Annotated in this window: 37 protein-coding genes and 1 tRNA gene (1 of these 38 only partly in view); 26 read left to right on the top strand and 12 right to left on the bottom strand. The window is 68.3% G+C overall.

Annotated elements, in window-relative coordinates; genetic code table 11:
• On the top strand, positions 1-450 hold the 3' portion of the coding sequence (locus tag ABD213_RS08165) for an ATP-dependent helicase (protein ID WP_344326775.1). 1,557 nt of this gene lie to the left of the window's left edge; only the last 450 of its 2,007 coding nucleotides appear in the window; its start codon lies beyond the left edge, outside the window; its stop codon occupies positions 448-450.
• Here the strand turns inward: ABD213_RS08165 and ABD213_RS08170 are convergent.
• Entirely contained in the window at positions 434-1,330 is an 897-nt protein-coding gene (locus ABD213_RS08170; RefSeq protein ID WP_344326778.1) for an ArgP/LysG family DNA-binding transcriptional regulator, read from the bottom strand. The genes ABD213_RS08165 and ABD213_RS08170 overlap by 17 nt on opposite strands.
• A 69-nt stretch (positions 1,331-1,399) precedes the next feature.
• Between ABD213_RS08170 and ABD213_RS08175 the strand changes: the two genes are divergently transcribed.
• Positions 1,400-2,056 carry a LysE/ArgO family amino acid transporter gene (locus ABD213_RS08175; RefSeq protein WP_344326781.1) on the top strand — a complete coding sequence of 219 codons (657 nt, stop codon included), beginning with the start codon at positions 1,400-1,402 and terminating at the stop codon, positions 2,054-2,056.
• Between the two features lie 17 nt (positions 2,057-2,073).
• On the opposite strand, the gene ABD213_RS08180 is transcribed toward ABD213_RS08175, so the two are convergent.
• Together ABD213_RS08180 and ABD213_RS08185 are read right to left on the bottom strand one after the other, a co-directional pair.
• Positions 2,074-3,429, bottom strand: a complete 1,356-nt coding sequence (locus ABD213_RS08180) for an ABC1 kinase family protein (RefSeq protein WP_344326784.1) — start codon at positions 3,427-3,429, stop codon at positions 2,074-2,076.
• 29 nt (positions 3,430-3,458) lie between these two features.
• Entirely contained in the window at positions 3,459-4,259 is an 801-nt protein-coding gene (locus tag ABD213_RS08185; RefSeq protein ID WP_344326786.1) for a hypothetical protein, read from the bottom strand.
• Between the two features lie 283 nt (positions 4,260-4,542).
• Between ABD213_RS08185 and ABD213_RS08190 the strand changes: the two genes are divergently transcribed.
• Positions 4,543-5,040, top strand: coding sequence for a M48 metallopeptidase family protein (locus ABD213_RS08190; RefSeq protein ID WP_344326788.1), 498 nt, complete (start codon positions 4,543-4,545; stop codon positions 5,038-5,040).
• Here ABD213_RS08190 and ABD213_RS08195 read toward each other — a convergent pair.
• A complete protein-coding gene (locus ABD213_RS08195) occupies positions 5,012-5,539 on the bottom strand; it encodes an NUDIX hydrolase (RefSeq protein WP_344326791.1) in 528 nt (175 codons plus the stop codon). The genes ABD213_RS08190 and ABD213_RS08195 overlap by 29 nt on opposite strands.
• Positions 5,536-6,864 carry a zinc-dependent metalloprotease gene (locus tag ABD213_RS08200; RefSeq protein ID WP_344326793.1) on the bottom strand — a complete coding sequence of 443 codons (1,329 nt, stop codon included), beginning with the start codon at positions 6,862-6,864 and terminating at the stop codon, positions 5,536-5,538. Before ABD213_RS08200 ends, ABD213_RS08195 begins: the two co-directional genes overlap by 4 nt.
• Before the next feature lie 81 nt (positions 6,865-6,945).
• Here ABD213_RS08200 and ABD213_RS08205 point away from each other — a divergent pair, with 81 nt between their 5' ends.
• The 5 genes from ABD213_RS08205 to ABD213_RS08225 are packed head-to-tail and all read left to right on the top strand — an operon-like array spanning position 6,946 to position 12,444.
• Positions 6,946-7,374 carry a molybdenum cofactor biosynthesis protein MoaE gene (locus ABD213_RS08205; RefSeq protein ID WP_344326795.1) on the top strand — a complete coding sequence of 143 codons (429 nt, stop codon included), beginning with the start codon at positions 6,946-6,948 and terminating at the stop codon, positions 7,372-7,374.
• A 55-nt stretch (positions 7,375-7,429) separates the two neighbouring features.
• Entirely contained in the window at positions 7,430-8,530 is a 1,101-nt protein-coding gene (locus ABD213_RS08210; RefSeq protein ID WP_344326797.1) for a YlbL family protein, read from the top strand.
• Positions 8,521-9,081: a PPA1309 family protein gene (locus tag ABD213_RS08215; protein WP_344326799.1), complete on the top strand. Its 561-nt coding sequence runs from the start codon at positions 8,521-8,523 to the stop codon at positions 9,079-9,081. The genes ABD213_RS08210 and ABD213_RS08215 overlap by 10 nt, the downstream gene beginning before the upstream one ends.
• Positions 9,082-9,140: 59 nt before the next feature.
• Complete coding sequence (locus ABD213_RS08220; protein WP_344326801.1) at positions 9,141-12,080, top strand: UPF0182 family membrane protein; 2,940 nt, start codon at positions 9,141-9,143, stop codon at positions 12,078-12,080.
• 7 nt (positions 12,081-12,087) lie between these two features.
• Positions 12,088-12,444 carry a hypothetical protein gene (locus ABD213_RS08225; RefSeq protein ID WP_344326804.1) on the top strand — a complete coding sequence of 119 codons (357 nt, stop codon included), beginning with the start codon at positions 12,088-12,090 and terminating at the stop codon, positions 12,442-12,444.
• 74 nt (positions 12,445-12,518) lie between these two features.
• Here the strand turns inward: ABD213_RS08225 and ABD213_RS08230 are convergent, their stop codons facing one another.
• Entirely contained in the window at positions 12,519-15,917 is a 3,399-nt protein-coding gene (locus ABD213_RS08230; RefSeq protein ID WP_344326806.1) for a S8 family serine peptidase, read from the bottom strand.
• Positions 15,918-16,186: 269 nt separating this feature from the next.
• Here ABD213_RS08230 and ABD213_RS08235 point away from each other — a divergent pair, with 269 nt between their 5' ends.
• The 3 genes from ABD213_RS08235 to ABD213_RS08245 all read left to right on the top strand — a co-directional run bounded on the left by ABD213_RS08235 (position 16,187) and on the right by ABD213_RS08245 (position 18,938).
• A complete protein-coding gene (locus tag ABD213_RS08235) occupies positions 16,187-17,272 on the top strand; it encodes a ferredoxin reductase (RefSeq protein ID WP_344326808.1) in 1,086 nt (361 codons plus the stop codon).
• 44 nt (positions 17,273-17,316) lie between these two features.
• Entirely contained in the window at positions 17,317-18,507 is a 1,191-nt protein-coding gene (locus ABD213_RS08240; protein WP_344326810.1) for a fatty acid desaturase family protein, read from the top strand.
• Positions 18,508-18,587: 80 nt separating this feature from the next.
• Positions 18,588-18,938 carry a hypothetical protein gene (locus tag ABD213_RS08245; protein ID WP_344326812.1) on the top strand — a complete coding sequence of 117 codons (351 nt, stop codon included), beginning with the start codon at positions 18,588-18,590 and terminating at the stop codon, positions 18,936-18,938.
• Between the two features lies 1 nt (position 18,939).
• On the opposite strand, the gene ABD213_RS08250 is transcribed toward ABD213_RS08245, so the two are convergent.
• Positions 18,940-19,944 carry a serine/threonine-protein kinase gene (locus tag ABD213_RS08250; protein WP_344326813.1) on the bottom strand — a complete coding sequence of 335 codons (1,005 nt, stop codon included), beginning with the start codon at positions 19,942-19,944 and terminating at the stop codon, positions 18,940-18,942.
• 150 nt (positions 19,945-20,094) lie between these two features.
• Between ABD213_RS08250 and ABD213_RS08255 the strand changes: the two genes are divergently transcribed.
• The 6 genes from ABD213_RS08255 to ABD213_RS08280 all read left to right on the top strand — a co-directional run bounded on the left by ABD213_RS08255 (position 20,095) and on the right by ABD213_RS08280 (position 23,293).
• Positions 20,095-20,168: transfer RNA gene (locus ABD213_RS08255), tRNA-Met, on the top strand.
• Between the two features lie 175 nt (positions 20,169-20,343).
• Positions 20,344-20,547 carry a helix-turn-helix transcriptional regulator gene (locus ABD213_RS08260; RefSeq protein WP_344326816.1) on the top strand — a complete coding sequence of 68 codons (204 nt, stop codon included), beginning with the start codon at positions 20,344-20,346 and terminating at the stop codon, positions 20,545-20,547.
• Positions 20,548-20,692: 145 nt separating this feature from the next.
• Entirely contained in the window at positions 20,693-21,667 is a 975-nt protein-coding gene (locus ABD213_RS08265; RefSeq protein ID WP_344326819.1) for a tyrosine-type recombinase/integrase, read from the top strand.
• 127 nt (positions 21,668-21,794) lie between these two features.
• The gene (locus tag ABD213_RS08270; RefSeq protein ID WP_344326821.1) at positions 21,795-22,172 is read left to right on the top strand and encodes a hypothetical protein; all 378 of its coding nucleotides are present in this window, start codon (positions 21,795-21,797) and stop codon (positions 22,170-22,172) included.
• 72 nt (positions 22,173-22,244) lie between these two features.
• On the top strand, positions 22,245-22,838 hold the full coding sequence (locus ABD213_RS08275) for a helix-turn-helix domain-containing protein (RefSeq protein ID WP_344326823.1): 594 nt from the start codon (positions 22,245-22,247) through the stop codon (positions 22,836-22,838).
• Entirely contained in the window at positions 22,838-23,293 is a 456-nt protein-coding gene (locus ABD213_RS08280; RefSeq protein ID WP_344326825.1) for a HEPN domain-containing protein, read from the top strand. Before ABD213_RS08275 ends, ABD213_RS08280 begins: the two co-directional genes overlap by 1 nt.
• Here the strand turns inward: ABD213_RS08280 and ABD213_RS08285 are convergent, their stop codons facing one another.
• The 4 genes from ABD213_RS08285 to ABD213_RS08300 form a co-directional block, all read right to left on the bottom strand.
• Entirely contained in the window at positions 23,294-23,482 is a 189-nt protein-coding gene (locus tag ABD213_RS08285) for an antitoxin VbhA family protein (RefSeq protein WP_344326828.1), read from the bottom strand.
• Positions 23,483-23,507: 25 nt separating this feature from the next.
• Entirely contained in the window at positions 23,508-24,779 is a 1,272-nt protein-coding gene (locus ABD213_RS08290; protein ID WP_344326830.1) for a DUF6880 family protein, read from the bottom strand.
• A 179-nt stretch (positions 24,780-24,958) separates the two neighbouring features.
• Positions 24,959-26,131: a hypothetical protein gene (locus ABD213_RS08295; protein WP_344326832.1), complete on the bottom strand. Its 1,173-nt coding sequence runs from the start codon at positions 26,129-26,131 to the stop codon at positions 24,959-24,961.
• Positions 26,128-26,625 (bottom strand): DUF4365 domain-containing protein, encoded by a 498-nt coding sequence (locus tag ABD213_RS08300; protein ID WP_344326834.1) that lies wholly within the window; start codon positions 26,623-26,625, stop codon positions 26,128-26,130. Before ABD213_RS08300 ends, ABD213_RS08295 begins: the two co-directional genes overlap by 4 nt.
• Positions 26,626-26,777: 152 nt before the next feature.
• On the opposite strand from ABD213_RS08300, the gene mobF reads away from it, so the two are divergent.
• The 9 genes from mobF (at position 26,778) to ABD213_RS08345 (ending at position 41,747) form a co-directional block, all read left to right on the top strand.
• Positions 26,778-30,227, top strand: a complete 3,450-nt coding sequence (mobF, locus tag ABD213_RS08305) for a MobF family relaxase (protein WP_344326836.1) — start codon at positions 26,778-26,780, stop codon at positions 30,225-30,227.
• A gap of 176 nt (positions 30,228-30,403) precedes the next feature.
• Positions 30,404-30,802 (top strand): NYN domain-containing protein, encoded by a 399-nt coding sequence (locus ABD213_RS08310; protein WP_344326839.1) that lies wholly within the window; start codon positions 30,404-30,406, stop codon positions 30,800-30,802.
• Positions 30,799-32,811: an N-6 DNA methylase gene (locus ABD213_RS08315; RefSeq protein ID WP_344326841.1), complete on the top strand. Its 2,013-nt coding sequence runs from the start codon at positions 30,799-30,801 to the stop codon at positions 32,809-32,811. The genes ABD213_RS08310 and ABD213_RS08315 overlap by 4 nt, the downstream gene beginning before the upstream one ends.
• The gene (locus ABD213_RS08320) at positions 32,808-34,307 is read left to right on the top strand and encodes a type I restriction-modification system subunit M (RefSeq protein ID WP_344326843.1); all 1,500 of its coding nucleotides are present in this window, start codon (positions 32,808-32,810) and stop codon (positions 34,305-34,307) included. The genes ABD213_RS08315 and ABD213_RS08320 overlap by 4 nt, the downstream gene beginning before the upstream one ends.
• A complete protein-coding gene (locus ABD213_RS08325; protein WP_344326845.1) occupies positions 34,289-35,797 on the top strand; it encodes a type I restriction-modification system subunit M in 1,509 nt (502 codons plus the stop codon). Before ABD213_RS08320 ends, ABD213_RS08325 begins: the two co-directional genes overlap by 19 nt.
• Positions 35,794-36,969 carry a restriction endonuclease subunit S gene (locus ABD213_RS08330; RefSeq protein ID WP_344326847.1) on the top strand — a complete coding sequence of 392 codons (1,176 nt, stop codon included), beginning with the start codon at positions 35,794-35,796 and terminating at the stop codon, positions 36,967-36,969. The genes ABD213_RS08325 and ABD213_RS08330 overlap by 4 nt, the downstream gene beginning before the upstream one ends.
• Positions 36,969-39,905, top strand: a complete 2,937-nt coding sequence (locus tag ABD213_RS08335; RefSeq protein WP_344326850.1) for a type I restriction endonuclease subunit R — start codon at positions 36,969-36,971, stop codon at positions 39,903-39,905. Before ABD213_RS08330 ends, ABD213_RS08335 begins: the two co-directional genes overlap by 1 nt.
• Entirely contained in the window at positions 39,905-41,350 is a 1,446-nt protein-coding gene (locus ABD213_RS08340) for a hypothetical protein (RefSeq protein WP_344326852.1), read from the top strand. Before ABD213_RS08335 ends, ABD213_RS08340 begins: the two co-directional genes overlap by 1 nt.
• Before the next feature lie 100 nt (positions 41,351-41,450).
• Entirely contained in the window at positions 41,451-41,747 is a 297-nt protein-coding gene (locus tag ABD213_RS08345) for a hypothetical protein (protein WP_344326854.1), read from the top strand.
• A gap of 832 nt (positions 41,748-42,579) precedes the next feature.
• On the opposite strand, the gene ABD213_RS08350 is transcribed toward ABD213_RS08345, so the two are convergent.
• Positions 42,580-43,129: HNH endonuclease (locus ABD213_RS08350; RefSeq protein WP_344326856.1), on the bottom strand; the 550-nt coding region annotated here is incomplete at its 5' end.

Below are 43,129 nucleotides of genomic sequence, written 5' to 3' on the forward strand. Positions count from 1 at the left end.
CCCGCCGCCGTGGAGGAGGAGAGGCGCCTGTTCTACGTCGGTGTCACGCGTGCGCGCCGTAGGCTCTCGATCTCCTGGGCGAGGGCGCGCAAGACCGGTGGTCGCCAGGGCCGCGGCCCCACCCGCTTCCTGGACTCCCTGCTGCCGCCGGACCACCCGTCCCGCGGGGCGGCCGCTCCGCCCGCCCGCGCCAGGAAGCGCACCGCCGCGGTCCTCGAGCAGCTGGAACCGGCCGACCGCGCCCTGTTCGAGCGCCTCAAGCAGTGGCGCACCGAGACCGCCGGTGCCGCCAAGGTGCCGGCCTACGTCGTCTTCTCCGACGCGACCCTGCTGGCCCTGGTCGAGCACCGCCCTCGCGACGAGCGCGCGCTCGCGGTGGTGCCCGGGGTCGGCGCCACGAAGCGCCAGCGGTACGGCGCGGAGGTGCTGGAGCTCATCGCCGGGACGTGACCGGGGCCAGGGCTCCGTCGTCGGCGAGCACGGCGGCGGTGAGGCGGTCGAGGAGTCCCGAGCTGTCGGTGGGGTGCTGCCACCACAGCTCGACGAGCAGCGTGTCGTCGCCGAGACGCTGCACCCGTCCGTCCGCGACCAGCGCGGCGGCCTGCACCTGCGGCAGCAGCCCCCACCCGAGACCCAGCTCCACGGCGCGGACGAAGCCGCCGGACGACGGCACCCGGTGGACGGGGCCCTCGACGGGGCGTCCGACGTAGCGCTCGGCCAGCCACCTCCTCTGGAGGGCGTCGTGACGGTCGAAGTCGACGCGCGGACCGACGTGCACCGCCTCCTGCGTGGAGGCCGTCGCCCACCGCTCGAGCCAGCTCGGTGCCGCCACGGCGACGTACTCCATCGCGCCGATCGCGCGCACCCGGCAGCCGGACACCGCATCGCGCCGCGCGGTGACGGCGGCCGTCACCACCCCGTCCTCCAGCAACGGGGCGGTCTGCTCCTCGTCGGCGGTCCGCAGGTCGAGCACGACGTCCTCGTCGGCGGTGAGGGCCGCGATGCGCGGGAGGAACCAGGTGGCGAGGGAGTCGGCGTTGACGGCGACCGGCAGGGTGGTCGGGCCCTCCGGGTCCACGCCGAGCTCGACCCGGAGGTCGTGCTCGATGACGGCGAGCCGCTGGGCGTGCCTTAGCACGGCCCTCCCAGCCGTCGTCGCCCGCACCGGCTTGGAGCGCACGAGCAGCCGGTGCCCGGACTGCTGCTCCAGCAGCTTGACCCGTTGGCTGACGGCCGACGGCGTGACGTGCAGACGGCGGGCGGCCTGCTCGAGCGTGCCGGCGTCGACGACGGCGGCGAGCGTGCGGACGAGCACGGGATCCCATGACATGAAGTGATGCTAATGCAGGCCAAGGAATCTTCGCTGGCTCTTCACCTGAGGTCGGCCTAGCGTGGCCGCATGACCAGTGCTCTTCCCGGCTTCCTGACCGGCCTCGGCCTCATCGTGGCGATCGGAGCCCAGAACGCGTTCGTCCTGCGCCAGGGCCTGCGGCGTGAGCACGTCGTCCCCGTCGTGCTCGTCTGCGCGATCTCCGACGCGCTGCTCGTGGTCGCGGGCGTGGCCGGGCTCGGTCGCCTGCTCGAGGTCGCCCCCTGGTTCGAGCCGGCGGCGCGGTGGGCGGCGGTGACCTTCCTGCTCGCCTACGCCACGCTCGCGGCTCGGCGGGCGCTGCGACCGCAGGGAGCTGGGCTCGAGCCCAGCGGCGGGTCTGCGACGACGCCGCTCCCGGAGGGTTCGACGCGAGCCGTCGTCGTCATGACGGCGGCGTCGCGCTCGCGCGTGGTCGCGACGACCGTGGCCCTGACCTGGCTGAACCCCCACGTCTACGTCGACACCGTGCTCCTGCTGGGGTCGGTGGCCTCAACGCACGGCGACGACCGGTGGTGGTTCGCGGTCGGCGCCGTGGCGGCGAGCATCGTCTGGTTCACGGCGCTCGGTCTCGGCGCGCGATCGCTCGGAGGGGTGCTGCGCGGGCCCGCTGCGTGGCGGGCGATCGACGCGACGGTGGCGCTGATGATGCTCGCCGTCGCGGCGATGCTCGTCCGTGGCGCCTGAGCGCGACCGTCGGACCGTCAGGCGTCGGCGGCCGCGAACCCCGGGATGTTCTCCTCGAGGATCGCGGTGAACGGCGCGGTGGCGCCGAGCTGGCACAGCACGCCGACGCCGCCGAGCCACACGCGGTGGATGAGCAGGTACTCGGGCGGGAGGTTGATGCGCATCGAGGTCGAGAAGCCTTCGGACCCCGGTGTGCCGAGGCGTTGGGTCTGGCTGCGCAACCACTCACGGGAGAAGGTGAACCGGTCGACGGTGGCCGGTTCGACGAACGGGCCGATGTAGGCCGCCAGCACGTCGGCGTCGATCGACGTGCCCGGTCGCAGGAAGCCCTCGTCCCGCAGTCCCTCGGAGACGGCCTCGGCGTCCCCGTCGATGGCCGAGCGGAGCAGGGGGCCGATGGCCGGGGGGAGCCCGTCGGGGAGCTGGGCCACGGCGCCGAAGTCCACGACGCCCATCCGTCCGTCGGGCAGGACGCGGAAGTTGCCGGGATGCGGGTCGGCGTGCATCAACCCGGCACGGCGCGGACCCTCCAGGAGGAACCTGACGTAGAGCTCGCCGTAGTGGTCGCGCTCGTCCTTCGTGCCGTCCTTGATGATGCCGGCGAGGGAACCCTTGCTGTTCATCCACTCGGTGACCAGGACGGCGTCGCTGGCGTGGACGACGGCAGGGACGCTGACGACGGGATCATCTGCGTACGCCTCGTGGAACGCCTGCTGCGACGCCGCCTCGAGCTGGTAGTCGAGCTCCTCGTTCACCCGGTCCTGGAGCTCGGCGATCAGGGGCTTGACGTCGAGCCCGGGGGCGACGACGCCGAACATGCGTGACAGGCGGGCGAGCTGCTTGAGGTCCGATCGCAGTGCCTTGGCCGCTCCCGGGTACTGGATCTTGACGGCCACCTCGCGGCCGTCGTGCCACCGTCCGCGGTGTACCTGGCCGATCGATGCGGCGGCGGCGGGCTCGTCGTCGATCTCGACGAGCAGCTCGCGCCAGTCGTCGCCCAGGTGGGTGGCGAGCGCCCGGTGCACGACGGACGGTGGCATCGGAGGCGCGGCATCCTGCAGCTTGGTCAGGGTCTCGCGGTAGGGACCGGCGATCTCGTCGGGGAGCGCGGCCTCGAAGATGCTCATGGCCTGCCCGAACTTCATGGCGCCGCCCTTGAGCTGGCCGAGGACGCTGAAGATCTGCTCCGCGGTGCGGCGCTGCACCTCGGTGAGCACCGCGTCGGCGGGGGCACCGCCCAGGCGCCGTCCCATGCCGAGCGCCGTGCGTCCGGCGAAGCCGACGGGGAGCGAGGCGAGCTTCGCGCCGCGGGCGAAGGCCGAGCCCGGCAGTGAACCCTCGCGACGTCGCGGTCTGTCGGTCTCCTCGGCCATGGCTCGAGGATACGTCCGAACGCGTGAGCTCACCGGGCGCCGAGCAGCCAGCAACCGCACCGGTGGTGGAACGCGACCGGCTGGTGCACGTGCCACCCGTCGTCCTCGCCGTGCCGCAGCACGGCACCGACGGAACGAGGGCGCACCCCGAGCGCCGCGCGCACCACCTCGCGTCCCACGAGGGCCGCGGTCTCCCACGCGGCGGCGTCGCCCGCGCGATCACGCGCGGCGAGCAGGGGCGGGACCTCCAGCTGCGGCAGGACGGCGGCCCACTGCGGGTCGACGTCGATGCGTGCGAGGTCGGCACACCGCACGCAGGGGCTGTGACCGGGTGCCACGTACGGTCCGACCCGCCAACCCCGGCCGGTCCGCCGGACGAGCAGGTGCGGCCGGCCGTCGCGCACCAGGGCGTCGAGGAGGCTGCGCGGAGGCTCGTGGGAGCTGAGCTGCAGGACGAGTCCCGGCCCGTCCGGCCCGGCGGGGACGACCGGGAGGTCGTCGAGGCTCTGGCGCAGGACCGCCTCGAGGGCGGTGCACCCCGGCCCCGCGCGGAGCACGACCGTCAGGCGCGCGACGGGGCGGTCCGGGGCGACGGTGAGCACGCCGCGGGCCGCCAGCTCCTGCAGCACCTGCGGGACGTCGGCCGCGATGGACTCCTCGGCCATCGCCTGCAGGACACCGACGTCACGCACGCCGTCGAGGCACCGCAGGAGCGCGAGGAGACCGGGTCGGTCGGGCACGACGACGCCGGGATCGGTACCGACCAGGAGGTGGTGGGCGTCGCGGCGCACCACCACCGCACCGTCGACCAGTCGCGGGCGAGGACTCACGCAGTGATGGTGGGCCGCGAGGGTGGTCGCGTGCGAGCGGTCGTCCACACCCGTCGACGAGACCGGGCCCCGGACCGAGGCCTGCCTTCCCCTGCGGACCACGGCCGGGAGCCCGGCGGCCAAACGCTAGGGCAGGGCAACGGGCCCGTCAAACCCAGGACGCCAAGGAGGTTTGTCCACTCCTGTGGACGACGTTGGGGACAAGGTGTGTGAATCGCCGCGTCGAGGTGTGGACACCCGGTGGACGACCCGGGGTGTCACCGGTGAGCACTAGGTTGGCCGCATGGACGTGGAGATCCGGCGCAGCGCCCGTCGCAAGCGCAACATCACGGCGCGACGCGAGGACGGACGCACCGTGATCCTCATGCCTGCCGGCCTCAGCGTCGAGGAGGAGGAACGTCACGTCACCTCGCTGCTGGCCAAGCTGGACGCGCGCGAGCGACGACTGCACCCCGGCGACGAGGAGCTGATGGATCGAGCAGCACGCCTGTCCGAGACCTACCTCGAGGGCCGCGCCCGGCCCACCTCGATCCGCTGGGTCGCCAACCAGCAGCACCGCTGGGGCTCGTGCACCTCCGGGGCCGGCACGATCCGTCTGTCCGACCGGCTGCGGGGCATGCCGTCATGGGTGGTCGACGCGGTGCTGCTGCACGAGCTGGCGCACCTCATCGAGTCCGACCACGGCCCGCGCTTCCAGGAGCTCGTGCAGCGCTACCCCCAGCACGAGCGTGCCGAGGGCTTCCTGCAGGGCGTCACCTGGCAGTGTCCACCAGGGCCCTGAGCTCGTCGTCGACGGGTTCGGGGAGGTCGTCGGCGACGAACCACGCGACGGGGTCCTCACCGGGCCCGCGTCGTGGCTGTGCGGCGGACGGTGCGCGCACGCGGAACTGCACGTCCAGGTGGTGCGCCGGTTGGATCGGCCCGCACAGGGGCACGTGGTGCCGTGACAGCCGGACGGGTTCGGGATCGATGACGAGACCGTCGATGCCGGACTCCTCCGTCGCCTCGCGCAGGGCGGCCGCGGCGAGCGTCGTGTCGGTCGGCTCGCAGTGCCCGCCGGTCTGCAGCCACCGGCCGACCTTCGCGTGCTGCACGAGCAGCACCCGGTCGGCGTCGACGATCAGCGAGCTCGCCGTCAGGTGGTCGGGGTGGCACGAGCGCCACATGGCATCCTCGTGGCGCTCGAGGTGCCTCAGGTAGAGCCGGCGGAGTCCGTCCTGCTCGGCGCTCGGCGCCTGCCACGCCGTGAGGACCCGCTGGGCGTCCTCACGCAGGCTCACCGTCGGTCGCCGGCGTCGGACCCGTCGTCGCCCTGCTCGCCCTCGTTCAGGAGGGCGTCGAGCGCGGCGTCGAAGTCGTCACCCTCGGGCACCACGGGATCGCCGGCGGCGAAGCCCATCGGGTCGTCGAGGTCGGCACGCGTGGGCATCAAGTCGGGGTGGCTCCAGGCGGCGTCGCGCGCCTGCGCACCGCGCCGGTCGCGAACGGCGGCCCACAAGGTGGCGGCCTCGCGGAGCCGACGGGGGCGCAGCTCGAGGCCGACGAGGGAGGCGAACGTCTGCTCCGCGGGACCACCGGAGGCCCGCCGACGACGGATCGCCTCGGCGAGGGCTGCCGCCGAGGGCATCGTCTCGCGGGTGGCCTCGGCGACGACGTCGTCGACCCAGCCCTCGATGAACGCGAGGAGAGTCTCCAGCCGGTCGAGAGCGGCCTGCTGCTCGGGGGTGCGCTCCGGCTCGAACAGACCGCCTTGCATGGCCTCGGCGATGGCCTCGGGACGAGTGGGGTCGATGTCGCGCACCTGTGACTCGATCGCGGACAGGTCGATGCGGGTGCCTCGACCGAACTCCTCGACGGCGCCCACGAGCGCCGAGCGGAGCCATCCCGCGTGAGCGAAGAGGCGGTGGTGGGCGCACTCGCGCAGGGCGAGGTAGAGCATGACGTCGGCGGGTCCGTGCTCGAGTCCCTCGCCGAAGGCCGCGACGTTCGCGGGGAGAAGGGCCGCGACCGGGGTCTCGGTGAGCGGCAGGCCCACGTCGGTGGAGGAGACGACCTCCCCGCCGAGCACCGCCAGTGCCTGGCCCACCTGCTGGGCGAACATCGCGCTCCCGGCCTGGTTGAGCATGCCGATCAGCGGGCCGGCCAGGGCCTTGGCCTCCTCGGGCAGCGCCTCGCCCATGGCACCGACGACCGACTCCGCGATCGGGGTGATGAGCTGCTGCCAGGTCGCGGCCGTGGCCTCGACCCACTCCGCACGACTCCAGGCCGCACTCGTGGCGGCACCTGCGGGCAGCTCGGTCGCGCGATCGAGCCAGCTCTCCGCCAGGCGTACGGCATCGGCCACGGCACCGTCCTGCGTGCTCGTGGGACTGGGGTCCGGACCTGCGGCGGACAGGGCCCGACGCGCCGTGTCGCGGACGACCTCGAAGTTGACCGCGCCGTCCTGGGCGCCGCTGAACGCACGCTGCATCTGGCCGAAGAGCGCAGAGAGGTCGGGGGCCTGTCCGCCTGCGCCTCCCATCGCCGAGAAGAGCTGCTCCATGGGAGTGCCGGCGAACGGGTTCTCCCGGGGGTCGTCGGGGTGGGGGTCGCGGTCGTCAGCCATGGCTCCAGACTATCCACCGGTCCCATCGCACCACCGGTGCTCGCCCCGCGGGGTCCCGGTGCTGTCCGTAGGGTGTCGGCCATGACCCGCGTCAGACTTGCCGACGTCCGCGACTCGCCGTTGAGCCTCGACGAGGTCTTCGACGCCGTCCGCGACCCGGCCGCCGGCGCGGTCGTCCTGTTCACCGGGGTGGTCCGCGACCACGACGGGGACCGCGACGTCACGGCACTGGAGTACTCCGCGCACCCGAGCGCCGCGGATCGGCTGCGGGAGGTCGCCGAGCGCATCGCGACGTCCGAGGACGTCGAGGCCGTCGCCGCCGTGCACCGCGTCGGCGACCTGAGGGTCGGTGACCTCGCCGTCGTCGTCGCTGCCGCCGCGGGCCATCGGCAGTCGGCGTTCGTCGCAGCGCGACGTCTCATCGACGAGACCAAGGCAGAGGTGCCGCTGTGGAAGCACCAGCTGTTCGCCGCCGGCGACGCCGAGTGGGTCCATCCCTCGTCCCCCTGAGGCGTACCGCGCCCGGGCCCCCGGCGAAGTTGCGCCGATTCTCTACGCTGTAGCCGTGTCCGAGCCTTCCCCGTCGACTCCGGACCGGGTCGACGAGCGACGCCAGAGTCGTCACTACGTCGCCCTCGTCATGGCGGCGGTGAGCTTCGTCGCGTTGCTGTGCGTCGCGTACCTGGTGCCGGTGCCCTACGTGACGATGCGGCCCGGACCGGCGTTCAACACGCTCGGCGAGATCGACGGGACGCCGATGTTCACGTTCGCCGACGACGTCACGACCTACGAGACCGACGGCGCCCTCGACTTCACGACGGTCTCGGTCTCCAGCCCCGACCGGTCCGTGCGGATCTTCGACGCCATCGCCGGCTTCGTCGACGACGACGTGATGGTCGTCCCGCGTGAGTCGGTGTACCCCGACGGTGAGACCACCGACCAGTCGCGCGAGCAGGGTGCCGCCCAGCTCACCAGCTCCAAGGACACGTCCCGCGCCGCCGCGCTGCGCGCTGCCGGCTACGAGGTGACCGAGACCCCGCAGGTGGCGGGGGTGATCGACGACGGGGCTGCGAGTGGTCTGCTCGAGCCCGACGACCTCATCCTCGCCGTCGACGACGCGCCGGTGAGAGCATCGTCGGACGTCGTCGAGGCCGTCGGCAGGGTCGCGCCGGGGGACTCCGTCGTCCTGACGATCGAGCGCGGGGGGCAGGAGGAGGACGTCGAGGTCGTCACCTGGCCGGCACCGGACGACCCGGACCGTCCCCTCGTCGGCATCACCGTCGGCACGTCGTACGACTTCCCGATCGAGATCGAGAACAACGTCGGTGACCAGGTCGGTGGGCCGAGCGCCGGCATCATGTTCGCGCTCGCGATCTACGACCGCCTCACGCCGGACTCGCTCACCGGAGGTCAGCGCATCGCCGGCACCGGATCCATCGACGGCGACGGGCTGGTCGGTCGGATCGGCGGCATCCGCCAGAAGATGGCCGGAGCGGCCGCCGACGGCGCGACGATCTTCCTCGTGCCGACCGACAACTGCGCCGAGGCCGCTGACGGTTCCTCCTTCGGCATGACCCTCGTCGAGGTCAGCACCCTCGACGACGCCATCGACGCCCTCGAGACCCTCGCCGACGACCCGAGAGCAGAGGTACCCACATGTCGCTGAACGACCCGGACCTGACGGGGCCGGACCTCTCCGAGCTGCACCCCTCGACGCCGCTGCGCGAGGCCACGCTGGAGGTCGAGGAGCACGTCACCTCGGCGGGGTGGGACCAGCCGGCCCGGCTGTTCGCGCTCGTCGAGACGGCCCAGCTGCTGGCCAAGGAGCCCGAGCTCGCCGACCAGCTCGGCCTGGAGGCGGGCGGGTCGCCGGACGCCCTGACCCCGATCGAGCAGGAGCTGCCGCCCGACGGCGACCTCGAGTCGCTGCTCGTCGCGATCGAGTGGCCCGAGGCGGTGAGCGGCTGCGCCGTCGTGATCGAGCGGCTCATGCTGCCGCCGGAGGCCGAGGAGACCCTTCCCGACGACCCCGCGAAGCTGCGAGACGCCGTCGCCCAGCACCCCGATCGCCGGGAGGTGCGCCTCGCTGCCGCCGTCCTGCGCGACGGCAGCCGGCACAGCACCGTCCGGGCACGCTCGGACGACGACACCGCTCCACTCGAAGGGCCCGATCTGGTGCCCGGACTGCTGGCAGCACTCCACCAGACCCTGACATAGGCTCTAGGGCACCCCGCCCACCCGAGCCAGCCCCCCGACGATCCCCCGCCAGGAGCACCGTGAGCGACATTTTCGGAACCCCACCCCAACGACCGGAGCGGCCGAGCGGTGGCGCCGGGACCGTGGACCGCCGCCGCCGGGTGCTGGTGCCGACGCTCGTGACGCTCGCGGTCCTGCTGTTCCTCGGCTCGATCTTCATGAACGTCTACACCGAGCGGCTCTGGTTCGGCTCGGTCGACTACACGCAGGTCTGGAACACCGTCCTCCTGACGCGTGTGGGTCTTTTCGTCGGGTTCGGGCTGGTGTTCGCGCTGGTCGTGGGACTCAACCTGTTCCTCGCGTACCGGTTCCGTCCGGACCAGGTGCCCACCCCGACCCGGGCCGATCCCGCCTACCGCTACCGCCAGACGCTGACACCGGTCATCAAGCCGGCCTTCCTGGGCGCCATGGCGCTGCTGACGATCTTCGCCGGGTCCGTCGCAGCCGCCCGGTGGGAGACGTTCCAGCTGTGGCTCAACGGCACGGCCTTCGGGACGACCGACGCGCACTTCGGCCGGGACATCTCCTTCTTCGTCTTCGACTACCCCTGGTTCCGCTTCGTGGCGTCCTTCGCGTTCGCTGCGATCGTGCTGTCGGTGATCGGCGCGGCGTTCGTGATGTACGTCTACGGAGGCTTCCGGGTCCAGGGCAGGGGAGCGAAGTTCACCCGGGCCGCCCAGGTGCACCTCGCGGTGCTCGTGGGCTTCGGCGTCCTGCTGCGCGCCTTCACCTACTGGCTCGACCGGTACGGGCTGGCGGTCGCCGACGGATCGCTGTTCGACGGCATCGGCTTCACCGACGCCAACGCGCGCATCCCGGCCTACAACATCCTCATCGGCGTCGCCGTCGTCTGTGCGCTGTTGTTCTTCGCCACGGTCTTCATCCGGTCGTGGGTGGTGCCCGGGATCGGTCTCGGTCTGCTGCTGCTCACGTCGGTCCTGCTCGCGGGCATCTGGCCCTACCTCATGCAGTCCTTCCAGGTGCGGCCCTCCGAGCCGGACCGTGAGGGACCCTTCATCGCGCGCAACATCGAGGCCACGCGCGAGGCGTACGGCGTCTCGGGCGTCGAGATGGAGGACTACTCCGCAGCGACCACCCTCTCGGCGGAGGAGGTGCGTGAGTCAGCGGAGTCGCGCGTCAGCACCCGTCTGCTCGACCCGACGCTCATCTCGCCGGCCTTCCAGCAGCTCCAGCAGGTGCGCGGCTACTACACGGTGCCGCAGACGCTCGACGTCGGCCGCTACCGCCTCGACGGCGAGGACCTGCCGCAGGACGTCATCATCGCCGCCCGCGAAGTCAACCTCGACGGCCTCCAGCCGAACCAGCGCAACTGGGCCAACGACCACACGGTCTACACCCACGGGTACGGCATCATCGCCGCGCGAGGCAACCAGCGCGGACCCCAGGGCGAGCCCGTCTGGGTCCAGCGCGACATCCCGCCGGTCGGTGAGATCGACACCGAGATCCCGCCGCGGATCTACTTCGGCGAGAACTCCCCGGTCTACTCCATCGTGGGCCGCCCCGACGGTGCCGACCCGATCGAGGTCGACATCCCGCGCGGCGGTTCCGGTGGCGGTGACGGCGAGGGCAACGTCACGCAGAACGTGTACGACGGCGAGGGCGGCGTCGAGGTCGACAACATCTTCCGCAAGGTGCTGTACGCCTTCCGCTTCGCCGAGCCGAACATCGTGCTGTCCGAGCGCGTCGGCGAGAACTCCAAGATCCTCTACGACCGCCACCCCCGCGACCGCGTCGAGAAGGTCGCCCCGTGGCTGACGGTCGACGGCGACGTCTTCCCGGCGGTCGTCGACGGCCGGGTCGTGTGGATCGTGGACGGTTACACGACCAGCAACCACTACCCGTACTCGGAGAAGCGGTCGCTGCGCGAGGCCACCGCGGACACGCTGACCACCGGGCCCGCGCAGGCAGCGCTCCCGTCGGACCAGGTCAACTACATGCGCAACTCCGTCAAGGCCGTCGTCGATGCTTACGACGGCACCGTCGACCTCTACGCGTGGGAAAAGGACGACCCGATCCTGCAGACCTGGATGAAGGTCTTCCCCGACACGGTGCAGCCGCGCGACGCCATCAGCGACGGTCTGATGGAGCACCTGCGCTACCCGGTCGACCTCTTCAAGGTCCAGCGCGACGTCCTGACGCGCTACCACGTCACCGACGCGGCCACGTTCTACGAGGACGGCGAGCGCTGGCGCGTGCCGGAGGACCCGGCGAACTCCAACGACACCTTCCAGCCGCCGTACTACCTGACGGTGGCGCGGCCTGGCCAGGAGGACCCGATGTTCTCCCTGACCAGCGTGTACACGCCGCAGAGCAGGCAGAACCTGGCGTCGTTCATGTCGGTCAACTCCGAGTCGACCGACGACGAGTACGGCACGATCCAGATCCTGCAGCTGCCGAGCGACACGCAGGTGCCGGGCCCGAGCCAGATCGCCAACACCTTCAGCGCCGACCGCGGCGTGACGCAGGCACTGCTGCAGTTCCGCCAGTCCGACGCGACGGTGCTCAACGGCAACCTCCTGACGCTGCCGGTCGGTGACGCGCTCCTGTACGTCCAGCCGGTGTACATCCGGCGGTCGGCCGAGGACGGCTCCTACCCGCTGCTGCAGTTCGTGGCGGCGTCGTTCGGCGACGAGGTGGGCTTCGGCCAGACCCTCGAGGAGGCGCTGGACGTCGCACTCGGCCTGGAGGAGGGCAGCGTCCCGGACATCGACGAGGAGGCACCGCCAGAGGATCCGGACGGTGCCGCGGTGCCGGACGACGACGCCGGTGACGACGCGGGGACGCCGCGGACGGTCGCGGAGTACCTCGAGGACGCGTCGCGCTTCTACAGCCAGGCGCAGGCCGCCCTCGCCGACGGCGACCTCGCCACCTACCAGCAGCGGATCAACCAGATGAACGCTGCGGTCGAGGACGCACAGGACGCCCTCGGGGACCAGTGAGGCGCTGATGCGCGTCGGGCGTCGGCCGGGCGCGGTCGCGGCGGTCGCGTGCGTGCTCGCGGCCGCCGCCTGCGGGTCGGCGTCCGACGAGCCGAAGGCGACACCGCCGGCCCCGACGACTGCGCCGTCTGAAGCGCGGATCGAGCTGTCCGGTGTGGTCCGCACGAGCCCGGAGGACCGGCTCGTGACCCTCGAGGCCGCTGCCGGCAGTGGGCAGCCGGCCCGCACGTGGGTCCTGGTCGGCCCGGTCCGTTCCCTCGCGGACGGCGAGCGGGTCAAGGTGGTGGGTCGCCCTGACCGGGACGCCGACACCACCGCCCAGCGTGGCCCCATCTTCCGGGTGGAGTCCGTGGAACGGTCCTGAGTGCCCGTCCGTGCACGGCGACGGCCCGCTCCCGTGAGGGGAGCGGCCCGTCGTCGCGGTGACCGGTGGAGAGGTCAGTCCTGCTCGATCTCCAGCGGCTGCGGCTGCGTCCGCTCCTCGGGGCCCGCGCTCCCCTGCGGTGCGGACTCCTGGCTGCCCTCCGGCTCCTCCGCCTCGGCGGGTCCGACGGCGGCCACGCTGACCGTGCCGGCGCCGAGCAGGGCGCCCTCGGCGGAGACCACCTGCATCCGGCCGAACAGGGTGCGACCCTCGGCGGGGGCCTCCTGCGCGGTCAGCGTGCCGGTGACCTCGACAAAGGCTCCGCGCTCGAGCGTGCCGGTCCCCCCGGAGACCTCGAGCGATCCGAGCCCGGGGGAGTAGAACACGTCGAGGTAGTCGTACTCGGTCGAGCCGGCCGGGATGGCGTAGGCGTCGACGATGACGGTGTACGTGCCCGGAGCGGGCGCGTCCACCGTGACGACCTCCTCCGATCCTCCGGTGAGGGACTCCCCGACGACGGCACCGTCCGGCCCGACGACCACGAGGTCGAGGTCGGCCGACGGATCGGACGGCGAGCCGATCTGCGCGGTCAAGGTGGTGGCGCCCTCGGGAACGTCGACCTCGAACTCCTCGGAGCCGCCGTCGCTGATGCTGCGCCGTGCCTCGACCGCACTGCCGAGGGGGCCACCGGTCGGCTCGATCTCGACGGTGCCGAAGTCGTTCTCGACCGTCCAGGCCAGCTCGGCACCCTCCCCGGGGGCGACCGAGTCGAGCGTCTGCTCGGCCGGGTCGACCGTCACGCCCTGGACCGAGGCCGTCAGCGAGAACGGGTTGTCGAGGATCGGCGAGGTGCGCCGTGACTCCACCTCGATCTCCCAGACGCCCGGCAGCGGGTCGGCGTAGGAGCGCGAGACGGGGTTGCAGCCCGACGTGCTGCTGTAGTTGGTGTAGCACGCCGTGGAGGCCGTGGTCTCGGACGGGACGCCGTACGGGTTGATCGCGATGAAGCGCGTCTGGCTCCGTGTCGCGATGCCCGAGAGGTTGACCTGCAGGGCCTTGGCGCCCTCGGGCACCGTCACGAAGTACGAACGCGTGTTGTTGCGCTGCACCTCGCCACGGGCGACCGAGGAGAAGTCCGGCTCGCCCAAGGACGTGCTCTGCACGACGGTCAGCATGACGCGGTGGTCGACCACGGAGGTCCGCGGGTCGTCGATCTCCAGGATCGCCGAGCTCGCCCCCTGTGCCTTGGTGGTGGCGGTGACCGGGACCGTCGTGGTCTGGCCCTTGGCCAGGCGGACGGTCTTGGGCGCCTTGAAGGTGCCGTCGTTGCCGACGATCCTCACCTGGTGGTTGGTGGCGCGAGCCTCTCCGGTGGTGCGGGTGATCTCGACGTCGTAGGTCTTCCCCTTCTTCAGCGTGTGACCGCCGTCGTCGGCAGCGCAGCGGTTGTAGACGCCGGTGCCGCGACCGGGACGGGCCAGGAAGCCTGCCAGTGGGGTGCAGACCGGCGCGTCGGTCGAGTACTGCGCGACGTCGTCCTTCCTCTTGGCCGAGAGCAGCTTCCACGCACCGTTGACGTCGAACAGTCCTGCGCCCTGCCCGGCGACGGCGACGCCGTCGATGGGCCTGGCCGAGGTGTAGATGACGTCGCGCAACCGCTTGGGCGTCACCGGGATCTCCCGGTCGAAGGCGCCGGAGAGCAGCAGGGCGGCGGCACCGGTGGCCTGCGGTGATGCCATCGACGTGCCGTTGAACATCGCGTACCCGATTGGCAGCTCGTAGCCGGCCTCGGGGAGGTCGGCCTGCTTGTACCACCGCGGGACGGTGGAGACGGCCGAGCCGGGGGCGGCGATGTTGGGCTTGACGTCGCCGGACTCCGACGGTCCCCGCGAGGAGAACGGGTGCAGGTCCATGGCGCGTGCCACGACCGAGCCGTAGTTGGACTTCCAGGTCTCCTTGGAGATGGACGACGCGACGCTGACGACGGTGCTGGCGACCGACGGGTCGCCGATGGTGTTCAGGCCGGGGCCGGAGTTGCCCGCCGAGATGAACATCTGCACGCCGTAGTCGGCGATGAGGCGGTCGTACAGGACCGCGCGGGCGTTGTTGGCGTCGTTCAGCGCGGGGAGTCCACCGATGGACATGTTGACGACGTCGACGCCGCGCTTGGTGACGACGTCGATCATGCCGTCGGTGAGCGCGGCGGCGGTGCAGCCACCGGCGAAGACGCAGGCGCGCGAGGAGACGATCTTCGCGCCCGGAGCCTGACCGTCCATCGCGCCGCCGAACATCGAGTTGGCGGCGGCGATGCCCGCGACGTGGGTGCCGTGGGCGTCGGCGGTCAGGCCGATGTTGACGAAGTCCGCGGTGCCGGGGAGTCCGTACGGCGCAAGACTCACGTCCTCGCGGAACTCCACCACGAACGGCGTGCGCTCGACGATCTCGGTGGACGGGTCGTCGGTGCCAAAGAAGCCGACCTGCTGCTTCTCGGCGTAGGGGCGCATGAGCTCGTCGTCGGCGAACGTGCCGTCCTGGTCGGCGTCGACCCAGATGTCGTTGGTGCTCTCGTCGTAGAGGACGCCGAACGTGTCGTTCGTGTCGCCGTCGCGGTTGACGTCGCCCTCGGGCTCGCCGCCCGCGGTGACGGACTCGCTGAACAGGCTGACCTTGTAGGCGCCGTCGCCGGGTACCTGCCAGGTGCGGCCCTGGTAGGAGAAGCTCGGACCGGAGACGTCGGTGACCATGGGGCGCCACGTGAGGTCACCGTCGAGGACGGGGTCGGTGGCGGTGACCCAGTCGGAGATCTTGGTCTCGCCGGTGGTGGTCTCGGCGAGGGCTGGGTGGTCGAGGTCGACGCCGGAGTCCACGATGCCGATCGTCACGCCGCGACCGTCGTAGGCCTTGTTCTTCTTCTTGAAGTCGACCGAGCCGATCTCACGAGTCGGCATGTAGGGGTTGGCGTCGGGTGTCCTCGGACCCGGCGCTGCGGACGGCGACGATCCGGCACCGGACGCCTTGCCGGGCTGGGGGTCGTCGATCGGGACGGTCTGGTCGAGGTCGACGGCCTCGACGCGCGACAGCCCGGCGATCTTCTCGACCGACCCCGTGGGGACGCTGGCGCGGACGTAGCCGAGCTTGTCCTCGACCCGGCCGACCCAGGCGCCGTTCCTCTCCAGCTCCGCGACGACCTCGGCGGTGGCCTTGCGGTCGGTCGCGAGCATCACGGTGACCCGCTTCGTGCCTTCGCGGCGCGCCTCGGCGAGCAGCTGGAGGTCGTTCTGGCCGAGCTTGTCGCCGTCGGGTGCCTCCTTGGCCTCCTCGGTGAGCGGCTGCGGCTCGGGTGCCTTCTCGATGGTGACGCGCGGTTCATCGTCCGGGACGGCCGATGCTGGTGCGGTCAGGCTGACGGCCATCGCCAGGGCGACGCCTGGTGCTGCTCCGTGTCGGAGCAGGCGAGTGCGACGAAAGCGCATGTGTGGTGCGTTCCTCTCCACGTCCGGGCAGGACCCGGTCGTCCCCCCGTGGGACGAAGATTCGATGTCCGAGCATTCTGACCCCGCGGACCGACAGAAGACCAGACCCCCAGAGACCCGGGTCGCTACTTCACCGGATCGACACCTGGCGCCGGAGCGCCGGTGGTGTGGCGCAGGTCTCGCCGGTGGGGAACATGAGAGGTGCATCGCGATCGGTTGCACTGGGTGTAACTCGGTGTCACAGTTGAATGACTACGTGGGGAGGTTCGATGGCACCACGCATCGATGGTTCGACGATCCTGAGTCGGGTGCGCGCGGCGGGCAAGGCGCTCACCACCCCGCTGGCACCTGACGACTACCTCAAGCTCATCAACCCTCTGTGGTCGGCGCGCGAGCTCCGTGGGCGCGTCGAGCGGGTCGACAAGGTGACCGACCAGTCCGCGACGCTCGTCATCAAGCCTGGCTGGGGCTGGAGCTTCGACTACCGCCCGGGTCAGTACATCGGCATCGGCGTCGAGCTGGACGGCCGCTTCCACTGGCGCTCGTACTCCCTGTCCTCGGCGCCCGTGGAGTCCGAGGGGACCGTGTCCATCACGGTCAAGGCGATGCCCGAGGGCTTCTTGTCCGAGCACCTCGTCAACGGTCTCGCGCCCGGCTCGATCGTGCGGCTCGACGCACCGCAGGGTGATTTCGTACTGCCGGACCCGCCCCCTGCGAAGATGCTCTTCATCGTCGGTGGCAGCGGCATCACGCCGGTCATGTCGATGCTGCGCACGATGGATCGTCGCGACAACCTTCCCGACGTCGTGCTCGTGTACTCCTCGGCCCGTGAGGAGGAGATGATGTTCCTCTACGAGCTGCGGGTGCTGGCCCTGCGGTACAGCGACTTCACCTTCGTCGAGCGCTTCACCGACACCGAGGGCATGTTCACCGTCGACCAGCTCGACGACGTCGTGCCCGACTGGCGCGAGCGTGAGGCGTGGGCGTGTGGTCCGGCGCCGATGCTCGACGCCTTCAGCGAGCACTACGAGCAGGCGGGTCTCGACGACTCCCTGCACATCGAGCGCTTCTCGCTCGACCTGAACAGCGGCGACGCCGAGGGCGGCACGATCACCTTCGGCGACACCGGCAAGACCATCGAGGTCGACGGCGCCACGACGCTGCTCGAGGCCGGCGAGAAGGCCGGCGTCAACATGCTCTACGGCTGTCGCATGGGCATCTGCCACACGTGCGACGTCCCGCTGCTGAAGGGCCGGGTCAAGGACCTGCGCAGCGGTGAGGAGAAGGAGACAGCCGGTGAGTACGTCCAGACCTGCATCAGCGTCGCCGCCACCGACTGCACCCTGTCCATCTGAACCGTCCGTCCCGAACGACCGTCCACCCGAGTGAAGGAGCGACCATGGCCTACGCCGACGTCCGCGAGTACACCCACCTGAGCGACGAGGAGGTCGAGGCGATCGGCCGCGAGCTCGACGAGATCCGCCGGCAGGTCGAGGAGTCCCGTGGCCAGGCCGACCGGGACTACGTGCTGCGCGTCATCACCCTCCAGCGCCGCCTCGCCGCAGCAGGTCGCATCACCCTGTTCGCGAGCATGTTCCCACCGGCCTGGCTGCTGGGCACGGCGCTGCTGTCGTCGGCCAAGATCCTCGAGAACATGGAGATCGGCCACAACACGATGCACGGGCAGTGGGACTGGATGAACGACCCCGAGGTCCACTCCAGCAACTGGGAGTGGGACACCACCCAGCCGGCCGAGCAGTGGAAGCACTCGCACAACTACATCCACCACCAGTTCACCAACGTCCTCGGCCACGACAACGACGTGGGCTACGGCATCCTGCGCATGAGCCGGGACCAGAAGTGGACCCCGTACAACCTCGGTCAGCCGGTCTACAACGCCCTGTTGGCGATGTTCTTCGAGTACGGGGTCGCGTTGCACGACCTCGACATCGAGGCCATCCGCAAGGGCGAGAAGGATCCGAAGGTGCTGCGCAAGCAGCTCAAGCAGATCGGCGGGAAGATCGGCCGCCAGGGGTTGAAGGACTACCTCGTCTTCCCGGCGCTGACCGGTCCCGCCTTCTTCCACACCTTGACGGCGAACTTCACCTCGAACATCGTGCGCAACCTGTGGGCGTACATGATCATCTTCTGCGGCCACTTCCCCGACGGTGCGGTGCACTTCACCGAGGAGGAGCTGGAGGACGAGACCCGCGCGGAGTGGTACCTGCGCCAGATGCTCGGCTCGGCGAACTTCGAGGGCGGCAAGTGGCTGCACATCATGAGCGGTCAGCTCGGCTACCAGATCGAGCACCATCTCTTCCCGGACCTGCCGAGCAACCGCTACGCGGAGATCTCCGTGAAGGTCAAGGACATCTGCAAGCGCTACGACATCCCGTACACCACGGGGCCGCTGTACAAGCAGTACGGCCAGACGCTGCGCACCATCATGAAGCTGTCGCTGCCGAACCGTCGCACCAAGGACGACAAGGCTCCCGCGCCGTCGCCCAAGAGCCGGCGGCTGCGCGACGACGAGCGTCCCGGGCGTCGCAGCGAGCTGGGTCGTTGGTCCTCGACCGAGACGGCCGTCTGAGTGCTCGGGGTTCAGGGCACCAGGGAGTGAGCGGAACGATGGACTCGGGCCCGGTCGACAACCACTCGGTCGGAGGCGACGTGAGCCTGCCGTTCGCCTGTCGTCACGAGGACGGCTCCGGACGCGCCGACGTCGTCCTGAAGCCGCGTGCGATCCAGTGCGCCCTGAGTCGGATCTGCGGGGTCTGCGCGACGCCACTGACGCGGCCGATCGCGTTCGTCGGGAGCTCGGTCGAGGTGAGCTTCGCCGAGTTCTGGTTCCCGCCGGTGCACGAGGCGTGCGGTCAGCAGCTCGTCGATGCCGGCCGGGCGTCCGCGATGGTGCTGACGGCGGGCTTCGACCTGCTGCGTCCGTCGACGCGTGGAGCCCCGGTCTCGTTCCGGGCGAACTCGGTGATCGAGGCCGCGGGAACCGACCCGACCCAGGGGTGACTCAAGCGGGGGTGGCGGCGTCGCCCTCGGCGACGCCGTCCTGGGCCTTTGCGGCCACGAGGGTCGGCTCGTCGTCGCGGCGGGTGCCGGTCAGGGCGATGACGCTCTGCCAGACGGGGCTGGGGCGTCGCGGGCCGGCGTGCGCGCCGCCCTTGCGACGGCGCACGCGGGGTGCCTCGATGATCGGGGTGACCTCGGCGGAGGGTGCCGTGTCGACCTGTTCGGCCTGCACCTGCTCGAGGTGGTCGGCGACCATGCGCATGGTGGGACGGTCCTCGGGCTCGCGGTTCAGGGCGTCCGCCACGATCGTGGCGAGCGGGTGGGCGTCGGGCAGGCACGGGGGAGCGTTGCGGACGATGTTCTCGAGCGACTGGATGGGGTCGTCGGTGATGTCGAACGCGGTCCGTCCCGTGCACGCCTGGTAGAGCGTGGCGCCGAAGGCCCACACGTCGCTGGCCGCGTTCGCCGGGCGGCCGAGCGCCACCTCGGGGGCGACGTAGCCGGGGGAGCCGGAGATGAGACCGGTGCGGGTCAGCACGGCGTCGTCACCGCGGCGTGCGACGCCGAAGTCGCCGAGCTTGGCGACGTCGCCGGTGCCGACCAGGATGTTGGACGGCTTGACGTCGCGGTGGACGACGTCCTGGGCATGAGCGGTGGCCAAGGCGTCGGCGACGGGGGCGAGCAGGTGCGCGACGCGGGCGGTGGGCAGGCCGCGAGGCAGGCACATCCGGCTGAGCGTGTCGCCGTCGACGTGCTCCATGACGAGCCAGAGCCGCGAGTCCTGCTCGACGACGTCGTAGACCACGACCACGTTGGGGTGGCGGACGGTCGCGGTGAGCTGGGCCTCGCGCTCGGCTCGCTCGGTGTCAGGCTCGGCGGCGCCCGGCGCATGGCCGAGCTCCTTGAGGGCGACGGGGCGGTCGAGGAGCGTGTCGTGGCCGAGCCAGACCCGCGACATGCCGCCACTGCCGATCTGCTCGCGGCGCACGTACCGTTGATCGATCACCAGTTCGGCCTCCTTCTCTGGGTCACGCTAAGGGACGTCGTCGCCGATCGCCTCCTGAAACGCCGGGCGCGGCGTGTCCCAGGTCACACCGACGCCGGAGGGGTCGGATTTGAACGTCGTGTGGCGGTCGCGTACAGTTCACGGAGTCGACGCGGGGTGGAGCAGTTCGGTAGCTCGCTGGGCTCATAACCCAGAGGTCACAGGTTCAAATCCTGTCCCCGCTACGAAGAAAGTCCAGGTCAACCACAGGTTGACCTGGACTTTTGCTTTGGGGGCGAGATGCGATCCCATCGTTTACCCATCACATTGACAGGTGCGCAGCGTCGCCCGGCCGGGCCGCAGCGTCGTTGGTTCCGGTCGCTTCGGGCTCGCTCGGCAGCGCTCGCCCACCTACTCGGCATGAGTACGACGAAGCTGGGGCTCGAGCCCCTGATCGGGGTCGAGGAGCTCGCCGAGTACCTCGGTGTCCCCGTGCAGACCATCTACGACTGGCGGCTGTCCGGCCGGGCGCCGCGGGCGTTCAAGCTCGGGAAGCACCTGCGGTTCGCGGTCAGCGACGTGCAGCAGTGGCTCGAGGAGCACCACGAGGCCGACCATGAGTAGGCCGCGGATCCCGATCGGCGGGTACGGCGAGATCGCGTTCATCGCCCGCGGCAAGGGCAAGGTCGAGGCGCGCACGCGTTTCCGGGACTGGGACGGCCGGACGCGCCTCGTCCAGGCGACCGCGTCGTCACGGCCGGCGGCCGAGGTGGCGCTGAAGAAGAAGCTCACGCAGCGCAGCGCCTTCCAGCCCGTCGACACGACACTGACGCCGGACAGCCCGTTCCCGGCGCTCGTCGACTACTGGCTGGCCGACCTCGACCTCGAAGGCCGGATCGCGCCGGCGACCCGATTCAACTACGAGCGCGACATGCGCAGGCTGGTCCTGCCGGCGTTCCAGGGCTGCACCCTGCGCGAGATCGGGGTCGCCCGCTGCGATGCCCTGCTCAAGCAGCTCGGCAACAGCTCGTACTCGTCGGCCAAGCGCGCTCGGACCGTGTTGCGGCAGTCGTTCGCCCTCGCGGTCAGGCACGAAGTGCTCCCGCGCAACCCGATCGACAACGTCTCCCGCCTCCACAAGCCAAAGCGCACACCCACCGCCCTGACCGCGGCCGAGGTCAACGCGATCCGGGCCGTGATCAGGGTCTGGGAGCTGACCCGGGGAGCGTCCGGGCCGAATCCCGACGGCCAGCTCGGCCAGATCGTCGAGGTCATGCTCGGCACCTCAGCGCGCATCGGCGAGGTCCTCGCGATCCGCCGACGCGACCTGGACCTGACGACGACACCGGCGACGCTGCGGATCTGCGGCACGGTGATCTCCGAGCGTGGCAAGGGGACCTATCGCCAGGAGCATCCCAAGACCGACCGGTCGAACCGGGTGATCGCGCTGCCGAGCTTCACCGCCGAGGCCTTGCGCCGGCGGATGGCGATCATGTGGGACCACTCGCTGGATGCCCTGGTGTTCTGCAGCCGCGAAGGCACGCCGCTGACGACCGCGAACGTGCGCCGGCAGCTCCGCAAGGTCCTTGGCGACGCCGGGATCGAGGGCGTCACGCCGCACATGTTCCGCCGAACTGTCGCCACCGTCGTGAACGAGCATGCAAGCCTCAATCTCGCCTCCGAGCTGCTCGGCCACACCGACCCGAAGGTGACCGTCGAGCACTACATCCGCCGCAACGAATAGGTGAACCCGCTGACCGCCGAGCTCCTGGACCAGGCGTTCGCCCACAAGGACGACTAAGTCGGTTCGTCGATGTCGGACCCCGTCCGTACGGTCAGGACCGGGTCGACCTGCTTGGGAAGGGATGACGATGGACGACCGGAATGAGGAGAGCCAGGAGGCTCTCGACGAGTCGAGCAGCTGGTTCGAGTGCGACGACGGCTGGGCCTCCCTGATCGCCGAGCTGGAGGTGAAGCTCAAGGCGCTCTCGCCGGACTACAAGGTCAGTCAGGTCAAGGAGAAGTTCGGCGGCCTGCGCTACTACGCCAATCCCGGCGAGGTCGACCCGGAGACCTCAGAGCGGTTCTACGACCTGATCCGCGAGGCCGAGGCCCAGTCCTACAAGACCTGCGAGTGCTGCGGGCACCCAGGCCGCCTCGCGCGGCGAGGCGGGCGCGGCTGGTACAAGACGCTCTGCCCAACCTGCGCCGTGAAGATGAACTTCGAGTTCGTCGGCAACGATGAGTGAGGTTGGCCGGTGAGCGTCAGGGTGGAGGAGGAACCCTTGACGCTACCTATAATCGGGAGATATATTCCGGTTATGCGTAGCGATGGGCCGGCCTTGATGCCTGTGTTCCGTTCGCAGCATCAGGCCGAGCTGCTGATGTGGCTGCTGCTGCACCCTGAGCAGGAGTACGGCGTGACCGAGATGGCCGCGCGACTTGGCGTTCCTCTCTCCACGCTGCATCGCGAGGTGATCCGCCTCCATGACGCGGGCCTCCTCACGAGCCGCACCCAGGGGCGGAACCGGCTGATTCGCGCCAACGTCGACCACCCGGCGGCGCAGGCACTGACCCAACTCCTGGAGATCACCTTCGGTCCTCGGGCCGTGATCGCCGAGGAGTTCGCGATCGAGGGCGCCGAGCAGGTCGTGATCTTCGGCTCTTGGGCTGCCCGGTACGACGGTCAGGCCGGTCCGCCGCCGCACGACATCGACGTCCTCGTGGTGGGAAGCGTCGATCGTGCCGACCTCTACGACGCGGCAGACCGAGCGAACGCCCGGCTGGGGATCGAGGTCAACCCGGTCGTGCGAACGGCGCAGCAGTGGGCTGATCCGGCGGACGCGCTCGTCGCCCAGATCAAGGAGTCCGCGCACATCACCGTCCTCGACTCGCGAGAGCAGGTGAACTCCTGATGGCCCGCTGGACGCGCGGCGAGTCCGACGTCGAAGCGCTGCTCGCGGCGGGGGAGTTGCAGAAGCTGACCGGTGCCGCTGCCAACGGCGAGCGGCTCCTTGAGAAGGCGACCGTCACCTTGTCGACCGCCCGTTCCGCCGTCGATACCGACCCCGACTCCGCGTTCGTCCTGGCCTACGACGCCGCACGTCAGGCACTGACCGCCCTGCTCGCTCATCAAGGGCTGCGGCCGACCACGAAGGGTGGGCACTACGCCGTCGAGCGTGCCGTCCGTGCGCAGTTCGGCCCAGGCTTCCGGCAGTTCGGCGCCCTACGCCGACGTCGCAACGAACTCGAGTATCCCGAGCGCCCCGGCGACGACGCCACGCACGACGAGGCTGCCGAAGCGGTGGACAACGCGCAGACGATCATCACCGCGTCCCAAGGCCTCCTCGATCAGCTCGGCTTGTTCTGATCAGACCAGGCGACGGCGAGCCCGCACCCGCTCGCCCAGTTGCTGTACGTCGATCGCGCCGCGCACGAATGCGTCCTGGTCCGCGCGGGTGGCGTCGCTGCTGCGGGAGCCTTCCAACTCGGATGACCGCCGAGCATCCTCGACGGCTCGCCTGCGCCGCTCGACATCGACCGAGTCCTGTCCGGTCACGACTCCGCCTCCATGCTGCTGTGGCTCACGGGAGCCCAGCTCGATCGAACTCCTGCTGGAGTCGCGGACGCCGTCGGTGAGTCTCTCGAAGCTCGGCGACCAACTCATCGACCACCTCGGCGCGCTCGGATCCCGCCGCGAGCTTCCGCATCCTTGCGAGCCGCCGAGCGGCCAGCCGGTAATGCTGCGCCCCTGCCTCCACCAGTTCGTTCTCGACCAGGCGTTGGTGGATCGGCAGCACGGCGAGCGGGTCGACCTTCTCGTAGGCCTTTACGAGCTCGCTCCACGTGTGGTCGCTGTCGAGCGCGAGCGAGTGCGCGAGGCTCCAGGCGAACTCGGGCTCCTTCAGCGTGAGGAGCGCGAAGAGCACTGCGTCGCTCGGGCTCGCGGCGAGTGTCGCCATCACCTCGTCCCGATAGTCGGGCCACGCCTTGCCGGCGGCCTTGTGCAGCTGTGCCGCCGACGTCGAGGACGGCCACTTGCGGAACACCGAGAGCCAGGCCTCCAGAGCTTCGTCCGGCCGGTTGGCCTCCAGCAGGCCGCACCAGTAGTCCGCGGCCTTGCGCGACTGGTGCCCGCGGTCGAAGTCCGTGGCTTGCTTCGCCCAGTCGATGGCCCGATCGATCTCGCCGATCTCCTCGAACGCCTCCGCAGTGTCCTGCAGCCACGCCGCGACCTTCCGGTCCTTCGCATGGGTGCGGATGATCGCGTCGATGTCGTGATCGAGGACGGCGAGCCGTTGCGCGTTCCAGTCGAGTGTGAACCACGCGTGCGAGTGACCTGACGACCATCGCTCGTCGTCCGATGGGCGCGGCCCGAGCGTCGCCTCGACCTCCGCCAGGCGCTTCCGGTAGGCGGCCATGCCGACGTCACCGAGCGCCGGCGCGTAGGCCACCGGATCGAGCTCGAAGTAGTCCACCTCGTCGTCCTCGAACTGGAACTTCATCATCCAGTCGATCAGCTTGCCGACCGGCGGACTGGCCGCGGCGGCCGCCTTCGGGTGGAGGTCGAGCAGCCGGCGGCACGCATCGCCGATGATCCCCGCGGAGTCATCCGCACGCGCGATCACCTTCAGCGACGAGGCAAGGGCTTTGTGCGTGATCGTGTAGATCTCGGCGGGGTCTGTCGTCGGGATAGCCGCTTCGAGGATGTCGATCGCCTCGTGCATGTCCCGGCCGTGCGCGTTGGCCGCGCTGTAGCGGTAGAGGTCCGAGCGAGTTCGGATGAGCGGGAGTACGGCGTCAGCCAGCGAGGTCACCCGCTCATTCTTCACGCTTCGAGCTTCTGCCTCTGTCACCCCTCGTCACGCCGCCGGACCTGCTCCCTCGCCTCCGCACCCGTCCTCCTCCATCAATACCTCCGCTCGTCACCCGCCGTCCCTGTCCGCCCTGGTTCCTCAACCACTTCGCTGTTACGCCTCTGGCAGATCGAGGTCGGTCCGCGGGGCCTACAGGCATCAAGGCGTCGGCACGATCCTCAGGCGTTCTCACTGGGGTCGGACTCCCACGTCAGCGGAGCTGCCTGGGCGACACCAAACTCCGAGACTGTCTCGAAGTGCCACGCGCGCCCTTGTTCCCGCACCAGCTGGCCCCGGATGAAGACCGGCGCGTCGTCGGCCGCAGCCTCGTATGCAGCGTGCATCTGGGCATCGTTGAGGGGGACGCTGACGGTGCGCGTTGTTCGACCGATCTGTGTGCGAACCTTGATCGAACCAGCTCCGTCTTTCCGCTCGTACTTGGTCTGCCAGATGGTGCCAGACAGGACCTGTTCAGCCACGACGTCGCTGCCGCGGAGCGCTTCCGCCATGTTGTGAATCACCGGCTGTGCAGCCTTCGGGAAGTTCAAGGCGCGGACATTCGGGTGGCTCGAGGCCCGTCGCGCCCAGGAGAAGCTGACGTCAACGTCCCCGAAGGATTCGGCGTCGAGTGCGCTTGCCAAGGCAGCGCACAGTTCGTGGGAGACACCGAGGCCGATCGCTTCGTTGAGTTCCCGTTGAGATGGCTCGCGGTCAGAGTCCACCCCGAGTCGGCGGACGGCTGCAAGCCCTTCTGCCAGTTGAGCCATGACCCTTCGCTCGAACGGCTGGGCACTTACGTCGACGTCGAGTCGTCCCTGTCCAGCGTCGCCCGACTCGGTTGCGCCGGGGATCCGGCTGATGATGGGGACGATGTAGCTTCCTCTGCGCGTTTGACCCATCCGCACGGCGCGGGCATGATCCCGCGCTGCCTTTAGAGTGCTGTGGCCGAAGTACCCGCGACGCTGGATGGACGCATTGGCGGCCGCGACAAAGGCGTTCCGGACCGATTGGACGAGCGTCAACCCGTCTTCCAGTGGCAGGCTGTAGTCGTGATCGTCAGCCCCGGCGGCGCGCCACTCTGTGACGTCGGAGCCTTCGTGCACCATCTGCTCAGCCAGCGCCTCCGGCGCCTGCCCGGTGAGGGCCGAGAGGCTCGTGAGCAACTGCGAGATGCGCAGGTCGTAGTCCGTAGCCTCCCGCAAAGTCGGCTGAAGTAGCTCGGCGTCGCCTGACGTCCACAAGGCCGCTCGGCCCGAGCCGCTAGTCACGCGGCGCCACTCGTGGTCGGCAAGCCAGCTCGCGACATCCTCCGGAAGCGGATCGTAGATCGAGGAGGGCAGCTGGCGTGTCATGCCGAGATCCGCTCTCGTTCGGCTCGCATGATCTCGCGGAGGCTCGGAATGTCGAGTTGCTGTGACACCGGGAGATGAATCCGCACCTTCGAAGTCGCGTCGGTCGCCGGTAGCCCGGTGATCTTCTGCCAATAGCCCAGATGCCTCAAGCGCAACTCGGAGGGTGTCACCGATACCCAGCGCGTGTCGTCGTCTGGCATGACGACGACACCGAGATAGCCGCTCGAGTTCCGCTCGCCAATGAAGAGGTTGTAGGTCCGGACATCCAGGTCGAAGTAGAGCGTCTCGCCGTCAGCGCTGTACTGGGGCGACGAAGTCCCCTTCAGCTGCCAATCAGTCGTGATCCCGCCGTCCCTCACGGTGGCATCGACTCCGTCGACGTCATTCAATGTCAGCTCGACCGGGAACTTGGCTGCAGCCGCAACGGCGACGAGGAAGGAGCGGCTGAACCACTCCTTCTGCTTGTTGGTCACGTCGCCCGCGTCGGTACCCATCGTGGGCCGAGGGTAAAGGACGTGGAGCGCTCGCGGGGCCGAAACGTGTCGGGCCGCTGCTCGGTAGCTCATTGCGCGAAGGTACGTCCGCCCGCCGACACCTCGGCCCCGGCGCGTCACGCGCACCTACCTCCTGCAAGGAGGTGTGCACGATGGTGGTGTCGCTACGCAAGATGTCCGCCGGCCACGGCTACAAGTACCTGCTCAAGACGGTCGTCGTCGGCGACGGGGAGCGCGATCTTTCGACGCCGCTCACGCGCTACTACGCGGAGACCGGCACGCCGCCGGGGCGGTGGATCGGCTCGGGTGTAGCTGACCTCGGGCTCAAGGAGGGGAGCGAGGTCACCCAGGCGCAACTGGAGTTGCTGATCGGCCACGGCCGCCACCCGCTGACCGGCGAGAAGCTGGGCCGGGCCTACCCGCTCTACGGGACCAGGAAGCAGAAGGCCGTGGCCGGCTTCGACTTCTCGTTCTCGATCCCGAAGTCGGCCAGCGTCCTGTGGGGCGTCGCCGACGCCGGCACGCAGGACATCATCGCCAATGCCCACATCGACGCGATCCGCGACGTCTTCGACTTCATGGAGCGCGAGCTCGCTGCCACCCGCATGGGCGTCGGGACGCGTGATGGCGCCGTCGCGCAGGTCGAGACGACCGGGTTCATCGCGACCGCATACGACCACTGGGACTCCCGCGCGGGCGATCCGCACCTGCACACCCACGTCGTCATCAGCAACAAGACGCTCACCGCGATCGACCGCAAGTGGCGCTCCCTCGACAGCAAGGCGATGTATGCCTGGGCGGTGTCAGTGTCCGAGCTCCACCAGGCCGTCTTCGCGGACCACCTCACCCGCGCGCTCGGAGTCGACTGGGAACCGCGGTCCCGGGGCCGCGATCGCAACCACGACTGGGCCGTCGTCGGCGTCCCACAATCACTGGCGAAGCTGTTCTCGAGCCGTGCCGCCGCGATCGACGCGGCGGCAGACGATCTGATCCAGCAGTACGTCGACAAGCATGGCCACCGTCCCCGCCGTGCCGTCGTCCACAGGATCCGCAACCAAGCCAGTCTCGCGACGCGCCCTCCCAAGCGATCGAGGTCCCTCGCGGAGCTGACCGACATGTGGCGCAGCCAGGCATCGGACCATCTGGGCGAGGACGCCACGAGCTGGGCGACCAGCCTTGCGAGCAGCACCCCGCCTCGCGTGCTCCGTGCAGACGACGTACCGCTCGATGTCGTCGACGCTCTGGCCCATTCCGTGCTCGCGCGGGTCGCGGAGAAGCGGTCGACCTGGCGGCGCGCGAACCTGTACGCCGAGGCTGCGCGGCAGACCATGTCGTGGCGATTCGTCTCGACCACCGATCGCGAGGCGATCTCCGGGATGGTCGTCGACGCCGCGGAGGAAGCATCGCTGCGTCTCACGCCCCCGGAGCTCGCCACCGTTCCGGCGATCTTCACCCGGCGTGACGGCACCAGTGTCTTCCGCCCGAAGCACTCCACGGTCTTCTCGTCCGAGCACCTGTTGGCCGCCGAAGACCGGTTGCTCGCTCTCGCGGACCTGCGGACTGCTCCGACCGCCGACATCGGCCTCGTTGACGCCGTCGCCGCCCGCCCGACCAAGGGCCAACGACTGAGCCAAGAGCAAGTCGACGCCATCGCCAGGATTGCATCCAGCGCCCGGCAGCTCGATCTGCTCATCGGCCCCGCCGGCGCAGGGAAGACAACCGCCATGCGCGCGCTCAAGCGCGTGTGGACCCAGCAGCACGGCCGCGGGAGCGTGGTGGGGCTCGCACCGAGCGCAGCGGCTGCCCAGGTGCTGGCTGACGATCTTGGGATCGCTTGCGAGAACACCGCCAAGTGGCTCTTCGAGCACGACCGCGGCACGGCGCGATTCGCGCGGAACCAGCTGGTCATCATCGACGAGGCCTCCCTCGCCGGGACGCTGACCTTGGACCGCATCACCGCCCACGCCGCGAACGCGGACGCGAAGGTGTTGCTCGTTGGCGACTGGGCACAGCTCAGCGCCGTCGATGCCGGCGGTGCGTTCGCCATGCTCTCCGCGGCCCGCGACGACGCTGCACAACTCCTCGACATCCACCGCTTCACTCACGAATGGGAGAAGGCCACCTCTCTCGATCTCCGCCACGGACGAGCAGAAGCGATCGATGCGTACCTCGTTCACGACCGGGTGCGGGCGAGCCGCGGCGACGAAGCTCAGAGGGATGCGTACGACGCCTGGGCTGCTGACGTCGCCGCAGGCAGGTCCAGCGTCCTCATTGCCGACAGCGCCCAGGCCGTCGGCGACCTCAACCACAGGGCCCGGCTCGACCGTCTCATGCGCGGGGAGACGCAGGTCGGCCGCGAGGTCGCACTCGCATCCAGAGGCAGCGCATCCATCGGTGACGTCGTGATCACTCGCCGCAACGACCGCCGTCTCCGCACGCTGAGGAGCGGCTGGGTCCGTAACGGCGACCGGTGGACCGTCGCCGACGTGCGGACAGACGGCTCCCTCGTGGTCCGACGGACCGATCGTCGCTTCGCCGGCGCTGTTGTGCTCCCAGCGTCCTACGTCGCCGAGTACGTCGACCTCGGGTACGCCGTGACCGCGCACAGGGCGCACGGCCTGACCGTGGACACTGCCCATGTCGTCGTGGGGGAGACCACCACGCGGGAGAACCTCTACGTCGCAATGACCCGGGGCAGAGAGTCCAACATCGCGTACGTCGAGCTCGACCACCCCGACGAGGGCCACGCCAGCGGACTGGATGCGCCGACCGCCCGCGAGGTCCTACTCAAGGTGCTCGCCAACGTCGGAGCCGAGACGTCAGCCCACGAGATGATCGCGAAGGAGCAGGACACCTGGGGATCCATCAGCCAACTCGCCGCCGAGTACGAGACGATCGCCGCTTCCGCCCAGCACGACCGCTGGGCGCAGCTTGTTCGCGCTTCGGGGCTGAGTACCGAGCAAGCGGCGTCCGCAATCGAATCCGATGGCTTCGGCCCGCTCACGGCCGAATTGCGTCGAGCTGAGGCCAACGGCCACGCGATCGAGGTCGTGCTGCCGGCTGCCGTAGCGAGACACGGTTTCGCCGACGCCGACGACATCGCCTCGGTGATGCGCCATCGCATCGGACGGATGACCCGCGCGCCGGCCGGCCGTCGCGCGCGCCAGGACCGCTTGATTGTCGGGCTGATCCCCGAAGCGGTCGGACCGATGGCCGACGACATGCGCCAGGCCCTCAATGACCGCCGCAACCTCATCGAACAGCGCGCCTGGCGCTTGGCCGACGAAGCGATCGACGCCAAGGCGGCGTGGGAACGTCGTCTCGGCGAACCGCCGATCGACCGACGTGATCGCGACCGTTGGCATCGCGCGGTCGTGACGGTTGCCGCCTACCGCGACCGCTACCGGATCACGTCACTGGTGCCGCTGGCTCCCGACCCTGCGACCGACGCGCAACGGCTGGACTTCGCCCGCGCTGAGGCAGCGATCCGGGTCTGCGATGCGGCTGTCCTCAATCTCCAGAGTCAGCGGAGCACTCGGTCGATAGTTGCATCGGTTAACACGATCTGTCCTGAAATTAGTGTGAATCGGATCGACACTTGACAGGATGGGCGAGCTACGCCTACCTTGAAGACGGAAGCCGACAATCGGATTCACATTGACAGATAGGTAGAGTAGTGTTTACAAACACAGCGGCTGCGCTCCCGCGGAAGAAGCGCTCGCTGCGGGGCCGTCGCCTCGTGGTTGTGGACATCGAGAACGTGGTCGGAGGAGCAGTCGTGACGACTGAGCAGGCTGTAGGTGCCCACCTGGCTATCGAGCAGGTCGCCGGGTTGAACGGGTCCGAGCAGGTCGTGATCGGCACGAGCCACGTGGGCGTCATGTCGACCGGACTCGGTTGGCGTGGCCCGCGTTTGGTCGTCCGCTCCGGACAGGATGGAGCAGACCTCGCCTTGCTTGACGTCCTTACCGAGGAACGGATTCATGAACGGTTCGACGAGGTGGTCCTCGTCTCCGGCGACGGCATCTTCGCGGAGACCGTCTCGGCGCTTGCCGCGGCAGGGGTTGACGTCACGGTCGTGGCGCATCCCGGCCGCTGTTCGAAGCGCCTGAGTTTCGCAGCCGCGCGCACCTCGCTGTTCGACGGACTGGCGGTCGGCTTCGGGGGTGCGGCGTGATCCACAACCGTGACGAGGGCCTTGTGTCACCGAGCGACATCGCCGACATCGCGGGCGTCTCACGTGGCGCCGTCAGCAACTGGCGCAAGCGGACTCAGACCTTCCCTGCCCCCGTGGCCGGCACGCCGAGCAAGCCACTGTTCTCTCGCGGCGAGGTAACTGAGTGGCTTGAGCGGCACGCGAGCAAGACCAAGAATGAATCGGTTCGGCCGAGAGCCGGCGAGAGCGGCGAGATGGATGTTTGGTCCGCGCTCAATCTCCTCCGTGACCGGTTGAGTGCCGACGATGCGGCCGAGCTCGTACTGTCGCTCGCGGTGGCACGCAAGAATGAGAGCGAGTCCCCGACCGGGGTGCCGAACGTCGATGAGAAGACTCTTTCGCTGGTGAAGCAGGCCGTCGAACGGATCGCGATCTCCGACCTCGGTGCCGCAGCCGACTTCGCACTTGAGCGCCTGGCCCGTTCGCAGGGCAAGCTCGGCGCCAACTCCGGTTTCGTTGGTTCGCGCACAACTACCCTCCTGGCGAACCTCGCGGCAGCGCGGCCCGGCGGCGTCCTGTATGACCCGGCATGTGGGATTGCGGCGGCACTTCTCGAGACTGTGCGGCTGGGGGCCCGCCCTGATCGCATGATTGGGCACGACATCGACCGGCGCGCCCTTCAGGTCGCTGCCCAGCGGGCGACGTTGCATGACGTCGACCTGGAGCTCACGCCTACCGACGTTCTGGCTGAGGACATCGATCCAGGTTTGCGCGCCGACGTCGTCGTTCTTGAGCCCCCCTTTGGCCTTCGGCTAGACGCTTCCCGCCGATTGACCGACGCTCGATTCGACTTCGGTGCGCCGCCACGTTCATCGGCGGACACCGCATGGCTGCAACACGCCGTCGCCCACCTCGCAGACGACGGTCGGGCGTACGTGCTGAGTCCCGCAGGCACCCTGTTTCGCGGTGGTGAAGAGGGGAGAATCCGCACTGAGCTCGTCAAGCGCGGGTGCGTCGAGGCAATCGTTGGCCTCCCCGGCAAGCTCCTGCCGCACACGTCGATACCGTTGGCGCTGTGGGTGCTCCGTCGCCCCGTCCGTGAGTCTGCGACCGAGCACATCCTCTTCATCGATGCATCCGAGACCGTCGCACCAGAGCAAGAGGTCGCCGTATGGCTGACCGATGCGAGCGCGCGTGAAGGCATCCCGCAGGTGGAAGTCGCGATAACCGACGTTCTTGCTGCGGAGTCAGTCCTCACCCCTCAACGTTGGGTAGACCGCACCGAGCGAGAGCCGAGCGACGTTGCCTACGCCTACCAGCACGGTTGGTCGGCGATCACCGAAACCGTGTCGAAGCTGCAGAACGTTCTCCAGTCGTTCGAGCACTTTGCGAGCTTCTCCAAGTCGCGGGTCATGACCGTGGGCGAACTCATCGATCAGGGAGTACTGGACATGCGGATGGGGCGTCCCAAGGACCGCTACCAGGACGCGCCTGCACAGCTTCGCGAGCGCCTCGCAACGGCCGCGGACGTTCGCGACGACACGCTGCGCGAGGTGGGGATCGATGGCGAGTACGCCGACTACCCGGAACTGACGACGGAGGGCGACGTCTTGGTCACGACGATGAACACCATCAGAGCCCGAGTCGATGATGTGGGCGGCCACCTACCGTCAACCGGCGTCTATCGACTCCGAGTACGCGATCGTGACGTGCTGTCTCCGGGATATCTCGCCATCGCACTCTCTGGCAGTTGGAATGAGCGGTTCCAGGGCGGTACCACGATCCAGCGTGCGTCCATCAAGGACCTCGAGGTCCCGCTCGTTCCCCTAGCGGAACAGCGTGACCTTCAACTAGCGGTCCTCTCGATCCAGTTGCTCCACGAGCATTCGGCGCACCTAGCCAGGGAGGCAAGCACCGTTGGATCGGCACTCCTCGACGCCGTTCGGTACAACGCAAATCTCGCCAATCCAGACCTTTCTGTCGGACAGACCGACCACGATGGCCCAGTCGATTCAGAGGGAGCCAAGTGACTCACCGCATCACCCTGCCCGAGCTGGAGCAATACCTCGCCAAGGCGGCGGACCTGCTTCGCGGCAGCATCGACCAGGCCGACTTCAAGGCGTACATCTTCCCGCTGATGTTCTTCAAGCGGATCAGTGACGTCTACCTCGAGGAGTTTGCCGAAGCGTTGGAGGAGTCAGGCGGTGATCACGAGTTCGCGGCCTTCGCCGAGAACCACCGCTTCGCCATCCCTGCTGGCAACCTGTGGGACGACGTGCGCAACCACACCGAGAACATCGGCAGCGCTCTGCTGACCGCGTTCCGCGAGATCGAGAAGGCGAACCCAGAGACGCTCTACGGCATCTTCGGCAACGCGAACTGGACGAACAAAGATAAGCTGCCCGACCGCAAGCTCGCTGACCTCATCGAGCACTTCTCGACCAAAACGCTCTCAAACGCCAACGTCGCCCCAGATGTGTTCGGCAACGCCTACGAGTACCTCATCAAGCGCTTCGCCGATGCTTCCAACAAGAAGGCTGGCGAGTACTACACCCCCCGCTCGGTCGTCGGCCTGCTCATCAACATCCTCGACCCGGTCGACGGCGAAAGCGTCTACGACCCGGCCTGCGGCACCGGCGGCATGCTCATCGAGGTCATCGAGCACGTGAAGGCCGCCGGCGGCAGCCCCAAGACCTTGTGGGGCAAGCTCTACGGCCAGGAGAAGGTGCTCGCCACCTCTGCAATCGCTCGCATGAACCTGCTGCTCCATGGCGTTGAGGACTTCAAGGTCGTCCGTGAGGACACGCTTCGCGACCCCGCGTTCTTCACCGGCAACCGCCTCGCGCAGTTCGACTGCGTCGTCGCCAATCCGCCCTTCTCCTTGAAGAACTGGGGCGAATCCGAATGGGGTTCCGACAAGTGGGGCCGCAACAGTCTCGGCGGCGTCCCGCCGAAGGGCTACGCCGACTGGGCGTGGGTGCAGCACATGCTCACGTCCGCCCGGTCCAAGACCGGCCGCGTCGCCGTCGTCCTGCCTCAGGGAGCGCTCTTCCGCCAGGGTGCAGAGGCAAGGATCCGAACCCACATCCTCAAGTCCGACGTCGTCGATGCCGTCATCGGCCTTGCACCCAACCTGTTCTACGGCACAGGCCTGGCCGCCTGCGTCCTGGTCCTGCGACACCAGAAGCAGCCCGACAAGAAGGGCAAGGTCCTCTTCATCAACGGCGAGCGCCTGATGAAGAGGGGTCGCAACCAGAACACCCTGGAGCCCGAGCACTCCCAGCAGCTGGTCGACGCCTACGAGACCTTCGGCGACATCGACGGCCTTTCCCGTGTCGTCGACGTCGACGAGATCGCCGGCAACGACTACAACCTCAACATCCCGCTCTACGTCGCGCCCGCCAACACCGGCGAGCGGCTAACGCTGGATCAAGCACTCGCCGACCTCGAAGTTGCCCACGCGAGGGCCACGGAGACTCGCTCGGCCTTGGAAGCAGAACTGGCTAAGTGGGGGCTGTCAGCATGAGTAAGCGAATCACGCAGCGCGAACTGGAGGCCTACCTGTGGGGCGCCGCCGTCGTCCTCCGGGGACTCATCGACGCAGGCGACTACAAGCAGTACATCTTCCCGCTGGTCTTCCTGAAGCGGATCTCCGACGTCTACGACGAGGAGCACGCAGCAGCGATGGAGGTCTACGGCGACGAGGAGCTCGCTGACCTCCCCGAGAACCACCGCTTCGCCATCCCCGACGGCTGCCACTGGGACGACATCCGCTCCGTCACCAGCGACATCGGCAGCACAGTCCTCAAGGCCATGCGCGCAATCGAGTCCGCCAACCCCGACACCCTGCCTGGCGTGTTCGGCGACGGCGACTGGGGCAACAAGAACCTCCTGCCCGATTCCACGCTCAGCGACCTGATCGAGCACTTCTCCACGAAGACGCTGTCGCTCGCGAACCTGCCCGAAGACGAGCTCGGCAACGGGTATGAGTTCCTGATCAAGAAGTTCGCCGACGACTCCGGCCACACGGCACAGGAGTTCTACACCAACCGCACGCTCGTGCACCTGATGACGCTCATGTTGGAACCACAGCCGGGGGAGTCGGTCTACGACCCGACGTGCGGCACCGGTGGCATGCTGATCTCGACTGCTGCGGAGCTGAAGCGCCAAGGCAAGGAATGGCGCAATCTGCGTCTCTACGGCCAGGAGCTCAACTACGGGACCTCGGCTATCGCTCGTATGAACCTGTTCTTGCACGGTGTTACCGATGGCCACATCGCCCACGGCGACACCCTGTCGCGGCCGGCCTTCCACGACGCGAAGGGGCGACTTCAGACCTTCGACGTCGTGCTGGCCAACCCGCCATACTCCATCAAGGCGTGGAACCGAGACGCGTTCACCAACGACCCGTACGGCCGCAACCTCTGGGGCGTCCCGCCCCAGGGCCGCGCCGACTACGCCTTCTTCCAGCACATCGCCAAAAGCCTCGACCCCAAGACAGGACGAGCAGCGATCCTGTTTCCGCACGGTGTGCTCTTCCGCCGCGAGGAGGCCGCACTGCGGGAGGCAATGGTGAGGTCAGACCTCGTTGAGTGCGTCCTCGGGCTCGGTGCCGGCCTCTTCTACAACTCGCCGATGGAAGCCGTCGTGATCACGCTGCGCGCCAACAAGCCTGCCGAGCGCAAGGGCAAGGTGCTGTTCATCAACGCGATCAACGAAGTCGCCCGTGAGCAGGCCAGCTCGTTCCTACGCGACTCCCACCAGAGGAAGATCCTCGACGCCTACACGGGCTTCACCCACGTCGACCGGTTCGCCGCAGTCGCCACGCTCGACGAGATCGCCGGCAAGGGCTTTAGCCTGGCGATTCCGCTGTACGTCGCAGGCGCGAAGGCAGCCGATGCCGCCGAGCAGATCGACGTAGTCGAAGCGCTGGCTGACTGGCGGGCGGCCGCCGCCCAGGCCGAGGCCGCCGTCGCCGATGTCCTGACCATGCTGCAAACGGAGGTGTCGACATGAGTCTCGACCTAGACAAGTCCACATGGAAGAGGGTCTCCTTCGGAGACGTCGTGGACAACGTGAACGAGACAGTGCGCGATGCCGACGCCGCCGGAATCGACCGGATTATCGCAATGGAGCACATGGACCCTGGCGAGTTGAAGATCAGCCGCTGGGGATCGCCCGAGGATGGCACCACCTTCACCCGCAGAGTGAAGCCGGGCCAGACGCTGTTCGGGAAGCGTCGCGCATATCAGCGCAAGGTCGCCTACGCCGAGTTCGAGGCGATCTGCTCCGGTGACATCTACACCTTCGAGGCAGACGAGTCCCAGATGCTCGGCGAGTTCCTGCCGTTCCTGGTCCAGTCCAACGAGTTCTTCGACCACGCACTCGACACGTCGGCAGGGTCGCTCTCGCCCCGCACCAACTGGCGCGACCTCGCCAACTTCGAGTTCGACCTCCCGCCCCTTAACGAGCAGAAGCGCCTCGCCGACCTCCTTTGGGGTGTGCAGCGCCATCTCTTAGCAATGAACGCCGAGCGGGACGCGGTCCAGGCCACCTTGGGACACTTCGTTCGGCACAGGCTGTCGGAGATGCCGGCCACCATCCGCCTTGGCGAGGTCGCAACTACGCGGTCGGGCCCATCGTTCGCTGCCTCCGCTGTCAATGACGTTCCCGTTGAAGGATCGGTGCCCGTGCTCGGCATCCCCAACACCAAGCCGGACGGCACGATCGATCTAAGCGGAGTCGGTCACGTCAAGGGCCTCGCCGACAGCGTCGGCAAGATTGACGGCTCAAGTCTGGTCCTAATCCGGACGAACGGGAACAGGCAGCGGATCGGGAACGTGTACCTGCCGCCGGTGGCGGCGCATGGGCACGCTGTCTCCGCGTTTCAGTTCCTCATGAGGTCGCTGGATCCCGCGAATCGGGAGTACCTGTACTGGGTCTTGAGCGAACCGACGATGCAAGAGCGGATGAGCGAAGCGGCGTCTGGGTCGGTGGGCCTGGGCAACCTTGCAGTGCGCTGGCTTAACGAGCAGCAAATCCCATGGTCGACGGATGCTGCTTTGCGGCGATCGATCGTGAATGAGATGCGAGAGCTTTCGAACGTCATGACAAGTATCGATTCGGAGCGTGGAACTCTCGCCGCTCTTCGCTCAGCCATTTCGACCACCGTTTTTGGAGGCAACTGATGGCCCAGTTCAACGAGGCCAACTCGGTTCGGGACTTCGTCCGAGACCTGGTGAAGTCGATCCACGTTCAGTCTCTGGCAGGCAACGAGCTCCCGCGGCGCACCGATGAGGTGATGCTTGAAGGCTTGGTCAAGGCGGCGCTCATCCGGTTGAACCCGGAGATCGCGGCAGACCCGGCCAAGGCCGACGAAGTCATCTACAATCTCCGGGCGCTCCTCATCGCCGCGCGCACCAGCCCGCACCCGGTGGTCGCGAACGAGGAGTTCATGGCGTGGCTGACCGGACAGAAGTCGATGCCGTTCGGACCGAACGGCGAGCACACGACCGTCCGCCTGATCAACTTCGATGACCTCGAGGACGACTCGTCGAACCAGTGGGTGATTTCGACGGAGGTCACCTTCAAGCAGGGGCGGGTCGAGAAGCGCTTCGATCTGGTGCTGTGGTGCAACGGCTTCCCGCTCGTCGTGGGGGAGGCGAAGACGCCGATCCGGGCGGCGTACACATGGATCGACGGCGCTGCCCAGGTGCACGACGACTACGAACAGAGCGTGCCGCAGTTCTTCGTACCCAACGTCTTCTCCTTCGCCACCGAAGGCAAGGACCTCCGCTACGGCACCGTCGGGATGCCCGTCGAACTGTGGGGTCCCTGGCGTGAAGAAGCGACCGACGACGACGCTCCAGCCACGATCGGCTTGGTCGCCGTCAAAGAGGCAGTCGAGGGCGTCCTGAAGCCCGCAGCAGTGCTGGAGTTCCTGCGGTTCTTCACGATCTACGCCACCGACAAGAAGCACCGCAAGATCAAGATCATCGCTCGCTTCCAACAGTTCCAGGCGACCAATCTGATCGTCGAGCGCGTGCTGCTGGGCAAGATCAAGCAGGGCCTCATCTGGCACTTCCAAGGCTCAGGCAAGTCGCTGCTCATGGTTTTCACGGCGCTCAAGCTGCGAGCCATGGCCGAACTGACCAACCCGACAATCCTGATCGTCGTCGATCGCATTGACCTCGACACGCAGATCACCGGCACCTTCAACGCCTCCGACGTACCCGGACTGGTGTCGACGGACTCACGCGCTCAGTTGCAGACGCTGCTGAGCCAAGGTGCGCGGAAGGTCATCATCACCACCATCCACAAGTTCGGCGAAGCGCCCGGCGTGCTGGACACCCGCGACAACATCATCGCGATGGTGGACGAAGCCCACCGGTCCCAGGAGGGCGACTACGGACAGAAGATGCGCGAGGCCATGCCCAACGCCTTCCTGTTCGGCCTGACCGGCACGCCGATCAACAAACGTGATCGCAACACGTTCATGTGGTTCGGCTCTCCGGAGGACGAGGGCGGCTACCTGTCGCGCTACTCCTTCCAGGACTCGATCCGCGACGGCGCCACCCTGCCGTTGCACTTCGAACCGCGCCTGTCGGAGATCCACATCGACCAAGACGCCATCGACGCCGCCTTCGAGGAGCTGGCCGTCGACCGGGACCTGTCCGAGCACGAGAAGATCACCCTGTCGAAGAAGGCGGCGTCGATCGAGGTCCTGATCAAGACCCCGTCGCGCATCGCGAAGATCGCCGCCGACATCGCCGACCACTTCCGCGCCAAGGTCGAGCCGGAAGGCTTCAAGGCACAGGTCGTCGTGTACGACAAGGCATCGTGCGTTGCCTACAAGGAAGAGCTCGACCGGCACCTCGGCCCTGACGCGTCCACGATCGTGATGTCGAAGTCGCGCGGTGACTCGGCAGACTGGGCGCAGTGGACGCCGGGTGCCGACGAGCTGGAGCGGGTCGTCGCGCGCTTCAATGACCCCGCCGACCCACTGAAGATCATCATCGTCACCGCTAAGCTGCTAACGGGCTTCGATGCCCCGATCCTCTACTGCCAGTATCTCGACAAGCCGCTCAAGGAGCACACGCTCCTGCAAGCGATCACCCGCACCAACCGGGTGTACCCGCCGAACAAGACCCACGGTCTGATCGTCGACTACCTCGGCATCTTCGACGATGTCGCCAAGTCGCTGGCGTTCGACGAGAAGTCGGTGCAGCAGGTGATCTCCAACATCGAGGAGCTCAAGCAGCAGCTCGCGCCGGCCATCGCGTCCGCGCTCTCGTTCTTCCCCGGCGTGGACCGGACTGTCGGCGGCTATGAGGGACTCGTGCAGGCGCAGTCGGCGATCGCAGACGACGCGACGAAGGATGCATTTGGTTTGGCGTACAGCATCGTGTCCCAGCTATGGGAGGCCCTCAGCCCGGACCCGATGCTGGCTCCCTACCGCGATGACTATCGATGGCTGACCGACGTCTACGAGTCGGTGCGGCCCGCCGACATTGTGGGCCGGCTGGTGTGGCACGCGCTCGGCGCGAAGACAATCGACCTGATCAATGAGCACGTCCAGGTGGAGATCCCCCAAGGCGACGAGACGATCGTGCTGGATTCGCAGACGATCGAGGACCTGATGCTTGGCAAGCGCACGGACGTGCCGCCCGAAGAGATCGAGAAGCAGATCACCGCGCGGATCGCCCGCCATCTCACCAACCCGGTTTTTGTCGAGCTCGGGCAGCGGCTGAATACCCTACGTGAGAGGTACGCCGACATCCAGCAGTCAAGCCTCGACTTCCTCCGAGAGTTGCTGGAGCTGGCGCGCGACACCGTCGCGGCGGAGAAGGCCGTCAACGAGGTACCTCGAGAGGAAAAGGGACGGGCGGCCCTCACCGAGCTCTTCGACGCGCTCAAGGGCGACGAGACTCCGATCATTGTCGCGAACGTCGTAGACCGGATCGATGAGGTTGTCCGTGGCGTGCGCTTCGAGGGCTGGCAGTCGACGATCCGAGGAGATCAGGAAGTCCGCAAGGCGTTGCGGTCGACGCTGTACGTCCAGTTCAAGATCCGCGACAACGACGTCTTCGAGAAGGCGCTCGGCTACGTCCGGGAGTACTACTGATGGCGGGCGACACGTCACTGGGGCTGAAACTGCTTCTCGAGCCTGGCGACTATGCCTGCACGATCAACCTGCCGGACGACGACGGCTCGACCCGTGAGGTTGCGGGAGAGGTCGAACTGGTTGGCGGCAACAGGCCGCCCCGCGGCAACCTTTTCGGATACCTCCCGCACGAGGTCCTGACGGGAGTCGCCACCTTCCCGCAGCGATCCTCGTATCCGGTGTTGCGCGGGAGGTTGCGCAACAATCAAGAGCTAGTCCTGCTTGATGTCTCTGTTACGACCTTGTTCCCGGAGCAGTCGAGCTTCTCGGCCCGGGCGGCGCTCGTCGGGTTCCCCCAGTCGGACTTCGCGGACAGCTTCTCCAAGATCCGGCTGCAGACGATCCACCTCGACCGAGTCATCGACTACGCGCCACTTGCCGAGACCAAGCTGCCTCAGCCAAAGCCCGGCGAGGCGCTCGAGTGGTGGGTCCGCGAGCGCACGTCCCGCTACCACGAGTGGGCAGGGGCGTCCGGCGCCAAGCTCAGTGTCGGGTTCGACGCCCGAGCCAGAACCGCCGACCCCTATGAGCTGTACGTCCGCTACGCGCCGGTCGGCGAGATCCACCTGCCAACCGGATTGCCCTTCGCCTCGATCGTTTCTAGCTGGCTCGAGCCGTTGACAGGGCTCATGACAGTCATTGCGGGCGAAGCAGCGTCTCTGACCTACGTGGAGTTGACCCCGAGCAGCGGCCATGAGCAGGAGAGGCGCCTTCAGCTCTTCGGATCTGGAATCACCCAGATGCCGTACGCGTCGAAGCCGTGGAACGGAAGGGACGTCAGGCCGGCAATCCGCATCGGCCCGGAGAGCGAAGACCTCCTTGCTCTGGTCGAGTCGTGGAGGAGGCAGGTCGCGAGCCGATCGCCACTGTTCGAGACGTACACCTCCCTCGCCGGCGTCTCTGGCGACCACCCGAGGCACCGCTTCCTCCTGTTGCTGCAGGCGATTGAGGGACATTACGGCCACGTCCACGTCGACAAGATCGCCGAGGATCGAGCCCGATTCGTGGAGGCCAGAACGAGACATCTGACCCTGATCGATGAATCCAGCCTGCCGCCGGACACGAAGCGGTTCATCAAGAAGCACCTCCGTTCCCGGCTGGACCCCCAGCTCCGCGAGGCGCTGACGTGGGCGATCGGGTTGGTCCCCGAGATCGCGGAGAGCAAACTGGCGTCCGCGTCTCTGGTCGCTGAGATGCAGGGGCGTGACGGGTTCGATGGCACTTGGCCCGATGCGCTTCGCCTTCTGCGCAATGATCTTTCGCACGGAACACGAGGCTATGGTCCGTTCGCTCTGCGGGAGCTGGTGACCACTTTGGAACTCGTCGTCCGGGCACACGTTCTCCTCGCGCTCCGCGTCGACCCTGACGGCCTGCAGGGCATGTTTGCTGTGCTGAACGACTACTGACAGGTCTGAATCGAGCCACCGAGTTGACGCGGCTCGCAGTTGTCCACAGGGCATTGGGCAAAGTGCGGCGCACAAGGCCTCCCCGGTTCAGGCTCGTGTCGTGCTTTCTGTTCACGCCGTCGCCCTCGCCGAGGCACGGTCATGCCTGGCCGCCCTCGCCGATGCGGCCGCCTCGGTGGACTCGTCCGCCTACGAGCGGCTGCTGATCGACTTGGACGTGATCACCAACGATGTCGGACCAGCGACGTACCCGATCGACGATGTCGGCTTCGACGAGCTGGTCGAGCGCGCGGAGCACGCCTTGGACAGCCTCAAGACCTTCGGCGTCGACGCACTCAGTGTGAAGCTGCTCACCGAGCGCCTCAACGGCTGTGCGCCCGGTCCACAGCCGTCGTGACCTGCGGTGACTCGATCCGGAGGACCGGGCCGGCGCGGCGCCGCTGATTCGGCGGCACCGCGTCACCCGGCGGGACTGCGTCACGGTCCCGCACCCGGTGCGGGACCGTGTGACCTCCGGTTCTTCTGACGGTGGTGGTGAGTCACGACCACGGTGCCTGCCGCCTCCATGACCCGCGCATCGGCCGGACCCATCACCCGGTTCGGGTGAGTCACCGGCACCGGTTGCTCGGTCCCGGCGAGTCGCCGGAGCCAGGCGGAGGACCTGCCTGACGGCCCACACCCCGTCCGGCTCCGGGGAATCAACGGAGCCGCTTCCCCGGTCCCGAGGAGTCCTCGGAACCGTACGCCCCGCGTCATCGACTGCTGCGTCCAACACCGGCGCAATCAGCGCACTGTTGTTGCCGACAACGAGGGAGGTCATGCATCGAAGGTGCGCCGCGGTCGCGGCGGTGTCAACCGTGGATTCCTGGCCGACGTCGGTGACGCAGAGCTGTCGGAAGACAGTGCGAGACAACCGAAGACGACCGGCGACAACAAGCACCGCAACTTCGTCTGGCGACGTCTCACGATTTGAACCGCGCCATCGGAGTGCCCATCGGAAACCCATCACGAACACCCCGATCGAGACCGAGGCGACCGGAAGCGACAGGTACAGTGGGACCGTCGGCAGCCAACCGATCTCCGTGTAGATCGAGGCAACCAAAGCTGACCACTGACATTCAGAAGTAGCGGGAATCGGACCTGATCATCCCAGAGGTCACAGGTTCAAATCCTGTCCCCGCTACCAGAGAAAGGGCCTCGATCAGCGCACTGCTGATCGAGGCCCTTCGTCATGTGCTGGCCCAGACGAGCTCGACGGCTGGTCGGTGTCGGTGCTTCTCGGTGTTGGGCAGGGTCTGGTGTCGTCTGTGGAGGTGGACGCGTGAGGGCGCTCGTGTGCCGGTGGGCAGGGTCCAGTGGTGGGTGCCGTCGGGCGCGAACGACGTCGTGAGGCGGCCGCGGGTCTTGTAGCCGTGGTGGCGGCGGCAGAGGTGGATGAGGTTGTCGGCTCGGGTGGGTCCGCCGCGTGAGTGGGGGACGACGTGGTCGGTGTCGGTGTTGGCTGCTGATGCGTTGCAGGTGGGGAAGGCGCAGACGCCGTCGGCGAGGACGAGGGCGCGTTCGAGCTGGGTGGTGGGGAAGCGGCCGAGCTCGGTGGCCTCGAGGATGCCGCCGAGGGGGTCGGTGAGCAGGCGGCTGAAGAGGGTGCCGTCGGTGGTGGCGAGCTCGCGCACGAGGGCGGGGTCGAGGGCGAGGCGGCCGTCGACGCTGGTGCCGGGGGTGTGGTCGAGGCCGAGGAGGGTCTTGGCGGTGACGGTGATGCCGATGTGGAAGGCGCCG

This window comes from Aeromicrobium halocynthiae (assembly GCF_039531385.1).
In the GTDB taxonomy this organism is placed as follows: Bacteria; Actinomycetota; Actinomycetes; order Propionibacteriales; family Nocardioidaceae; genus Aeromicrobium; species Aeromicrobium halocynthiae.

Bases quoted from the DNA above. Each gene is read 5' to 3' on its own strand.
- ABD213_RS08190 (WP_344326788.1), top strand. From the start codon at position 4,543: ATGGACGTGGAGATCCGGCGCAGCGCCCGTCGCAAGCGCAACATCACG.
- ABD213_RS08215 (WP_344326799.1), top strand. From the start codon at position 8,521: ATGTCGCTGAACGACCCGGACCTGACGGGGCCGGACCTCTCCGAGCTG.
- mobF (WP_344326836.1), top strand. From the start codon at position 26,778: ATGGTGGTGTCGCTACGCAAGATGTCCGCCGGCCACGGCTACAAGTAC.
- ABD213_RS08205 (WP_344326795.1), top strand. From the start codon at position 6,946: ATGACCCGCGTCAGACTTGCCGACGTCCGCGACTCGCCGTTGAGCCTC.
- ABD213_RS08225 (WP_344326804.1), top strand. From the start codon at position 12,088: ATGCGCGTCGGGCGTCGGCCGGGCGCGGTCGCGGCGGTCGCGTGCGTG.
- ABD213_RS08270 (WP_344326821.1), top strand. From the start codon at position 21,795: ATGGACGACCGGAATGAGGAGAGCCAGGAGGCTCTCGACGAGTCGAGC.
- ABD213_RS08295 (WP_344326832.1), bottom strand. From the start codon at position 26,131: ATGACACGCCAGCTGCCCTCCTCGATCTACGATCCGCTTCCGGAGGAT.
- ABD213_RS08235 (WP_344326808.1), top strand. From the start codon at position 16,187: ATGGCACCACGCATCGATGGTTCGACGATCCTGAGTCGGGTGCGCGCG.
- ABD213_RS08335 (WP_344326850.1), top strand. From the start codon at position 36,969: ATGGCCCAGTTCAACGAGGCCAACTCGGTTCGGGACTTCGTCCGAGAC.
- ABD213_RS08170 (WP_344326778.1), bottom strand. From the start codon at position 1,330: ATGTCATGGGATCCCGTGCTCGTCCGCACGCTCGCCGCCGTCGTCGAC.
- ABD213_RS08330 (WP_344326847.1), top strand. From the start codon at position 35,794: ATGAGTCTCGACCTAGACAAGTCCACATGGAAGAGGGTCTCCTTCGGA.
- ABD213_RS08300 (WP_344326834.1), bottom strand. From the start codon at position 26,625: ATGGGTACCGACGCGGGCGACGTGACCAACAAGCAGAAGGAGTGGTTC.
- ABD213_RS08180 (WP_344326784.1), bottom strand. From the start codon at position 3,429: ATGGCCGAGGAGACCGACAGACCGCGACGTCGCGAGGGTTCACTGCCG.
- ABD213_RS08240 (WP_344326810.1), top strand. From the start codon at position 17,317: ATGGCCTACGCCGACGTCCGCGAGTACACCCACCTGAGCGACGAGGAG.
- ABD213_RS08275 (WP_344326823.1), top strand. From the start codon at position 22,245: ATGCGTAGCGATGGGCCGGCCTTGATGCCTGTGTTCCGTTCGCAGCAT.
- ABD213_RS08280 (WP_344326825.1), top strand. From the start codon at position 22,838: ATGGCCCGCTGGACGCGCGGCGAGTCCGACGTCGAAGCGCTGCTCGCG.
- ABD213_RS08230 (WP_344326806.1), bottom strand. From the start codon at position 15,917: ATGCGCTTTCGTCGCACTCGCCTGCTCCGACACGGAGCAGCACCAGGC.
- ABD213_RS08175 (WP_344326781.1), top strand. From the start codon at position 1,400: ATGACCAGTGCTCTTCCCGGCTTCCTGACCGGCCTCGGCCTCATCGTG.
- ABD213_RS08200 (WP_344326793.1), bottom strand. From the start codon at position 6,864: ATGGCTGACGACCGCGACCCCCACCCCGACGACCCCCGGGAGAACCCG.
- ABD213_RS08260 (WP_344326816.1), top strand. From the start codon at position 20,344: ATGAGTACGACGAAGCTGGGGCTCGAGCCCCTGATCGGGGTCGAGGAG.
- ABD213_RS08340 (WP_344326852.1), top strand. From the start codon at position 39,905: ATGGCGGGCGACACGTCACTGGGGCTGAAACTGCTTCTCGAGCCTGGC.